This window comes from Gammaproteobacteria bacterium (assembly GCA_021648145.1).
Classification (GTDB): domain Bacteria; phylum Pseudomonadota; class Gammaproteobacteria; order JAADGQ01; family JAADGQ01; genus S141-38.
Genome location: JAKITI010000002.1, coordinates 115343 through 173013, shown reverse-complemented (window position 1 = coordinate 173013; position 57671 = coordinate 115343). Strand labels below are relative to the sequence as shown.

46 protein-coding genes and 2 tRNA genes (2 of these 48 running past the window's edge) are annotated in these 57671 nt (G+C 45.8%); 24 read left to right on the top strand and 24 right to left on the bottom strand.

Annotated features, from left to right (window positions below; all coding sequences use genetic code 11):
• The 3 genes in view from glgC to malQ are tightly spaced (at most 1 nt apart) and all read left to right on the top strand, a layout consistent with a single transcriptional unit that may run on beyond the window.
• Nucleotides 1–259, top strand: the 3' portion of a protein-coding gene (glgC, locus tag L3J70_01985) for a glucose-1-phosphate adenylyltransferase (GenBank protein MCF6235139.1). Its footprint begins 1007 nt before the window's first position; only the last 259 of its 1266 coding nucleotides appear in the window; its start codon lies off the left edge, out of view; the stop codon is at nucleotides 257–259.
• Entirely contained in the window at nucleotides 249–1967 is a 1719-nt protein-coding gene (locus L3J70_01980; protein MCF6235138.1) for a glycoside hydrolase family 57 protein, read from the top strand. The genes glgC and L3J70_01980 overlap by 11 nt, the downstream gene beginning before the upstream one ends.
• Nucleotide 1968: 1 nt before the next feature.
• A complete protein-coding gene (gene malQ / locus L3J70_01975) occupies nucleotides 1969–3477 on the top strand; it encodes a 4-alpha-glucanotransferase (GenBank protein ID MCF6235137.1) in 1509 nt (502 codons plus the stop codon).
• Nucleotides 3478–3503: 26 nt separating this feature from the next.
• On the opposite strand, the gene L3J70_01970 is transcribed toward malQ, so the two are convergent.
• The 20 genes from L3J70_01970 to L3J70_01875 all read right to left on the bottom strand — a co-directional run bounded on the left by L3J70_01970 (nucleotide 3504) and on the right by L3J70_01875 (nucleotide 21629).
• Entirely contained in the window at nucleotides 3504–4976 is a 1473-nt protein-coding gene (locus tag L3J70_01970) for a hypothetical protein (protein ID MCF6235136.1), read from the bottom strand.
• Nucleotides 4977–5096: 120 nt separating this feature from the next.
• Nucleotides 5097–5939 carry an SDR family oxidoreductase gene (locus L3J70_01965; protein ID MCF6235135.1) on the bottom strand — a complete coding sequence of 281 codons (843 nt, stop codon included), beginning with the start codon at nucleotides 5937–5939 and terminating at the stop codon, nucleotides 5097–5099.
• 698 nt (nucleotides 5940–6637) lie between these two features.
• Nucleotides 6638–6730 (bottom strand) — tRNA-Ser (locus L3J70_01960).
• A 140-nt stretch (nucleotides 6731–6870) separates the two neighbouring features.
• The gene (csrA, locus tag L3J70_01955; GenBank protein MCF6235134.1) at nucleotides 6871–7116 is read right to left on the bottom strand and encodes a carbon storage regulator CsrA; all 246 of its coding nucleotides are present in this window, start codon (nucleotides 7114–7116) and stop codon (nucleotides 6871–6873) included.
• Between the two features lie 255 nt (nucleotides 7117–7371).
• Nucleotides 7372–8580, bottom strand: a complete 1209-nt coding sequence (locus tag L3J70_01950) for an aspartate kinase (GenBank protein ID MCF6235133.1) — start codon at nucleotides 8578–8580, stop codon at nucleotides 7372–7374.
• The gene (gene alaS, locus L3J70_01945) at nucleotides 8577–11186 is read right to left on the bottom strand and encodes an alanine--tRNA ligase (protein ID MCF6235132.1); all 2610 of its coding nucleotides are present in this window, start codon (nucleotides 11184–11186) and stop codon (nucleotides 8577–8579) included. Before alaS ends, L3J70_01950 begins: the two co-directional genes overlap by 4 nt.
• 14 nt (nucleotides 11187–11200) lie before the next feature.
• Nucleotides 11201–11665, bottom strand: a complete 465-nt coding sequence (locus L3J70_01940; protein MCF6235131.1) for a recombination regulator RecX — start codon at nucleotides 11663–11665, stop codon at nucleotides 11201–11203.
• Complete coding sequence (gene recA, locus L3J70_01935; GenBank protein ID MCF6235130.1) at nucleotides 11655–12677, bottom strand: recombinase RecA; 1023 nt, start codon at nucleotides 12675–12677, stop codon at nucleotides 11655–11657. The genes L3J70_01940 and recA overlap by 11 nt, the downstream gene beginning before the upstream one ends.
• An 84-nt stretch (nucleotides 12678–12761) precedes the next feature.
• Nucleotides 12762–13205, bottom strand: a complete 444-nt coding sequence (locus L3J70_01930) for a CinA family protein (GenBank protein ID MCF6235129.1) — start codon at nucleotides 13203–13205, stop codon at nucleotides 12762–12764.
• Between the two features lie 69 nt (nucleotides 13206–13274).
• Nucleotides 13275–14570 (bottom strand): adenylosuccinate synthase, encoded by a 1296-nt coding sequence (locus L3J70_01925; GenBank protein ID MCF6235128.1) that lies wholly within the window; start codon nucleotides 14568–14570, stop codon nucleotides 13275–13277.
• Nucleotide 14571: 1 nt separating this feature from the next.
• Entirely contained in the window at nucleotides 14572–15786 is a 1215-nt protein-coding gene (locus tag L3J70_01920) for an ATP phosphoribosyltransferase regulatory subunit (GenBank protein ID MCF6235127.1), read from the bottom strand.
• Between the two features lie 20 nt (nucleotides 15787–15806).
• The gene (locus tag L3J70_01915; GenBank protein ID MCF6235126.1) at nucleotides 15807–15992 is read right to left on the bottom strand and encodes a DUF2065 domain-containing protein; all 186 of its coding nucleotides are present in this window, start codon (nucleotides 15990–15992) and stop codon (nucleotides 15807–15809) included.
• 32 nt (nucleotides 15993–16024) lie between these two features.
• Nucleotides 16025–16888 carry a protease modulator HflC gene (gene hflC / locus L3J70_01910; GenBank protein ID MCF6235125.1) on the bottom strand — a complete coding sequence of 288 codons (864 nt, stop codon included), beginning with the start codon at nucleotides 16886–16888 and terminating at the stop codon, nucleotides 16025–16027.
• The gene (gene hflK, locus L3J70_01905; GenBank protein ID MCF6235124.1) at nucleotides 16888–18102 is read right to left on the bottom strand and encodes an FtsH protease activity modulator HflK; all 1215 of its coding nucleotides are present in this window, start codon (nucleotides 18100–18102) and stop codon (nucleotides 16888–16890) included. The genes hflC and hflK overlap by 1 nt, the downstream gene beginning before the upstream one ends.
• 119 nt (nucleotides 18103–18221) lie before the next feature.
• Nucleotides 18222–19328, bottom strand: coding sequence for a GTPase HflX (gene hflX / locus L3J70_01900; protein ID MCF6235123.1), 1107 nt, complete (start codon nucleotides 19326–19328; stop codon nucleotides 18222–18224).
• 68 nt (nucleotides 19329–19396) lie between these two features.
• The gene (gene hfq / locus L3J70_01895; GenBank protein MCF6235122.1) at nucleotides 19397–19627 is read right to left on the bottom strand and encodes an RNA chaperone Hfq; all 231 of its coding nucleotides are present in this window, start codon (nucleotides 19625–19627) and stop codon (nucleotides 19397–19399) included.
• A 387-nt stretch (nucleotides 19628–20014) separates the two neighbouring features.
• A complete protein-coding gene (locus L3J70_01890) occupies nucleotides 20015–20209 on the bottom strand; it encodes a hypothetical protein (GenBank protein ID MCF6235121.1) in 195 nt (64 codons plus the stop codon).
• A 1-nt stretch (nucleotide 20210) separates the two neighbouring features.
• Complete coding sequence (locus tag L3J70_01885) at nucleotides 20211–20492, bottom strand: BrnT family toxin (GenBank protein ID MCF6235120.1); 282 nt, start codon at nucleotides 20490–20492, stop codon at nucleotides 20211–20213.
• 62 nt (nucleotides 20493–20554) lie between these two features.
• Complete coding sequence (gene miaA / locus L3J70_01880) at nucleotides 20555–21493, bottom strand: tRNA (adenosine(37)-N6)-dimethylallyltransferase MiaA (GenBank protein MCF6235119.1); 939 nt, start codon at nucleotides 21491–21493, stop codon at nucleotides 20555–20557.
• A 46-nt stretch (nucleotides 21494–21539) separates the two neighbouring features.
• A tRNA-Ser gene (locus tag L3J70_01875) sits at nucleotides 21540–21629 on the bottom strand.
• A gap of 199 nt (nucleotides 21630–21828) precedes the next feature.
• Between L3J70_01875 and L3J70_01870 the strand changes: the two genes are divergently transcribed.
• The 3 genes from L3J70_01870 to L3J70_01860 all read left to right on the top strand — a co-directional run bounded on the left by L3J70_01870 (nucleotide 21829) and on the right by L3J70_01860 (nucleotide 24861).
• Complete coding sequence (locus tag L3J70_01870) at nucleotides 21829–22497, top strand: Bax inhibitor-1/YccA family protein (GenBank protein MCF6235118.1); 669 nt, start codon at nucleotides 21829–21831, stop codon at nucleotides 22495–22497.
• 111 nt (nucleotides 22498–22608) lie between these two features.
• On the top strand, nucleotides 22609–23607 hold the full coding sequence (locus L3J70_01865; protein ID MCF6235117.1) for a glycosyl transferase family protein: 999 nt from the start codon (nucleotides 22609–22611) through the stop codon (nucleotides 23605–23607).
• Nucleotides 23608–23643: 36 nt separating this feature from the next.
• Nucleotides 23644–24861, top strand: coding sequence for a hypothetical protein (locus L3J70_01860; protein MCF6235116.1), 1218 nt, complete (start codon nucleotides 23644–23646; stop codon nucleotides 24859–24861).
• Between the two features lie 18 nt (nucleotides 24862–24879).
• Here the strand turns inward: L3J70_01860 and L3J70_01855 are convergent, their stop codons facing one another.
• Complete coding sequence (locus tag L3J70_01855; protein ID MCF6235115.1) at nucleotides 24880–25911, bottom strand: squalene/phytoene synthase family protein; 1032 nt, start codon at nucleotides 25909–25911, stop codon at nucleotides 24880–24882.
• 95 nt (nucleotides 25912–26006) lie between these two features.
• Between L3J70_01855 and mobB the strand changes: the two genes are divergently transcribed.
• Nucleotides 26007–27074, top strand: a complete 1068-nt coding sequence (gene mobB / locus L3J70_01850) for a molybdopterin-guanine dinucleotide biosynthesis protein B (GenBank protein MCF6235114.1) — start codon at nucleotides 26007–26009, stop codon at nucleotides 27072–27074.
• Here mobB and L3J70_01845 read toward each other — a convergent pair.
• From L3J70_01845 to L3J70_01835, 3 genes are all read right to left on the bottom strand, one after another.
• Nucleotides 27040–27228: a hypothetical protein gene (locus L3J70_01845; GenBank protein ID MCF6235113.1), complete on the bottom strand. Its 189-nt coding sequence runs from the start codon at nucleotides 27226–27228 to the stop codon at nucleotides 27040–27042. The genes mobB and L3J70_01845 overlap by 35 nt on opposite strands.
• A gap of 5 nt (nucleotides 27229–27233) precedes the next feature.
• The gene (locus tag L3J70_01840) at nucleotides 27234–28205 is read right to left on the bottom strand and encodes a serine protease (protein ID MCF6235112.1); all 972 of its coding nucleotides are present in this window, start codon (nucleotides 28203–28205) and stop codon (nucleotides 27234–27236) included.
• A gap of 391 nt (nucleotides 28206–28596) precedes the next feature.
• Nucleotides 28597–37755 carry a cadherin domain-containing protein gene (locus L3J70_01835; GenBank protein ID MCF6235111.1) on the bottom strand — a complete coding sequence of 3053 codons (9159 nt, stop codon included), beginning with the start codon at nucleotides 37753–37755 and terminating at the stop codon, nucleotides 28597–28599.
• Nucleotides 37756–38128: 373 nt separating this feature from the next.
• Between L3J70_01835 and rnd the strand changes: the two genes are divergently transcribed.
• From rnd to L3J70_01750, 17 genes are all read left to right on the top strand, one after another.
• A complete protein-coding gene (rnd, locus tag L3J70_01830; GenBank protein MCF6235110.1) occupies nucleotides 38129–39289 on the top strand; it encodes a ribonuclease D in 1161 nt (386 codons plus the stop codon).
• Nucleotides 39290–39392: 103 nt separating this feature from the next.
• The gene (locus L3J70_01825; GenBank protein ID MCF6235109.1) at nucleotides 39393–40172 is read left to right on the top strand and encodes an outer membrane lipoprotein-sorting protein; all 780 of its coding nucleotides are present in this window, start codon (nucleotides 39393–39395) and stop codon (nucleotides 40170–40172) included.
• An 8-nt stretch (nucleotides 40173–40180) separates the two neighbouring features.
• Nucleotides 40181–41389 carry an ABC transporter permease gene (locus L3J70_01820; protein MCF6235108.1) on the top strand — a complete coding sequence of 403 codons (1209 nt, stop codon included), beginning with the start codon at nucleotides 40181–40183 and terminating at the stop codon, nucleotides 41387–41389.
• Nucleotides 41389–41949 (top strand): hypothetical protein, encoded by a 561-nt coding sequence (locus L3J70_01815; GenBank protein ID MCF6235107.1) that lies wholly within the window; start codon nucleotides 41389–41391, stop codon nucleotides 41947–41949. The genes L3J70_01820 and L3J70_01815 overlap by 1 nt, the downstream gene beginning before the upstream one ends.
• Before the next feature lie 18 nt (nucleotides 41950–41967).
• On the top strand, nucleotides 41968–42702 hold the full coding sequence (locus L3J70_01810) for a Crp/Fnr family transcriptional regulator (GenBank protein MCF6235106.1): 735 nt from the start codon (nucleotides 41968–41970) through the stop codon (nucleotides 42700–42702).
• Nucleotides 42703–42726: 24 nt separating this feature from the next.
• Complete coding sequence (glgP, locus tag L3J70_01805) at nucleotides 42727–45234, top strand: alpha-glucan family phosphorylase (GenBank protein ID MCF6235105.1); 2508 nt, start codon at nucleotides 42727–42729, stop codon at nucleotides 45232–45234.
• 246 nt (nucleotides 45235–45480) lie between these two features.
• Nucleotides 45481–45705 carry a DUF2934 domain-containing protein gene (locus tag L3J70_01800; GenBank protein MCF6235104.1) on the top strand — a complete coding sequence of 75 codons (225 nt, stop codon included), beginning with the start codon at nucleotides 45481–45483 and terminating at the stop codon, nucleotides 45703–45705.
• Between the two features lie 24 nt (nucleotides 45706–45729).
• Nucleotides 45730–48180: a phosphoenolpyruvate synthase gene (gene ppsA / locus L3J70_01795; protein MCF6235103.1), complete on the top strand. Its 2451-nt coding sequence runs from the start codon at nucleotides 45730–45732 to the stop codon at nucleotides 48178–48180.
• 20 nt (nucleotides 48181–48200) lie between these two features.
• The gene (locus L3J70_01790; GenBank protein MCF6235102.1) at nucleotides 48201–50660 is read left to right on the top strand and encodes a plasma-membrane proton-efflux P-type ATPase; all 2460 of its coding nucleotides are present in this window, start codon (nucleotides 48201–48203) and stop codon (nucleotides 50658–50660) included.
• A gap of 24 nt (nucleotides 50661–50684) precedes the next feature.
• Nucleotides 50685–51026 carry a hydrogenase maturation nickel metallochaperone HypA gene (gene hypA, locus L3J70_01785; GenBank protein ID MCF6235101.1) on the top strand — a complete coding sequence of 114 codons (342 nt, stop codon included), beginning with the start codon at nucleotides 50685–50687 and terminating at the stop codon, nucleotides 51024–51026.
• On the top strand, nucleotides 51026–51706 hold the full coding sequence (gene hypB, locus L3J70_01780) for a hydrogenase nickel incorporation protein HypB (GenBank protein MCF6235100.1): 681 nt from the start codon (nucleotides 51026–51028) through the stop codon (nucleotides 51704–51706). Before hypA ends, hypB begins: the two co-directional genes overlap by 1 nt.
• A 4-nt stretch (nucleotides 51707–51710) precedes the next feature.
• Nucleotides 51711–51944, top strand: coding sequence for a HypC/HybG/HupF family hydrogenase formation chaperone (locus tag L3J70_01775; GenBank protein MCF6235099.1), 234 nt, complete (start codon nucleotides 51711–51713; stop codon nucleotides 51942–51944).
• Complete coding sequence (gene hypD, locus L3J70_01770) at nucleotides 51941–53062, top strand: hydrogenase formation protein HypD (GenBank protein ID MCF6235098.1); 1122 nt, start codon at nucleotides 51941–51943, stop codon at nucleotides 53060–53062. Before L3J70_01775 ends, hypD begins: the two co-directional genes overlap by 4 nt.
• Nucleotides 53059–54084 carry a hydrogenase expression/formation protein HypE gene (gene hypE, locus L3J70_01765; GenBank protein ID MCF6235097.1) on the top strand — a complete coding sequence of 342 codons (1026 nt, stop codon included), beginning with the start codon at nucleotides 53059–53061 and terminating at the stop codon, nucleotides 54082–54084. The genes hypD and hypE overlap by 4 nt, the downstream gene beginning before the upstream one ends.
• 6 nt (nucleotides 54085–54090) lie before the next feature.
• Nucleotides 54091–55251, top strand: coding sequence for a hypothetical protein (locus tag L3J70_01760; GenBank protein ID MCF6235096.1), 1161 nt, complete (start codon nucleotides 54091–54093; stop codon nucleotides 55249–55251).
• Between the two features lie 42 nt (nucleotides 55252–55293).
• Nucleotides 55294–57033, top strand: a complete 1740-nt coding sequence (locus L3J70_01755; GenBank protein MCF6235095.1) for an NAD(P)H-dependent oxidoreductase subunit E — start codon at nucleotides 55294–55296, stop codon at nucleotides 57031–57033.
• Nucleotides 57030–57671, top strand: the 5' portion of a protein-coding gene (locus L3J70_01750) for a 2Fe-2S iron-sulfur cluster-binding protein (protein MCF6235094.1). It continues 90 nt past the right edge of the window; 642 of the gene's 732 nt are visible here — the first part of the coding sequence; its start codon is at nucleotides 57030–57032; its stop codon lies off the right edge, out of view. Before L3J70_01755 ends, L3J70_01750 begins: the two co-directional genes overlap by 4 nt.

The following is a 57671-nucleotide window of genomic DNA, read 5'->3' as shown; positions in this document are numbered from 1 at the left end:
TCATCACTCCCTGCTTTTTTATAATGTAAGAATAAGCTCCTTCACCACACTGAATGACTGTGTCATCCTGCCTGATGTTACCATTGGTCGAAATTGCCGCTTAAACAAAGTTGTCATTGACAAAGGCTGTGATATTCCTGAAGGAACCGTGATAGGAGAAAACCTAGAAGACGATGCGAAACGCTTTCACGTATCTGAAGGTGGAGTTGTTCTTGTGATCCCTGAAATGTTGGAGACTAATATTTGCCATGTCCGATAAAAACCAATTGAAAGTTGTTCTGTGCTGGCATATGCACCAGCCTGAATACCGCGAACTCATGGATGGTATATACCAATTGCCGTGGACTTACCTGCATGCCATTAAAGATTATGTTGATATGGCATCCATTCTAGAAGAGACACCCAAAGCCAAGGCCGTCATTAACTTTGCACCGATACTACTGGAGCAAATTGAGGATTACGCCACTCAGGTCAAAAGCTTTCTTCATGGGAGCGGATCTATAAAAGACCCGTTACTTGCCGCTCTGGATATGCCAGCACTTCCCAATAAAAGTGAAGAACGATGGGTACTCATTGAGGCCTGCCTCAGAGCAAATGAAGAGCGCTTAATTAACCGTTTCCCACACTATCGACGTTTGGTCGATATGGCGAACTGGTACCATCAAAATGATGACCTTAAAATCTATATGGACGATCAGTTCCTGACGGATCTTCTGGTTTGGTATCATCTTGCCTGGATGGGTGAAACCGTTCGCAGAAAAAGTAAGTGCATACAGCAGCTCTGTGAAAAAGGCCAAAACTATACATTGAGTGACCGCCGCAAACTCCTGGGAGTTATCAGCGAGCAACTCTCAAGCATCATTGAGCGCTATCGTGTGCTCTCTGCAAAAAACCAGATTGAGCTCTCCATGACACCTTATGCACACCCAATCATGCCGCTCATGCAAGATTTACAGTGCACCAAAGATGCGATGCCTGACGCATCACTGCCCAAAGCACCTGTTTACCCTGGTGGACAAGAGCGATTGAAGTGGCACCTGGAAAAAGGAATTGATACTTTTCAACGATTTTTCGGAAAAACACCGCGAGGCTGCTGGCCTTCAGAAGGCGGAGTGAGTAGTGATACGTTGCACCTGCTTAATGAATACGGCTTTGACTGGGCCGCAACAGGAGAGTCCGTTTTTCATAACAGCCTGACGCATCATGGAATCTCTGACTCAGACACTCATGATGGACACGAACTTTATCACCCCTATCACATTAAAGGTACGGGCAATATCCGTTGTTTTTTTCGAGATGACGGACTCTCTGATCTCATTGGCTTCACCTACTCCAACTGGCATGCCGATGATGCGGTCGGTGATCTGATTCATCACCTGGAAAATATTAATGTCACCTGTCAATCTGCTCATGACAGCGTTGTCTCTATTATTCTTGATGGTGAAAATGCCTGGGAGCACTACCCAGATAATGGCTACCATTTTCTCAGCGCACTTTACAAGCGTTTGTCTGAACACCCAAACATAGAACTCACTACTTTTTCTGAATGCCTTGATGCAAAACCTAAAGCAGGAAAACTCTCAGGAATGGTTTCTGGAAGTTGGGTTTATGGCACATTTTCAACCTGGATCGGTGATACCGACAAAAATGCGGGCTGGGATCTGCTCATTGAAGCCAAGCATGCTTATGATGCCAAAGTCGCTGCCAACGAAATTGCAGATGAAAACCGTGAAGCCGTTGATAAACAGCTGGCCATCTGTGAAGGCTCAGACTGGTTCTGGTGGTTCGGTGATTATAATTCGCAAGATGCTGTCAGTGATTTTGAACGGCTCTTCCGAATGCATCTGGCGAACCTCTATCAAATGCTGAATTTAGAGCCACCCGAATCGTTATCAAAAATTATCAGCCACGGCGGCGGTGACCCACTGCACGGAGGCGCCATGCGCCCAGGAAAGGAGCAAAATTAACTTGCATGCCACTTCCACTAAAATAACCACTCACCACGACCCACTAGAAAAGCGTCGGGGTGGTATATTACTCCATATCACCTCTTTACCGAACCGCTGGGAAAATGGTGATCTGGGTTCAGAAGCTTACCACTTTATTGATTTTTTAGTGGACAGTGGTATGAGCATATGGCAAACATTGCCCTTAGGTCCAACACACAAAGATCACTCACCTTACAACTGTTTTTCCGCCCATGCAGGCAACACTCAACTGATTAGTCTTGATGCGCTCATTGATGCCGGCTGGCTCTCTTCCAACGAAGTCGAGCAACAACTAGCGAGTGATACCTCTGCAGAAGAACGTCGTCAACAACTTCTTAAAAAAGCCTTTCACTGTTTCCAGAAAAAGGCCGATGCAGCTTCTCATAGCATGCTGACTGACTTTATTAACGATGAAAAACACTGGCTGGTAGATTACGCACTCTTTTGGGTCATAAAACAAAAACATCACGGTCTTTCATGGATTGAGTGGCCCACACCACTACGTGACCGTAACCCAAATGCACTGCTTGAGCTGCGCCATGAGTTGCATGAAGAAATTGCTCAAACTCAATTTGAGCAATTTCTCTTTTTCAACCAATGGAAAAGCTTAAAGCACTATGCCAACAAAAAAGGGATTTTATTATTTGGCGATATCCCTATCTTTGTTTCACATGACAGTGCCGATGTATGGGTGCACCGAGAGTGCTTCCAACTAACCCCTGAAGGTCAACCTGATATTGTTGCAGGCGTACCTCCTGATTATTTTTCAGAAACAGGCCAGCGCTGGGGCAACCCGCATTACCGCTGGAGTTTTATGGAAAAAAGCGGGTTTTCCTGGTGGGTTGAGCGCATCGAAACCCAGCTTAAACTCTATGACATCATGCGTATTGATCACTTCAGGGGGTTCGAAGCATACTGGTCAATTCCAGCGAATGAAGAGACTGCGATCAATGGCCACTGGGTTAAAGCACCAGGGCAAGCACTTTTCAAAAAATTACAGGAGCATTTCGGAGCACTGCCTTTTATTGCGGAAGACCTTGGCATAATCACTGATGAAGTCGATGCTCTGCGAAAAGAGTTCAGGTTACCCGGGATGAAGATACTCCAGTTTGCTTTCGATAGCGATGCCAATAACCCTTACCTCCCACACAACCATGAAACCGACTCCGCAGTTTACAGTGGGACACATGACAACAACACAACCTGTGGGTGGTATAACGCGCTATCCTTTGATCAACAACAACATATTCAGGAATATTTAGGGTTTCCACAAGAAGTCATGCCCTGGCCTATTATTCGCTGTGCATTTGCATCCGTTGCAAAACTGGCAATCATTCCTATGCAGGATATATTAATGCTCAAAGAAGAGCACAGAATGAACACCCCCGGTACTTGTGAAGGAAACTGGCTCTGGCGTTTCAATTGGGAGCAGCTCGATAATAACACCCCCAAACATATCAAACAGATGGTAAAAAATTACAACCGATAATGCCAGTAAGGAACGAGCACGGAATACTAAAGAGCACCTTCAGCCATGGCGATTTGAGCCGTACTGACCTCAACATAAGTAAAGCGATACTCCGCCCCATCAATAACAAGCTCAGTTGTATAAATCTTGGCGCTCTCAATTTCGGCTTCACTGCCCCAATATAAGAATTCAGCAATACCTTCCGCCACCCAACCGTACCCCAGCTTATTTTCAATACTTCCATCAAACCCATCGGATGCGATGATATAAGAGCCGTCATCTAACCCTGAAACAAAAATATTTATAAGAGGTGATTCAGTCACTGTTTCAGTAATAGTGACCTCATTTTTATCACCATTGATCGTATTTGTATTACCCGATGAATTTGTTGAATCGCCTCCTTTGGCAGATTTCCATGCACTCTCATTAGCACAGTTTGCTTCGCATACCTTGCTATTAATAACACCCTTATTATTAGCAAAAGTCTCCCTCTTACTGTAACTGATTAATTCGGCTTCCCCTTCAGAACCATAGTCAGAAGAAAAATCAGCCTGTAAAGAGCCCGAATCATTATTTGCCTGACCCACAGCAGAAAAAGATTGTAGACCCCGTGCACTACTATATCGTCCTTCAAACCCGATCAACGCCGTATTGTTTGAGTCATCAAGAGCCTTCAATGTAATAGTTTCTGTCTCTGTATTCGATATTTTTTCAGTCACATTATCAGAGTTACTATATTTAATTTCCACCAACTCATCATTGCCATCATCAAGATAGCTATAGGTATAAATGAAGTCTGTATCACTATTTTCAAAAGCATATGAAGAGACGACACTGCGTTTATTGGCGGCCCATTTAAGCAAAAAAATTGTCGCATCATCACTGACCAACCCACTCATTTTTTCCATTTCAGAGAGATCCAGCGAGACTTCATACTGAAACTCACTCTCCGCTGAAAAAGCAGTGTAGACGATCGTTCCTAGCTCAATACTTTCACCTGGAGTGGTCGGTAGCTGGATGATTTCATCAGTTTCATTTACTCCAAACATCCCACTCTGTTGTTTGTTATTAATCGTATCTATTTTTTCTACAGCCACTTTTTCGGCCGCAATAATGTCATCCGTTAACTGCAATGCAATCGTCCCTTGAGGTATCGTACAGGCTGTTTCAGCTACGACACTCTTGCACTGTGACTCTATTTCATACCAGACTGCATCCAGCATTAAAAGTGGCACTTGATGGCCCAAACGAATTATTTCCGCTTCGGTCACACGATTATTGACCTTGGCAAAAGCGGAATCTGCTTCACCACCACTATCAATGGCACGAAATGTTCTCTCTGAGGATTCTTCCTGATAACCTAACAGTGATTTAGGGATTACAATACTGTTTTTCTTTGGCAGATACTGCACGGCAACAGGTTTGCTCTGACCTTCTACTGCCTGATCTTCACTGCCACAAGCGCTTAACACTAAAATGGCAGGAATAAATAACAATGATAATATAGCGTTATTTTTCATCACACTCTCACTTAAAACACTTCTGATATAAAGGAACAAGGATATACCCAGGCTTTTACTTTTTGCAATAAATTCAGTTGGTAAAAGGCTATTTTTGAGAGTAAGGCCACATGATCATGCTCAATCAAAACAAGCTAACCCATGAACCAAGTCAGGATAACGCAGTATAATCTTTAATTCATGGATCATTTTTCGGTTATCAATTCTCCGTGATTCTTGCAGATAAGAGCGCATTGCCGGGGAAAATTGTGACTCTGCATCACAATGACTCACCTCAGGTGGACGAGGTAGACCCAATGCATCGGCAACAGCAAAAAAATAATCTGTCATCGTTGTTTGCTGGCCATCTGAAACGTTATAAATTGCTCCAGTCCGCCCGTACTTCATTGCTACCAGACAAACCTGAAGCAGGTCATCTTCATGAATACGGTTGGAAAAAGGTGCTTCTTCGGAACGTACAACAGGACGACCCTTACGAAGTGACTCAACGGGCAGACGATTCACGCCATAAATACCCGACACACGCAATACAACGACTGGCACTCTATTTTTCACGCCCCATTGACGCAGCATATTCTCTGCATCCAGACGGCGTCGGCTCCGATCTGTACCAGGCTTTGGAGAAACTTCTTCATTCACCCACCGCCCCTGACAATCTCCGTATACACCCGTCGTGCTGATATAAACAATTTTTTCAGGAAAATTATCAGACACCAGACTCACCAACCAATGACGCATTCGTGTATCACATACACCACCATTAGGGGGAGGAGCGAAATAGTAGAGCTCTCTATTTTTTAAGGGCAGTCCGACTAACGTTTCTGGGTAATCGAGATCACCTAGTATCATTGTGACACCAATACATTCGCTCACATGTCGCACCAGTGCCGACACCTGCACACCTGAAGCCAAGGCTTGTTTGGCAAGACACTTCCCCAGCTTGCCCAATCCTATTATAAACATTGATTAGATCTCCCAGCGCACTCCAGCAGTGATCATATTTTCCGTCAAATTTTTATAACTGGCTGTGGCTTGATAGTAGAGCTAGCTATATACAATACATCATATCAACTATTACCAACAATACTGAAAGGTGCATAAAATCATACAAAAAATATTTTTCTTAAAAACAAAACCTTACAGTGTCTTCATGAAATATGTAGATTGACTCACACAACTTTCGCCCATAACCGCCGATAACATAAACATCTGGGTTAAAGTAGCGGTGCTTATCCCCCCTCCCTCTTAAAGCGCCGTGAATTATTCCCAGAACCGGATTGCTCCCTCCTATCCTAGCAATCCGGTTTTTTTTCCAAATAAGCCTTGTCCAACAACAGTTCCTAAGGAACTAATTTTAATTTATTGGCACATAAAGCTCCGTTAGCAACTCAGCTTCCGCAACCTCTTCAAGCGAGTTTAAATATTTTTCAAATGGGGGATAATCTCTAGGCATTGTTAATCAAGTATAGCTATCTATGCTGCATATGTTCAAAGTGGGCAATGTTTCCGGAAAGGGTGCTAAAATTTGATGTGTTGCCACCAGATATAGGGGTAAACAACTGTTACTTGGTTGCTTATTAAGAAACCCTTGGATATAAAAAAAGCCACACTCCAAAGGATTGTGGCTTTTTTATATCTATAGACTTTATTAAACTCGCTTATGGCGGAGAGAGAGGGATTCGAACCCTCGATGAGGCTATAAACCCCATACTCCCTTAGCAGGGGAGCGCCTTCAGCCTCTCGGCCATCTCTCCGTTTGTTAAAATATCACTTTGATCAGCTATTCAGAGCCGCTGAATCAAAAGCGGTGACAGAATACCTAATATAGTTTGAGTACGCAAAATTATTTTTAATAAATTTTTATAACTATTCAGCGTACCCTAAAAATATGTGTCTACCCCTCTTCTTTTAGCTGTCCTTCTTTTAGCTGTCCTTCTTTTAGCTGTCCTTCTTTTAGCTGTCCTTCTTTTAGCTGCTTTTCTTTTTGAATGCGTTCATAAATCTCTTCGCGATGCACGCTGATCTCTTTTGGAGCATTAACCCCAATGCGAACCTGATTACCTTTAACACCCAGAACGGTCACGGTAACATCGTCACCAATCATCAACGTTTCACCGACGCGTCGAGTAAGAATAAGCATATTTTTTCTCCTTGCTCTAAAAAACTTTATAGTTAAAGCGCCATAAGCTAATAAAATAAGAGTCAGCTTAGACCGCTGCACCTTATATCGGCCAAAATATAAAAAACTGTAGTCCGATCACAAAAAAAGAAGGCCATTACGATTATTCTTTGATTGTACAAACTTTCCATACAACTACAGAACTACTATAACGGCTCAATATAAATATTTTTGACCTTTTTTACTAGGAGCTTGTCAATATATTAAATGAAAGATTCAAAGATCGAAAGCTGAATGTAACGCTCGAACCCCAAGCTCTAGATATTTTTCATCAACGACGACTGATATTTTAATTTCTGATGTCGAAATCATTAGGATATTAATTCCATCGTTAGCCAATGCTTCAAACATCGTGCTGGCAATGCCTGCATGCGAACGCATGCCGACACCCACAAGTGAAATTTTTACAATTTTGTCATCTCCTTTAACTTCTCTTGCGCCCAGCTCTTTCGCAGTCGAGTTCAAGACATCAAAAGCTCGTTTGTAATCATTTCTGTGTACGGTAAAAGTAAAGTCGGTTGTCGTATCTTCTGCGATGTTCTGGACAATCATATCGACTTCAACGCCAGCTTTCGCAACGGGGCCTAGAATATAGTGAGCCACGCCAGGCCGATCAGGCACACCCAGAATAGTCAATTTAGCCTCATCTCGATTAAATGCAATACCTGATATTAATGCCTGTTCCACACTTTTATCCTCTTTGGTAATCAAAGTCCCCTCACCTTCTTCGAACGAAGAGAGCACCCTTAACGGAACACTGTATTTGCTGGCAAATTCAACTGAACGTATTTGTAGAACCTTCGCACCTAAACTGGACATTTCCAGCATCTCTTCATAAGTGAGCTGATTCAACTTACGTGCTTCGGGAACCACTCTAGGGTCTGTCGTATAAACACCATCAACATCTGTATAAATCTGGCATTCGTCTGCTTTTAAAGCATAAGCCAAAGCCACAGCCGTGGTATCAGACCCCCCACGCCCCAGTGTTGTAATGTTGCCATTTTCATCTACGCCTTGAAAGCCAGCGACCACAACCACTCGCCCTGCCGAGATATCATCCTGCATCTTTGATACATTAATATCTTGAATGCGCGCCTTGGTATGCTGACTGTCTGTTTGAATACAGACCTGACCACCTGTGTATGACTTAGCGGGACAACCGATATTTTCCAATGCCAGACTTAACAGCGCGATGGTCACTTGCTCACCTGTTGAGAGCAGTGTATCCAGCTCACGAACGTTTGGCTCTGGATTAACAGAGTGAGCCAAAGCCATCAAGCGATTTGTTTCACCACTCATGGCAGACACAACAACCACGACACGATGACCTTTTTGACGCTCCGCAGCGACTTTTTTAGCCACATGAGCAATTCGCTCAGCACTTCCTAAAGAAGTTCCGCCATATTTTTGTACAATCAAACTCATGATGAAAGGCGCTCTTTCACCCATGGAAGCACAGAGGCCAATGCACCATCCAATGCCGCAGGGTTATTACCTCCTGCTTGTGCCATATCAGGTCGGCCACCGCCTTTGCCACCCACCTGCTGCGCCACCATATTAACGACCTCACCTGCTTTTAAACGATCCGTATTATCTTTGCTCACGCCAGCAACAATGCTCACTTTAGAGTCTGTTTTTGTAGCAAGAACAATCACTGAAGACCCGAGCTTATTTTTTAATTGATCAAGCGTTGAACGTAAAGTTTTCACATCAGCACCGTCCAGACAAACACTCAATACTTTTATACCTTGCACATCTTCAGCAAGGTTAGATAACTCATCACCCTGACTACTGGCCAGCTTGCCTTTGAGTTGTTCAATCTCTTTTTCAAACTTGCGTACACGCTCTTGAAGCTGTTTGACTTTATCTTTTACTTCATCTCGACCTGTTTTGAGCATTTCAGAAACAACCGTCAAACAAAAATCATTTTTCTGAATCCAGTTTAATGCGGTCACTCCTGTCACTGCTTCAATCCGTCGCACACCCGCTGCAATTCCAGTTTCCATAGTGATTTTAAATAACCCGATTTCTCCAGCACGTTTGACATGAATACCGCCACATAGCTCAATAGAAAAGCCACCCACGCCAACCACACGCACTAAATTACCATATTTTTCGCCAAAGAGTGCCATAGCACCTTTGGCTACAGCTTCATCCGGTGACATTTCATCCGTCACCACCGCATCATTGTTACGAACCTGCGCATTAACCAGTGTTTCAATGGTTTGCAACTGCTCATTTGTGACGGCTTCAAAATGAGAAAAATCAAAGCGTAAACGATTTGAATCAACCAATGATCCTTTTTGTGCGACATGCTCACCCAATACTTGACGAAGCGCTGCATGTAACAAGTGAGTTGCAGTATGGTTAAGTGCGGAAGCCTGACGTTGCTCCGAATTAACAACCGCTTTTATTGGATCCCCTTTTCGCAACACGCCATCACACGCTATGCCATGATGAATATAGGTATGGGCTCCTTGTTTTTGCGTATCTTTTACGTCAAAAACTACATGTTCACCAATCAGCTGCCCTGACTCACCCGCTTGCCCTCCAGACTCGCCATAGAAGGGAGTGTTTTTCAAGATAATATCGCCTGATTCACCCGTATTAAGTTGTTCAACAAGTTCACCATTTTGGTATAATGCAACAACCTCTGATTCATCTTCTAAGCGGTCATAACCCGTAAATTCAGTGGCAACATCGACCTTAATACGGTGCGAATAGTCCACTCCGAAGTGTCCGCCTGCGCGCGCACGTTCACGTTGTGCTGTCATGGCCTGGTCGAAAGCATCCATATCAATCGTCAAACCACGTTCACGCGCAAAGTCTGCGGTTAGATCGACGGGAAAACCGTAAGTATCATAGAGGCGGAAAACACTCTCTCCAGAAATGACTTTTTTATCACCGAGTGAAGCAATATCACTTTCCAGATGTTTCAGACCCTGCTCCAATGTTTCAGCAAAGCGCTCCTCTTCCATTTTTAAAACACGTTCAACCTGTGCTTGTGCTTTAACCAGTTCAGGATAAGCATCGCCCATAACATCCACAACAGAGCGAACCAATTGGTGAAAAAAAAGGCCATTAATCCCCAGTTGATGACCATGCCTTGCCGCACGACGAATAATACGCCTGAGCACATAACCGCGACCTTCATTGGATGGAATCACGCCGTCAACAACCAGGAAAGAGCAAGCACGGATATGGTCGGCAACCACTCGAAGTGAACTTTGCTGCAAATTATCTGTGCCTGCCATTTTTGCAACAACACGAATCAAATATTGAAAAAGATCCGTTTCATAATTACTGTGAACTTCCTGCATGACCGCAGCCAGCCGCTCCAGACCCATCCCTGTATCCACCGAAGGTTTAGGCAGTGGAGTCAGCGTTCCATCCTGCGCACGATCATATTGCATGAAAACCAGATTCCAGATCTCTACAAAGCGGTCGCCATCCTCTTCAGACGAGCCGGGTGGGCCACCCGCAACAGTAGAGCCATGATCATAAAATATTTCTGAGCAAGGGCCGCATGGTCCGGTATCACCCATCGACCAAAAGTTATCTTTTGCGCCAATACGTGTCAGACGCTGCGGATCAACACCGATCTCTTTTAACCAGATATCTGCAGCTTCATCATCTTCATCAAAAACCGTGACCCATAACTTTTCAGCAGGAATTTTGAGTTCTTCAGTTAAAAATTGCCACGCATATTGAATGGCTTCATGCTTAAAATAATCACCAAAGCTAAAGTTACCCAACATCTCAAAAAAGGTATGATGGCGTGCTGTATAACCTACATTTTCCAGGTCATTATGTTTGCCACCCGCACGAACGCAACGTTGAGATGTTGTTGCTCGTTTATAGCTTGATGACTCCTGGCCTAAAAATATCTCTTTGAACTGCACCATTCCAGCATTAGTAAACAACAAAGTTGCATCATTGCCAGGAACCAATGGGGCACTGGGCACAATTTCATGGCCATGTTTATTGAAAAAATTCAGAAATGCTGTACGTAGCTCTGCACTGGTTTTCATGTTTTCACTATTTATTATAAATCAATCTCACCAAGCGCTTTTTTTATTTGATCCGCAGTAAAACCACGATATTGTAAAAAGCGCACTTGTTTCGCGTAATCTTTGTAATTTTCAGGGGGTATACTGCCAAAACGCTTTTTTTGAGCATCAATCACTCGTTGATTCCACCCTGAAGATTGAAGGTCTAAAAACTCTTCGAGTAATACATCGTCAATTCCACGCTGCTTTAAATCAGCCCTAATACTTAATGGGCCATAGCCTTTTTGAGTTCTGGAGTAAACATAAGCTTCACTAAAGCGCGCATCGCTTTGCAAACCTTCATCTCGAAGTTCTGCCAACACCTCACTAATCTCTGATACATCAAAACTACGGCTCACTAATTTTCGTTTCAACTCAAACAATGAGTGTTCACGCCGAGATAATAGATCTATTGCAACACGGCGTATATTTTGACGCTGACTGTTTTCCTTATGACTCATCCTTACTTACAATTGAATCGCCCGGTTTTGGCAGTAATAATTCACGAATTTTACCTTCAATTTCCTGAGCAATTTCTGGGTGTTCTTTTAAGTAAGTTCGTACATTTTCTTTGCCCTGGCCAATTTTTTCGCCATTGTAACTATACCAGGCACCTGACTTATCGATAAAATCGTGTTTGACCCCTAAACCAACAATTTCACTCTCACGTGAGATACCTTCACCATAAAGAATATCAAATTCAGCTTGTTTAAATGGTGGGGCAACTTTGTTTTTGAGCACTTTTACACGAGTCTCATTACCTATGATTTCATCGCCCTTTTTGATCGCACCCGTGCGACGAATATCCAAACGAACCGAGGCATAAAATTTAAGTGCATTTCCACCCGTTGTTGTTTCAGGATTTCCAAACATCACGCCAATTTTCATACGAAGCTGGTTAATAAAAATAACTAATGTATTTGAACGTTTAATATTCGCAGTGAGTTTACGCAGTGCTTGAGACATCAAACGTGCTTGCAAGCCCATATGGGAGTCACCCATATCACCTTCAATCTCTGCTTTAGGTGTCAACGCCGCTACGGAGTCGATAACAATAATATCCACAGCACTCGAGCGCACCAACATATCGGTAATTTCTAATGCTTGCTCACCTGTATCAGGTTGTGAAATCAGCAGATCATCAACATTCACACCAATTTTTTTAGCATACAAAGGATCCAGCGCATGCTCTGCATCAACAAATGCAGCCGTTCCACCTGCTCGCTGTGCTTCTGCGATCACCTGCAATGTCAACGTTGTTTTACCTGATGATTCAGGTCCATAGATTTCAACAATACGACCACGCGGCAAACCACCGATACCCAGGGCAATATCAAGACCTAACGAACCTGTGGAAACAGCTTCAATATCAGTCACTTTAGCATCACCCATGCGCATGACAGAGCCTTTACCGAACTGGCGATCAATTTGACTTAGCGCCATATTGAGCGCTTTTTGTTTAGCGTCGTCCATAGTATTCCTCAAGCCTGAATTATTTGATGAACTTCATCATTTCGTTAAAATTTCAGCGATTATCCCACGAAAGTGCTCAAGCGCCTAACCTAGGCGCTCAACCACCTTTAAAATATCCACAACACCTTTCAATGCCATAACCACCGTTTGGTAGCGCACGGATTCACGGTCACCTGAAAACAGATGTTGCTCTGTTTTTACTGATGAATTTTTTAGAGCCCAGGCAAAGCAAACCGTACCGACAAGTTTTCCATCAGTGGCTCCTGTTGGCCCAGCAATTCCGCTGACAGCAACACTGAATTGAGCTGCACTATTTTGCAGAGCACCTTCAGCCATTTCACGCACCACCTCTTCACTCACTGCACCAAATTGCTGAAGTGTCGATTGCTTTACGCCCAACATTTCGAGTTTTGATGCATTAGAATAGGTGATAAAACCACGGTCAAACCAAGCGGAACTTCCAGAAATAGCGGTGACTGTCTGAGCAATCCAGCCACCAGAGCAAGACTCTGCAGTCGCGAGTAACATACCACGTACCTTCAAAGCATGACCCACCTGTTCAGACAGGCTATTTAGTGATTGGCTCTGCAAAGTAAATTAAACTTTAAAAGGGTGGTTTAAAATAATAGTATCTTTGCGATCAGGGCCAGTTGAAATAATATCTATAGGTGTTTCAACAATTTGTTCAATACGTTTCAAATAGGCACGCGCTGCGGCAGGCAGTAAATCATAGTCACGCACACCTACAGTTGATTCACTCCAGCCAGCCATCTCTTCGTAAACAGGTTCACACTGTTCAAAAGTCTCGACATCCTGAGGCAATATTTGAGTCTCAACACCGTTGTAACGATAGCCAACACAAATCCGAACTGTATCAAGCCCATCCATCACATCCAGCTTAGTAATGCACATTCCTGTGACGCCATTAATTTGGTTCGCTCGACGCAGTGCAACCGCATCCAGCCAGCCACAACGCCGCGCACGACCTGTTGTTGCACCGAATTCGTGGCCTTTTTTAGCTAAATACTCACCTACATCATTGACCAACTCCGTTGGGAACGGACCCGCACCCACACGAGTAGTATAGGCTTTGGTAATTCCTAACACATAATCCAGAGAAGTTGGCCCAACCCCTGCGCCTGTCGCTGCACAGCCTGCTGTTGTGTTTGACGAAGTTACAAAAGGGTATGTGCCATGATCAATATCTAGCAAACTACCCTGCGCGCCTTCAAATAACAGGCTGCCTTTTTCGACGCGAATCTGGTGGATAATTTCAGGAATATCTGCTGCCAAAGCTTCTAATTGATCCGCAAAGCTCAGCGCTTCATCTAACTGTTGTTGATAATCCAGCTCACTTGCTTTGTAGTAGTGTTTTAGCGAAAAATTATGATATTCAAGCACTTCTTTCAGTTTTACTGCAAACGTATCTGCATTAAAAAGGTCACCAAGCCTGAGCCCTCTACGTGCAACTTTATCTTCATAAGCAGGCCCAATGCCACGACCGGTTGTACCGATCGCTGCCTTGCCCCGCGCCACTTCTCGCGCCTGATCAAGTGATACGTGGTAAGGCAGTATCAAAGGGCAAGATGTACTGATATGTAAACGTTCACGTGCGGGTACACCGCGCGACTCAAGCATATCTAACTCTTCAAACAGAGCGGATGGCGAAAGCACAACACCATTACCGATTAAACATTTCACATTCTCACGTAAAATACCTGATGGAATCAGGTGCAGTACGGTCTTCTCCCCATCAATCACTAAAGTGTGACCCGCATTATGCCCACCCTGAAAGCGCACTACAGCACTCACATGGTCAGTCAGCATATCTACGACTTTACCTTTACCTTCATCACCCCATTGGGTACCTACGATTATCAGACTTTTATTCATTTTATTTTTTGATTGATTCAGGTAGCTTTAAAACTTTCCAGATGCCATTTTCATTTGCCAAAATCCGGTCACAACCAGACTCTACAAAGTCAACTTTTTGACCTGGTAATTCATTAATAATACGATCTCCCTGCTGGCGGAGCTGATTGACCAAACGCATCAATTCAGGGTCACTTGAACAAGGGGCAAAAATACTGGTTTGCTTTTCGATAGAAGCGGCGGTTAAAGCAACCACTGTTTTCAAATCCATGCTAAATCCAGTTGCTGGGCGCGCCCGCCCGAATGCCTGTCCAATATCATCATACCGTCCACCACGCGCAACTTCTTGCCCATGACCTGGGACAAAAGCGGCAAAAACAACCCCTGTTTGATATTTATAGCCACGGAGTTCAGCCAGGTCAAAATAGAGAGGAAGTGCTGGATAGCGATCTTTCATCGCATCAGCCAACCACTGCAATTCATCCAAAGCCTTAAGCACACCTTCGGGTGCGTCTTCAAATAGTTCCCGAGCTTCAAGCAACACATCCTCTGCGCCGTTTAAATCAGCTAAACCCGATAACATTCGATGCAATTGCTTGTCTAGAACAACTTGATCCAGAAACTCTTTTATTTCAGGTTTTGCTTTGCGCTGCAACGCACTAAAAAGAATTTTCTCTTGTGACTCTTTTAAACCGGCAGCATCAGCTAATAGACGAAAAATTGTGACATGCCCAAGGTCTACATGAGCATTTGTGATTCCGGCGGTTGAAAGTGACTCAACCATAAGCTGCAATACTTCAAAGTCACTCTCAACACCTGAGTGCCCATAAAGCTCAGCACCCACCTGTAACGGGCTACGGTTCCTGCCAAAACCCTCACTACGTGTACGTAGTACTTCACCGATATAGCATAGTCGGGTTGGCCCTTGATTTTTAAGATGATGTGCCTCAATCCGTGCGACTTGAGGTGTCAAATCAGCCCGAACACCCATCAGACGACCACTTATTTGATCCGTCAGCTTAAATGTTTGTAACTCCAGATCATTGCCAGTCCCCACTAGCAAAGAGTCCAGAAACTCCACTAAGGGAGGAATAACCAAATCATAACCCCAACCATCAAAAAGCTGGAATAACTCTTGACGAACCTTCTCCAGATAGCGAGCTTGAGAGGGCAAAACCTCCTCAATACCTTCTGGAAGTAACCACCGCCCACTACCAGGCTTTAAACCTTCATTCATGTCTTGACTCGTTTTACTGGTTATCTCACTAAATACAGCATGATCAAACCTACCGTCATACAAACAAACCCGGAAATCCGAAGCGATCGGTCATCCATCTCTGCCATTCTTTTCCAAGTCTGCCGTAAACCACCAGGGGCTAAAAAAGGAAGTAATCCTTCGATGACAAGCACCAGCGCTAATGCGGCTAGCAAATCATTCCACATTAGAGCGCCCCAATGGTTTTATTGCTGGCTAGCTATTTACTTCCCTTTGGATCATTAAAGTATTTGAAAAAATCTGAATCAGGCTCAATCACAAGAATGTCTTGATTGCTATTGAAGGTTTTTTCATACGCAGTCAAACTCCGGTAAAAAGAGTAAAATTCAGCATCTTTTTTATATGAATTTGCATAAATTTCAGCCGATTTAGCATCACCTTCACCACGAATACGCTCGGCATCACGATAGGCTTCGGCAAGAATAATCGTCCGTTGACGATCCGCATCCGCTGTAATTCGCATCGCCGCTTCTGCACCTTTTGAACGCAAATCTTTTGCAACTCTTGAACGCTCAGCGACCATTCGATCGTAAACTGATTTGCTTACTTCATTGGGTAGATCAATACGCTTAATACGCACATCGACAACACTTAAACCTAAATCTTCTGCAGCGATATTCGAGAGCTTTGTAATGGATGCCATAATGGCTTGTCGTTCACCCGAGATGACCTCCTGAATGGTGCGTTTACCAAACTCATCACGCAAACCATTTTTAACAACCTGAGACAATCGAGACAGAGCGAGCGATTCATCACCACTCAGCGCTGTATAAAATTTTGCAACATCAGCAATGCGCCACTTCACATAAGAGTCAACGATCACATTTTTCTTTTCTTTGGTCAGGTAACGCTCAGCTTCCGCATCAAGCGTCAGTACCCGTCCATCAAACTTACGAATATTATTCACAAAAGGTAATTTAAAATGAAGACCCGGCTCGTAATCTGTCCGAACAATCTCCCCTAATTGAAATTTAACAGCTAGTTCCCATTGCTGAACAGTAAACACACAGGATGAAGCAATGAGCCCAACGACAACAATCAGAACACCTATCACTTTAATCATTATTGTCTCTCCCTACTGCGGAAATCTTCTCTATTTCGGTTATTGCTTGCTTGACCTTGCTCCCCTGCTGACTGCAACAAAGAACCCACGGCTGCAGGAGCTAACGATGATGAGCTTACACCACTGCCACCCATCATTTTATCCAGAGGTAGATACATTAGATTATTACCACCGTTAACATCAATCATCACTTTACTGCTATTCGCAAGCACAGACTCCAATGAATCAAGGTAGAGACGCTCACGCGTAACTTTAGGTGCTTTTTTATATTCAGCTAAAACACTGTCAAAACGAGCCACTCGACCTTCCGACTCAGCAACCACTCTTGCTTTATAAGCGTTAGCTTCTTCAAGCTGGCGTGCAGCATTTCCTCGAGCTTTAGGTAAAATATCATTAGAGTATGCCTGAGCTATATTTTTCAAACGCTGTTCATCTTCACGCGCTTTCACCGCATCATGAAAAGCATCTTGCACTTGCTCTGGTGGCTGCGCATCTTGCATATTGACACTGACCACAATCAAGCCACTTTGGTAGCGATCCAGAATTATTTGAATCAATACCTCAGTATCTGCTGCAACCTGACTACGCCCTTCTGTCAACACGAAATCCATTGTCGACTTACCAATTATTTCACGTATCGCACTCTCTGTCGCTTGCCCCAACGTAAGATCAGGGTCACGTACATTAAAGAGATAATCCTGCGCACTTTTTACTTTGTATTGGATGGCAACTTCAATATCAACAATATTTTCATCCTCAGTCAACATCAATGCTTCACGCGGTACTGCAGCTGTTGTTGTACCTGCGGTACGATATCCCACTTCAATTGTACGCACTTGATCCACATCAACTTTAGTGACTGTTTCAATCGGGTAAGGCAAATGCCAATGTGGCCCAGGCATTGTTGTATCAACATACTGACCAAAACGTAGTACTACACCACGCTCAGCAGGATCAACAATATAAATACCGGTCAATCCCCAGATAATGAGTGCAACGAGTGCAAGCAAGCCAATAGCTTTAGGGCTTGGGCCATTCATTTGACCACCACCATCTTTGCCACTGTTTTTTTTGCCACCAAAAATATCAGTCACTTTATTCTGAAGCTGACGAACCACCTCATCCAGATCGGGAGGACCTTGTCCATTTTTTTTATTACCCCCGCCGCTCCACGGGTCTTTATTTCCGGAATCCCCCGGTGTATTCCAAGCCATTAAATCATCTCCGATATTATGTATGATGCCAATTATAAACAAATAGAAGTCAAAAACCAGCCGCCGATTCTACTGTCGCCGCTCACGCTCTGCAACCTTTAGTATACAAACCCAATGTTTTATTCATATTCTGGCAGACACAAAAAATAGTCTACTAATGTTTGCTGTAATGGAGCAACCCCCTTTCCAGAGGCGGCAGACAACCATACACGGTTCACAGCCCCATCTTTATTTTTATCAATTCGAATAATTTCATCGGGCAACAAATCAGTCTTATTATAGATTTCAATTTGAGGAACATTATCCGCCCCAATTTCAGCCAAAACTTTGTTAACTTGAGCGATATGCTCATCACGCTCAGGTTGGTGCGCATCAACCACATGCAGCAACAAATCAGCATCCCGAGTCTCATCCAGTGTTGCACGAAAAGCGGCGACCAGCCCATGAGGTAAACGACTGATAAACCCTACTGTGTCTGCCATCACGATATTGAGCTGCCCCGCTACGTTGAGTCGCCGCAGTGTTGGGTCAAGCGTTGCAAATAGCTGATCCGCCACATAAGCATCCGCACCCGTCAAACGATTAAATAGCGTTGACTTACCCGCATTGGTATACCCCACCAACGAAACTGTTTTGGTATTTGCTCGCTGCCTTGATCGGCGTTGCTGATTTCGTTGTTTTTGAACTTTAGCTAAACGCTTATTGAGCTGCTTGATACGATCGCCAATTAGACGACGATCACTTTCAAGCTGGGTTTCACCTGGCCCACGCAGGCCGATCCCCCCTTTTTGGCGCTCCAGATGCGTCCAACCACGCACCAGCCGTGTCGACAGATGCTTTAATTGCGCCAACTCAACCTGAAGCTTACCTTCGAATGACTGCGCTCGCTGGGCAAAAATATCAAGAATAAGTGTAGTGCGATCCAAAACACGACAGGAAATCAGCTCTTCAAGATTTCGTTCTTGTGCAGGTGATAATTCATGATTAAACAATACGACATCGGCGGAGGCAGCTTGCACGGTGCAGCGAATTTCCTCAGCTTTACCCGTACCGACAAAGTACTTCGGATCAATCCGCCGCTTAGCACCATGCACCACATCAACAACTCGAGCTCCAGTTGATTCAGTCAGCGCTGTAAATTCAGCTAAATTTTCATCATCGACTGAACCACCCAACTGAACCAGTACAGCACGCTCTCCCCCTTGAGACCGATCAAACTCAAACAACGAAAAACCTCCAGCATTGTAGAGTTACAATGGAGTTAATAAATTAAAGCAACAACTCAACCAGCAATCTAAACTTCCTCATCTGTAGGCATTTTTATATTTCGTGCTGGCACTACAGTTGAAATTGCATGTTTGTACACCATCTGACTGACTGTGTTTTTCAGCAAGATGACAAATTGATCAAAAGATTCTATCTGACCTTGTAACTTAATACCATTCACTAAAAAAATCGAAACCGATACTCGTTCTTTCCGTAACGTATTCAAAAAAGTGTCTTGCAACTTTTGTCCCTTAGCCATTTTTACTTCTCCTTTTTGTTATTATGACCAGGCCAGCCCCAACAACCTTATCCTGCTTACCTGATCCTAGTGCTTTCGTTCCCTCGCTAAAATTAACCTAGAAATACTGAGACTAATTTATAACACCGCATTCACTAGCTGAGTATGTTGGTGTGCCTTTTTGCGTGTTTTTGCAAAAAGCATGCTGAGTCCAGTATAATGCCTTTTTAGCATTACTCCACTTTACGTTTATCACTTATTTTCTTTGCAAACTTAAGGTTTATTACAGGGGAGTCGGGGTCTGAATTTGCTCTTTTTTCCGATTCGTAGTCACTCATGAGACGAATTTTACTTACATTATAATCAGTGACTATTAATGACCCCACGCTATAATCTTTAATTGTTTTTTTATCCACTGCTCTTATTTCTCCGCTTAATACTGACCTTCTTTAGCTGTTCTTCCGTAAATGGCAGGGAGTCCGGATCACTTTTTGCATTTTCCTCAATTTCTTCTTCCGTCAAAGCATCTGCTTTAGAAAAATCAATATCATTATTATCTATTGGGTTTTCTTTGGAGTGTTCTTGCTTCATAATTTTGTCCATCTTAATAGCCTCCCGACTCATAAAGCATACGTTCGCTTTTAGTTGCCTTTCTTACTGAAATTAGCCTTGTAATATTTACACTTCTCATTGTATAAACAACATATAGAAGTTTAGTTCGATTATCATAACCAACAAGAATGTAGCGGTTTTCTTCATAATCAAACCTATTATCTTCAAATTCAATAGCATTAGCGTCATTAAAAACAGGAACCCCTGCTTTAAGGGGCATATAATGCTTCTGCAAATTTATTTTGTTTTTCTCTTCCCCCCATTCAAATAACATACTTTCTCCATTAGTTTGTAAATATTGCTAAAGCGCACTCTACCGCAAGCAACACCATTGATTCAACCAATAACGGCATTGCCAACAAATTGCAACACATTTTTTTCTAAATCACCACTCATACTATCAAACCAAGTCGTATTTTTTTCAGAACGTAACCAGGTTATCTGTCTTTTAGCCAGCTGACGCGTTGCTGTAATACCCGCCTCAACCATATCATCGTAACTCATATTACCCTCCAGATATTGCCATACTTGACGATACCCAACTGAACGCAAAGCAGGCAATCCAGCATTAAGATCCTCTCTTTCATAAAGTGCTCGAACTTCATCCACCAACCCTAGCTCAAGCATTTCATAAAATCGTTGTTTAATACGCTGACGCAATACAGCACGATCACTTGGCGTCACAACTATTTTACACACAGGCCAAGGAAATGCCTGACCCGACTGCTTTGCATAATGCTCCGTCAACGTAACGCCTGTAATTTCATAAACCTCTAATGCGCGCTGAATTCGCTGTGGATCATTAGGGTGAATTCGTTGTGATGCAACCGAATCAACAGCCGCCAAACGCTCATGCATTGCCCCCCAGCCTATTTGAGCCGCCCGCGCCTCCAACATTTCACGAACACGACTATCCGCGCCAGGCAATTGAGAAAGACCCCGCTCCAACGCACGAAAATAGAGCATAGTCCCCCCCACTAACAATGGCACTTTGCCATTCGAATAGATCTCTTCAATCGCCTGCAAAGCATCACTGCGAAATTGTGCGGCAGAATAAGGCTCGCTAGGGTCACATAGATCAATCAAACGGTGCGGAACTTTCTCAAGAAATGCCTTATCTGGCTTAGATGTACCCACGTTCATCCCACGGTACACCTGAGCTGAATCAACGCTAACAACTTCAAAAGGAAATTTTTCGACCAGCATTGCAGCCAAGTCAGTTTTTCCAGCAGCTGTTGGACCCATTAAAAATAGACAGGGTAAAGAAGCTTTCATTTATATGTCAGTAATGAACGAACATTGATAGGTGATGTAAACCAAATGGCGGAGAGGCAGGGATTCGAACCCTGGGAGGGGACAAACCCTCAACGGTTTTCAAGACCGCCGCATTCGGCCACTCTGCCACCTCTCCTGAATCACTCAGCCATTGCGACCAAGTTGCGCGGATGTTAACCGAAACTAACCACAAAAATCCAGAACTTTTTTAGAAAATATTGTCAATTAATTAAAGGACATTGTGATGCAACCCGAAAATATACCTAAATTTTATAGATTTTCATTCCTTGCTAAAATATACTGTGTTACAACACAATTTTATAGAGAGATATAACATGGCTCAATATACACCATCAATTGAACAGAGCAAGAGCACAACTTTTGCAACAAACAAACTGATCCGAAACACCTACACACTGCTATCTATGACTTTATTGTTCAGCGCTTTTACCGCTGGCATCTCTATGGTCATGAACCTCCCCCACCCAGGCCTTATTATTACTTTGGTGGGGTTTTTTGGGCTACTGTTTTTAACACATAAATTACAAAACAGCGTGTGGGGGCTTGCCAGCGTATTTGCTTTAACAGGCTTTATGGGGCTCACACTTGGCCCAATCGTAAGCTCGTATTTAAACATGCCTAATGGTACCCAAACCGTTATGACTGCATTGGGTGCAACAGGTGCGATTTTCCTCAGCCTTTCCGCATACGCCCTTACAACCCGTAAAGATTTCAGCTTCATGGGTGGTTTTTTAATGGTCGGAATCATTGTTGCGTTTCTTGCAGGTTTAGGCGCCATGTTTTTTGAAATGCCAATGCTTTCTCTGGCAGTTTCTGCCATGTTTGTGCTATTGATGTCAGGCTTGATCTTGTATCAAACCAGTGAAATGGTTAATGGTGCGGAAACTAACTACATCGTTGCAACCGTTACATTGTATGTCAGCATCTACAATCTCTTCCTGAGCTTGTTACAACTGCTTGGCTTTTTTAATGGTGATGATTAAATCTTTCAAAAATTAATTGATTTAGATAAAAAAACCCCGTCATGACGGGGTTTTTTTTACCTCAAAGATACCACCAAATAAACGACCAGCACACAGAAATAATCGGCACATATGATTGATCCTAAGCTCCAATTCGCAAAATTCATCCAGATACTTGGCAAAGGAAAAAAGGGTTCACGCTCGCTGACACAGCAAGAAGCTTATGAGGCAATGTCTCTTATTCTTGAAAAAAAAATAGAGCCATTACAATTAGGCGCGTTTTTAATGCTATTGCGCGTAAAAGAAGAGAGCCCTGAAGAACTGGCAGGTTTCATTCAAGCTGCTCGACAAACAATTTCAGCACCTGAAGGTTCACCAGTTCAACTCGATTGGCCCAGCTATGCTGGAAAGCGCCGCCAACTTCCCTGGTATCTATTATCCGCACTATTACTCGCCCAAAATGGCATTCAAGTATTAATGCATGGCACAGCAGGTATCAAAGATCACCGTATATACCCTGAAGACGCATTGAAATCACTCAGCATTGATGCCAGTGTCTCATTGAATGAAGCCTCTATCAATATCAAAAAAAGAGGTTTTGCTTTTATTCGTCTGGAAGCGTTTCACCCTGTGTTAAAAGAGATCATTAATTATCGAGAGCTGTTTGGCTTGCGCTCACCAGTTAATACATTGGTGCGTTCACTCAACCCCATGAGTGCCCCTCACTCAATACTGGGTACATTTCACCCTGGATACCGAGAAATTCACCAAAAAGCCTGTACATTAAATAATCAAGCTCATATCGCCGTTATTAAAGGCGAAGGCGGTGAAGCCGAACGTAACCCAGACAACTGCTGTGAAGTGTTTTATTCTCACCATGGCATTATGTCAACTGAAAACTGGCCTGCTCTTTTCGACAGGCGTCACCTGAAAGACTCCACAATGGACTCAGGCCAGTTGGCACAAGTTTGGCAAGGTGATATTAATCATGAATACGGCATTGCTGCGATCATAGGAACCACTGCAATTGCACTTCGATTACTGGATAAAGCCAGCACCCCAGATTTAGCAATACAACAAGCTAATTCGATGTGGCAACAACGTCAATCACTAGACTATTTTATTAGTTAAAGCTCAACAACATACTAAATAAAGAGACATTAAAAAGTGAGTAACAAAGCGGTTTACATTATTGCCTCACAACAAAGACATGGAGTTAATGAGCGCGTTAACAGGATTTTCAGCCTCAAAGAGCACTTTTCAAAAATGGTTCTTGTCTGCCCAACAAAAGGGCACGATGGCGAAGATTGTCTTAATATTTCACCCTACACCAACCCGACGGGTATTCTACGCCTGCTCAGGCTCAATAAACTTAAAAACCTCATTGATAAACAACTCTTTTTCCCATCCGCTTCTATTTTATATGTCGCAGCGGCAAAAAAAGAGTTACTCCATCAAATTAAAAAAGATTTAAAACAAGGTCTTGAGGTTTGTTTGATTACATGTGTTCCAAGCCATGCTTTATGCCTGTTAGGCTTACATCTAAAGAAAAAACTTCCGGAAATTCGCTGGATTATGGACTGGCAGGATCTCTGGAGTCTGGATAAAAACTATGCGCTTAGAACACCTAAACGGCAACAACAAAAGCTCCTCAAAACTGAGTTAGCTACCTTTACTCGAGCAGATATCAATATTACAACCAATCAATACGCAAAAAAGGTACTTGAAACTCAGTTTAATGTGCCCTCGAATAAAGTCATTGCCATTACGCACCCTTTTTACAACGAAGATTTGCTTGGAGATGGTACTGAAAAAATCAAAATAGTCAGAAACAATCCAAAAACAATCACTATCGGCTTTCTTGGTCATTTATTTAAAGCCCCCAAAGTGCCTGGGGGAAAAGTTCTCGAAGCAATTAAGTATGCTAAGACTTCAGGGCTCGACATTGAGCTTCATATTTGTGGAAAACTACCAAAAGACGTTAAAAATAACCTTGGAGATCACCAGCAGAAATATGGTTTACAGTTCCATGGCAGCTTCGATCACATCACCAGCTTAAATATCATTGCACAATGTGATTTTATGCTGTTGGTACTCGAAGATTTACCTGTCAGCTCAACCATTGTCCACTCAAAACTACCGCACTATTTGCTTACAGGGAAACCCATTTTGGCTATTGCCCCCAGCCAATCAGCAATTGCTGATATTATTCAAGAAACAGGGAGTGGCCACCTCATTCCGGCCGAAAAACACTGGGGAAAACAGCTTCAAAACATCCTTCAAAAATACCTGAGTGGCACCCCGTCACCTAAGAGAAATGAAGCGGCCATCAAAAACTACAGCTGGGATCATATTAAAAAACAGTGGCTGGTTGTCATCGGTTAGAAGCGATCACGAAATAGCTCATACCACCACTATTTTTGCCCTAAGCCATTTCATCCAGAGCCTCATCAAGTGATTTGAGAATGAGAGTGGCATCGAGCACAGTAACATACCGTACACCCAGTGCCTGCTCACTTTTACGGTTGACTCAGAATCTAGCCATTGTTCATTTCTTGAAACTTCACCCAGTGTCGCCAAACCGATCAAAATCGGCCATAGCACCGACAAACGCAAACGCAAACAGTGACGTGGAGTGGTAACAAAGTACTGCTCTGCATCACCATAATAATTGATTGCCACTTGCAACCAGGCAATCAACAAAGGACGAGCCTGCTTACTATTTTCACTTTCAAAAAGCTCTTCAGGTTTCAGCCCTAACAGCATTAATTCAGAATTGGGCAAGTAACAACGACCGATACGTAAATCATTGGGCAGATCACGTAGAATATTCGTTAATTGCAGCGCTTTACCAAAGTTTATTCCTAAATTTATATTGTGCTTTTTATTCCAATCATACAATGCAGGTTCATGCGCCATCACCACCTCAGTCCAAAACCCTCCCACACAGCCAGCGACATGATAAATATAATTATCAAGTTCAAATTTAGTTTTAAACGCTTTAACTGACCCTTCGCCCGAAGCAGAAAAGTATGTCAAATCAATTTCCATTCCCTGAATCAATGTTGCAAACACTGTTTTCACACGCGCTTGATCCTCTGGCCACAAGCCATAAATCAACATACAAACTTGATAGATTGATTTTAGTAAATACTGTTCATCTTTATTGGCCTGCTGATCGCTTAAATTATTTACAATTTCCTGTAATGCCAGCTCATTTGGCATATCCATCACTTGTTTTTGAAATAGTTTCAAGTAGTACAGACGTTTTTCAACTGCAACTGCATCAGTATCCGCAATTGTATCCGCAGCTCTTGCCAACAGATACGCCACAGAAATGGGCTCTCTCACATTCGCAGGCAGTATTCGCAAAGTTAGATAGAAGCTACGGGAAACACTCCGCAGAATATCTGTTAACAATTTACTTTTTTCCATGGTCTGACATGCATTATTTTCCTGATTATTTCAGTGTTATACTCTAGAAATTATGTATTGACCAGTCAGCTCTTACAAATTTTATAAGGTACGCTATGACCATTGAACACCTTCCTGTTTTAGGCGTATGCGGTTTTAGTGGTTCAGGTAAAACAACGCTGTTACAAGCGGTTATTCCAGAGCTGGTTCAACAAGGATTACGCATTGCTGTTGTCAAACACGATGTTCACGGAATTCAAGTCGATCACCCCGGAAAAGATAGTGACGTTCTATTTCATTGTGGTGCTGACATTCTACTGCAAGGCCCAGGAGAGCATTTTTTTCGAATCCATGCGCCAACATCGTTTGAACTTATTCCTGAATTAATAAAGCTTAGCCGCCAATATGATCTGGTGCTTGTCGAAGGGCATAAAGATTCGCCTATCCCCAAAGTCTGGTTATTAAATGAAGATGAGCAGGAAGTACCCGTTGACAAGAAAAATATTATTGGAACACTGGCTCGTAATTCACAGAGACCAAAACACTTTTTCGATTTAATACGTCACTGGTTAACAAAGCAGTGGGCGAAAGCACCTGTTTATGGCTGCGTTCTTATCGGTGGCCAAAGCAGCCGCATGGGTCGCCCCAAACACCTGATTGAATCAGATGGAAAAAACTGGCTGACACATTCGGTCAACACACTGAGCGAACATACAGAACAGGTCATCATTGCAGGTGCAGGAGAGATGCCAAAAGAGTTGAAAAAACACCATCAACTGCCCGATGCGCCCAATATTGTTGGTCCATTAGCAGGCATTCTCTCTGCCATGCGCTGGGCACCTCATGCTTCCTGGTTGATCTCTGCCTGTGATATGCCCTGCACGACTAGAGCGGCACTGCGCTGGTTACTCAGCTCTCGTGCGCCTGGAGTTTGGGGCGTTTTACCCAAACTTTCAGTGGAATCATACCCAGAGCCACTGTTGGCCTATTATGACTTCAGAGCAGCTCAACTTCTTGAGAAATTATCTATGAGTGAAAAGCCTGCACCGAATCGTTTAAGCAAGCATGAAAAGATCATCTCGCCTATTACACCAAAAACTCTGTCAAATGCATGGAGAAATATTAATACCGAACAAGAACTTGATACTTTTAAATCGTTGCCAATAAAAATACAACAAAAATAACCACAACACCTAACGGTATCAAAACACCTTTCCAGTCTTTTGTCGCCTCTTTACTCTGAGCCAGAGACTGCTTCAAGCTCGGATAGAGCCAGATCACAAGCCCAACAGCAAGAATTGCAACAACGACTTTTTCCCAAGTTGCCACATCACCCATACACCTTATTTCCTTCTATATATAATTAACCGAAAAATAAGTAAAAAAACAAATAACCCATAAAAAGCACCTGTTTCAGAATCACTTTTATCTGGCCTGACAGTACCAGTATATGAAGCCAGCCAATCTTGAAAGCGCTCCACTCGCATGTAAATACCATACCTTCCCGGCATCGCACACCCATAACCATAATTCACCACCCCCGCAAGGCGGTATTCACCACTTTGCCATGCCATTAATGGCCCACCACTATCGCCAATACAACTATCCTTGCCCCCTTCAACAAAACCAGCACACATCATATTTTCAGTCACACGGCCTCCCTGATTCATAATACCGCATTGCACGTTATCAATCACTGAAAGCTCAACCTCTTCCAGCTTGGCGGGGCGATCACCAAAAACATCATCTTCCAAATCATAAGGTGTACCAGAGCTTGAATAAAATCGTACTCCCCACCCCGCTACAATCACTTTCTGACCCGGTTCTGGTGAACCAGAGTATAGTGAAACTGGCTCTGCTGATGGGTTTTCATTCTGTGACAACTCTAATAATGCGATATCAAAATCGAATGATTCAATATTATACTCAGGATGGATAAAAATATTCGCAACGACCCTTCTTTCACCGCCTTGGGTTAAATTTGATGTGCCCACTAAAGCATAAAATGCATCGGCTCCTCGTAAACTTCCCGCTTGATCAAACAGGCAGTGTGCCGCAGTGACTATCCACCTAGCAGCTATGAGTGAACCACCACAAAGTTGTGCTTGATAATTCGCTTGATAAATTGGAATCCACTGATCATTTTTATCAACGGCAAACCCAGACTCAATTTTTTCAACAGTTTCACGATCCAGCAGTGCGACCATCGCTGGCCATGAATCTTTAGGTGCGGTGACTCCACCAATAATTCTGGCCTCCCCATCAATGGTCGCACTCCAGCCCGAGCTATTATAAATAACTAAAAGCAATATCATTGATCTAACTAAATACTTCATAAATTTGTCAGCAAAAGCCTAAAATAACCCGTCCAGACATAATGCAATCACCCCATGATCAGACGATTGGCACGGTTTAAGTTTCACGGTTCAAGCACCGCCGAACGAAGGACAACAGTTCACCCACCGATAAAAATTGATGAGGAAACCTCACGGCAATTCCTTTTTTAGCTCATTGAATAGAACATAGTTTACGAAGTTTTTACTCTGAATGCACCTGAAATTCTTTGTTTTATGGGTTTCAACTAAGGAGGAGAATTGCTGTGGTTATCTTCATGCCAGTTCTTGATCCCAGCTAACCAAGGTAAGGGCCAGTATTTGGCCCAACCCAGTCATGTTAGTCACCGTTGCAGACGTTGTTGCACTGTCTCTAAAACCGAAACCCTGCCCCGAGCGTCCACGCACTCACGTCAACGCCGCCCAAGCGATACATCGTCCAACCAAGTCTAATTGGAACTTGGGCAACCACATCCATTTCCAAACCAAAGCCGAGCGTATTATTAAAGCCACGCTCTTTGAAGGTTTTCGAGACCGTTTCACTGCTTAAATCGTATTCTGCTTGCCAGAGAAAAACGCCGAAGTTAGCCCAGGCATCAACTTTATTACTCAGCGCGATACGGCCTACAAAATTAAAAGTAAACCCGGAACCCGTGACGGGATAAACTGCCTCGACACTCGTTATAAAGTGATCAACATCGGCTGCCAGACCGTTGAGAGAGGTGCTACTCTTCCCCAAGTCTACATAGCCAATTTCCAACGCAAGCGGCTTCTCGATTTGATATCCGATGTGCCCCGACCAAGCCGAACGTGAAAGATCCGTTTGCGTCACGCTTGCCGTCAGCCCCAGGGCATCAATATCTGACTGAAAATCACTGGCACGTTCATCGCTTGTTGCAGATAAATAGCTAATCCCAATATAGTCAGGTTTAAGCGGTGACTGAGCGTTAGCCACACCCAGGCCACTTACCGCGCAGCATATGGCCAGTACCAGGCGACGACCTCGACCGCTCAGACGAGTCACCACCACAACCAAGCCCATCAGAAACAAAGTCCACAGTGAAACGCTGCCACCACCACTGCCCGTCACCTTCACTGTGATCGGCGTTGAAGACAGCACTGCGACACCACCAGGGTCTTTGACGGTCTGATTAGCCAAACCATCAGCATCGTTCGGACCACCGTCTTCAATCGTCAATTGCACACACCAGTGCCCTTGAGTCAAACCTGGGCTAAAGCGGCTATCGCCTGGTGGAGGGCAATAACCCTCAACGCCTTGCGTAGAAGAGATATGGTTACGACTATTTTCAACAAAGTCCTGCCAGCCTGAAGGCATCAGCTTACGATAAACCGCACTGGCCGGAATCGGCGCGTATTGCACTACAACCACGCTGACGCTTTGACCCGGCACAGGCAACGCTTCAATATTGAAATCAAACAAACCGCTGTTAAAGTCATGGTGTTCATCAACAACACCACCCACACCATCGTTACCGTATTGCTCAATCTCACTGTCACTCACCCCAATCTGGCTGCTCCCTGAACTAAAGGCGATTGACCCCAGGCTTAACACTAAGTCAGATTCCGTTTCCATCAAGAACATTTCGATGTCTCCGACAAGCTGTTGTGCAACATTTTTAGCAATATTACTGTTATCAAGATAGTTCGGCACACCATCACCGTCGGTATCGCCATAACCTTCCGTGGCATCGTCAACCCCATCACCGTCACTATCGATAACGCTCAGAGCAGGCAGTGAGGCAACAACTTTCAACTCCAGTCGTGTCGCCACAGTATTCAGGCCATCGTTGACAACAACCTTGAGTGTGTAGACACCCGTGGCCAAACTTGCCGGATCAAAACTGAACATTGCATCATCACTATCAGTATCCACCAAAACGTTGTCTGTCGCCGACCAGTCGTAGCCATGCAGGTCATCGACATTGGCATCGCTCACCGCTGCTGCCACGACCACAAGACCACCAGTTTGTGCAACCAGACGGGTGACACCATAACCCTGCTCTGCAGTCAATAAAACACTAGGTGCGACATTGCCCTCGTAGATATCAACGCTATGGCTATCCTTCGATCCCAGCGCCGCATTGCTCGGTGTACCCATGGTGACAAGCAAGGTCTCCATGCCTTCGCCTGCGCCATCATCAACCAGTGCAAATGAAACCGTCGCCTCTAAGTCAGGGCTATTAATCGTGACACTGCCATCCACCAAGTCATGATCAGAGCCATCTGTCGCGGCTGTGCCAGAGACGCTATAGGGCACGATGACCGGATAGTCCACTGCTGAACCGTTGAGAACCACTTTGAAACGAGCCGTTGCGCCTTCTGTAGTGATTTGGTTTTTACTCAACTCAACCAATGGCACCACGTTCACATTTTGTGTGGCCGACACACTGTTGCCTGCCTCATCACTCGCCGTCCAAGTAATCACATGAGCCCCTGGGCTAAAGTGTGTTGGTGTCACCAATACGGCCTCACCATTCAGATGCGTAATGCGTGCCGTCAATTCACCGTCGGTCGCATCGGATGCTGAGGCACCACCTAAATCAACAGCGGTGTACAGACCCATTGCATTTAACGTGATATCTGCGGGAGCAGACAGCGTGGGTGGATTGTCATCGGCACTGGCATCCGTACCGGCAACAAACTCATCGTAATTACTCACGCCATCATTATCGGTATCTGCATCACGGTCTGAGCTATCACGACTATCCAAGCCATTAGCTACTTCATAGGCATTGGACAAGCCATCACCATCAATATCCGTATCAGTCAAATCACCCAGTCCGTCACCATCTAAATCACCATCAACAACAGCGCTGGCCACACTATTCAGCGACTCTGTGTAACCGCCCGCGTCGGTGTAGCTCACGACAAGTGTCATCACACCACCCACATCAGCCGCCATCAGCAGATAACTTGCGCCTGTCGCACCGCTAATATCAACACCATCACGCTGCCATTGATAACTAAACGCAAGCAAACCATCTAAATCAACGACCGTAGAGATATCAGATACCAAGGTCTGGCCTTCAATCAATGCACCCGTCACGCTCACACTGCCTGTCGGTGCGTCATTGACGGCCACGATAACCAATGAAGCCGTCACAGCAAGCCCCACATTATCGTCATCATCAGTGGCGATAAAACGAATCAAACGCTCTGTGGTATCAGGGGTTTGAGAGTTACTATCGTAGCGCAGCGATTCGATCAACAACTCCATCGTCTCCGCCGTGGCAGCGTTATCGTCCACAGTCATCAACAACTCACCCGTCGCGCTGTCGTAGGCAGAAATCGTCACCGATTCACCGTTAACCTCCTGCACACCCGTACCATAACTTGAACTCAGCCCTTCAGCATTGCCATCGGGGCGGTTGTCCAATACCACGCTCAGAGATTTAAAGTTGCCATCATCCGTGATCACCGTATCGTTCGCTTCGGCCACTGAATCATCACTGTCTGCCAAGGCCACAACACCGCCACCTTCAGTAAAACTAGCATTGAAACCACCGCTGCTATTGCCGCTGCCATCATCACCATCAAGGTCAATAATCGGCGCTCGCACGACCACTACACTGACCTCTTGATTAAGCGTGGTTGAGCTTTCACCATCACCATCATCCAAGGTAATACGCACGGTGCGTGTTGCGGTATTAACACTTAAGTCATCCGAACCCGCATACTGCAACGCCGACACAAGATCTCGAACACGATCAAAGCTGGCATTGGCATTAAGTGTCAACACTAAGTTTTCACCATTCGTCCCGCCCGCTACGGTCGCAATTATCAGGCCATCGCTGTGAAAAACATCACTATTGGTGAGGGAAATATTGCCTACCGCGCCCACTTGCAGCACATCTTCAGCCGTTTGAGCATTAGCGACAATAGCCACCGTCACGTTGCCGCCATCCATGTCAATGGAGTCCACCATCGTCAGTGTGGCATCAAGATCATCATCCAGATTCACAGCACTTCCACCGACATTAAAGCGCACGTTATCACCATTAAGGCCCGCCACTAATGGCGCTTCATTAACGGGGTTCACCATCACCGTTAACACGGTATCTATCGCATTGCTTGCAGCATCAACAGCACGCACCGTAAGGTTATGACTGACACTCGCTTCGTAATCCAACAAGCTACCATCAAGTACAGTCACCACTCCTGTGCTGGCATGGATGGCAAAACGACCGCCAGCATCATCCACCAAGCTGTAGATACTTGCCCCTGTGGCTAAAACAGTGCCCACCGTTGTGCCATTACTGGCGTTTTCATTCACGGCTAACGCCCCTGTTGCACCGTTGGGATTATTAGCGTCAATCGCATCAGCAGTTTGCACAATGGCATTGGTGTAGGTATTACCGACGTTGCCTGCACTGTCTTGCAGTTGGAAGGAAACCGGAATCGCATCACCCGCCGCACGATCACTGTGGCCATCTAAAATGGTGTAAGTCGCGCTATAGCTTCCGCCACCGTTATCCATAAAACCTGTTACGGCAACACCATTCACTAGTCCAGACAACAAAGTTGATCCCGCTTCGCTGGCAGTGATACTCACCACAACCACATCGCCCACCTTCATGGCACTGTTAGGTAAAGTCACCGCTGTCACCGTGGGGCCAGTTGAATCCATCAATACCGTAAAACTGGCGGCACTGGCGTTAGCCGCGACAAAACCCGTATTTGTATCTGTCACTTGGTTAGCAAGAATCGCAATAGTGTAAGTGCCATTATCCGAATCATCCCAGCTCCCCCCTGGCGGCGTTACAGTGTAGGTGGCTATGCCAGTAGAACCATTACCACCCCAGCTCGCACCAGAGACCGAGGCTCCGCCACTGACCGTGACATCAGCCGTATCAACTGTCGCACTGTCGAAATTACCGTCCACGTCCGAATAAGCCACGGTAAAGGTGTACGAAGTATTCCCCTTATCATTTTGGCTCACGTTATTCGCCGTCACCGCACCCGCAATAGGAAATTCGTTAACATTCGTCACGCTAACAGTCAGCGTTTGTGTGTCAGTCAATGCTCCGGAGCCATTATCAGTCGCCGTCACTTCAACAACATAGCTATTGTTGACATCGCTGTCGGTAGGCGCTTCAAAATCAGAGGAAGTCAGAAAAGACAGTACACCATTAACGAGACTAAAACTCGCCTGATCCGCCCCGCCCGTCAGGCTGTAAGTCACCGTGTGATTTTCAGCATCCGTACTCGTCAACGTTGTCACTGCGGTTTGGTTCTCCAGCGCATTCAGTGCAGCCGTTACACCTCCGCCATCGCTGGTAATTTCAGGCGCATCATTTTGAGCCGTTACATTAACGGTTTTATTGCCCGTGATTTGCAGTGCCGGATCACCTGCCATACCACCATATTCAACAACGTAGCCAGAAATATTCCCCAGTTGATGAGGGTAATCATTCCAGGTAGCCCCACTTAAAAAATGGGCATAATCTTCACCACCCGCATTGTTAGGTTCGACCCCACCCCAATTCTCATATTCACTGCCAACTGAACTGCCATTGCCAAGACCACTCCAAAATGCCGTGCCTGTCTCAGGGCCAGTGACCCAGCGCCAATCACCTTCAACTGCTGCATCACTCGCTCCCATCCAGCCTTGTCCAGCCAATTTAGAAGCAATAAAAGCATTCTCATTTGCTGAAGTCACAGTTGTTAAATACCCTTGCAAACCAAATAAGGTTCTGGCCGCTGCCGCATCCTTAGCTGCTGTCCAGGAGATGCCCGAGGCGGTCACAAATTCGTAAAAATGACCATTCTCCGCAAATGACAAGGAGCTGCCTAGGGCATAGCGAATTGTCCGTGCTCCAGTATCGGGGTTTGCTGTGTTGATATTCTGGTATTGAACCGCGCGCAAGGCCGCTTGATAATCATCAGGCGTGGCACTCCCCGTCAGGGTCAATATGCCCGTCGTCGAATTAAAGCTGCCACTGATCACCGCTCCCGCTACTGCCGAATAAACCAACTGATCCTCAGTGCTCACATAGCCCGCTGTAATCGCCACAGTAGCGCCACTGATAGCACCCGCACTAGGCTCGACTATGGTCAACGAGGGATCAATTGCAACAGCGACACCGTCCTCCACAAAAACTGTATTTCCACCACTCATTGTCAATACGGGCGGAAAATTATCAACTACATCAAAGCTCCGCGTGATCTGAGCGGCAGAACTATAGGTGGTATCACCTGCTTGGTTAGCCTGTATCGTACACGTACCTGTAGACAGCAAGGTGACGGTACTCGCCGCCACTGTACATACAGAAACCGTCGTACTGGTATAAGTTACGCCCAAAGCCGATGATGCCGTTGCTGCAAGGTTAAGCGTTGCCTGACTTAAAAGCTGGTCAGCTATTGCCGGAAAAGATATCGATTGCGAAGTTTTAGCAACTTCAACGGCTGATAAGGCATTGGAGTAGAAAGTAAATTCATCCAAAAGACCCGTAAAATAATTTGTTTCTGTATTAGGTAAATCTATGCCGACACGACCTCTAGCGTCATTTAAACCCAGTTGATTAAAGCTCATATCGAGGTGCTGAATGGTACCTGTTGCAGAACCGATAGCCACACCATCCAAATAAACACTCAATATATTATTAGTCGTGTCTGCCGTCATCACAACTCGATGCCATTGGCCATCATTAACTGCATTTGTTGACGTAATAAGCATTGAGCTTCCTATCCACAACTCCGCTTGTAATTTGCCAAGAGTATTAATAGAAATGATCGGAACCCAGTATGTTGCGGTGGCACCGACAACCTTATTTTGATAGCCCAGAATGCCGCCTGTTGAGGTCGTTTTAAACCAAAGCGATACCGTAAAATCCTGGTTATTCCTAAGTAGGTCATCAGGCAACTTGACATAACCACTGCCAGACAAGCTCAATGCCTTGCCACTGTGTCCCGCACTGTCGTAGGTAATTGTGTCTTGCAAAACACCGTGATTGCCATTGCCACTGGCATCATTCACATTATCTTCAAAATCATAAACCACTAAGGGCAAAGAGCTGACGCTCACCCTGGCTTGAATGGCTGAAATTGATTCCGCGCTATCGCTATCTTGAGCAACAACGGTAAAAGCATTCACTTCACCACTGGCATTATTAGCTGGAGTCCAGTAAGCATTGTTCGTCGCATTCACGGTATCGTTGCTGCTGGTAGCAAAAACACTGGCTGTGCCAGGTGAGGTACCAATCTTCAAGCTACCGCTGCTGACCGCTTTGATAACAAAACGACTGATCGTGCCATCTTCGATATCGGCTTCATCACCCTGGGCTTGGAACTCAGCCAAAGTAAGTTCAACTTCAGCACCGCCAACACTGCTATCAATCACTGAGGAAAAAGCAGTTAAGGTCGGTATATCATTCACCGCTGTCACCATAATCAGCGCTTGCACGGCTGAGATAGACTCAGTGTTGCTGCTATCTTCCGCCGCCACAGTAAAGGCACTCAAGCTGCCGTTGGCATCATTTGCGGGGGTCCAATAGGCATTATTCGAAGCATCAATTGTGTCGTTGCTTGTCGCAGCAAAAGGCATCGCTGTTCCGGCAGAAGCGCCAATTTTTAAACTGCCCGTGCTAACGGATTTGATAACAAATCGGCTTACTGTGCCATCTTCACTGTCGGCTTCATCGCCTTGGGCTTGCAGCTCCGCTAGGGTAAGCTCAACTTCAGTGTCTTCATTGGTGCTATCAATCGCCGCAGAAAAGACAGTTAAGGTCGGTGTATCATTGGTGGCTGTCACCATAATCAGTGCTTGCACGGCTGATATAGACTCGGCGTTGCTGCTATCTTTCACCACCGCAGCAAAGGCATTCAAACTGCCATTGGCATTGCTTACAGGTGTCCAATAGGCATTATTCGAAGCATCAATTGTGTCGTTGCTCGTTGCGGCAAAAGTGGTGGCTGTTCCGGCAGAGGTGCCAATCTTTAAACTGCCCGTACTAACGGATTTGATAACAAATCGGCTCACGGTGCCATCTTCACTGTCGGTTTCATCACCTTGGGCTTGCAACTCCGCCAGAGTAAGTTCAACTTCAGTGTCTTCATTGGTGCTATCAATCACCGCAGAAAAGGCAGTTAAGATAGGTGCATCATTGACGGCTGTGACACTGGTTCCAATCGCAACACCAGATGCCGCAATTTGTGACGCGGTATCATCACTGGTGGTATCAAAAGCCTGTCGCGTCGCGCTGCTGGTATAGGTCGTACTGCCCGACTCGTCGACAGCAAAAACCGTTAACGAACCTGGTGTTCCACTGTAGTTTGAAAAAGGTTTAAAACGTAGCAACGTACTGTTGTTTAGCAACAACGCTGAAGCGGTGGAAACAGACCCCATATCAAACCAATTACTGCCGCTGTCAGTGGAATATTCCCAATCCCCTTGAACACCGCTGACTGAAGTATCCGCTGCCACCGCGATGCCGGATAAATTGCTACTACTATCCACATCATTAAAATTACCATTAAGCAAAGCAGTCACCGTCGCCCCGACAGGTGAGAGGGTATCTTCATTAACCGCAGCCAATGTTGCCCCGGCACTAAAACTAGGCGCGTCATTTTGGGCCGTTACATTAACGTTTTTGTTACCCGTGATTTGTAGGGTTGGATCACCTGCCATACCGCCGTATTCAACGACATAACCAGAAATGCTAGACAAAGAAAGGGGATAATCATTCCAAGCCCCCCCATTCAAAAAGTGGGCATAATCTTCATCACCACCCCACTGGTTAGGTTCACCAGAACTCCAATTATTATACATCCCACCCACCGAACTGCCGTTTGCGACACCGCTCCAAAATGCAGTACCCGCTTCAGGGCCAGTAACCCAACGCCAATCATTTTCAACACTGGCATCATTCGCCCCCATCCAGCCTTGCCCAGCCAGTTTAGAAGCAACAAAAGTATTCTCATTCGCCGAGGTCACTGTTGTTAAATACCCTTGCAAACCAAACAAGGTGCTGGCCGCTGCCGCATCCCTGGCATCTGTCCAGGAAATGCCCGAGGCGGTCACAAATTCGTAAAAATGACCATTGTCAGAAAATGACAAGGAGCTACCTAGGGCATAGCGAATTGTCCGTGTTCCGGTATCGGGGTTTGCTGTGTTGGTATTGCGGTATTGAACCGCGCGCAAAGCCGCCTGATAATTATCAGGCGTGGCGCTCCCCGTCAGGGTCAATACGCCCGTCGCCGAATTAAAAGTGCCACTGATTCCTGCTGTTGTCGAATAAACCAACTGATCCTCAGTGCTCACATAGCCCACTGTAATCGCCACAGTGGCACCATTGAAAGCTGTAGAGTTAGGCTCAGCTATGATCAGCGAAGGATCAATTGCAACAGCGGCACCGTCTTCTACAAAAGTTGTGCTGCCAGCACCCATTGTCAGTACGGGAGCCGCCTGTACTGCCGTCACGCTGGCAAGCAGCACCAGCGATACAATCATTCGTATGACAAAGTTCACAAACGGCTCTGCTGTGCTAGAGTCAAAATAACCTTTAAGTTCCATACTGTTATGTCTCCCGACGATTCCATTCAAACGATGCCCTGCACAACTCAATCCACGGACGCGAACGCACTGCCCTCTGTTTTCGGCAGTTTTATGATGAACTTAAAGAAAAACATGAAATTAATTTGTTAACGATGAGATCTCAGGAGGAAAGACATCGGAGTAATTAATAACCACGTTTATGGGAATGGTTTAAGCACTGGCTTAAGGGATGCCACTCTTAACGCCAAAGCATCGTTAAATATGACGAACATCATCCAGATGAAAACTGCTTTGATGCCGTATCAGAGCCAGTGTTTTGATAAAGTCAGAAATGATTGTTGACATAATAATAAAACGTGCCATTCAGAACCTCGCTTGTTATGCTCTTTCCATGAATAAACAAGATAATGCTTATCAATATATTAATACCACACGCTCTCTAGAACGACTTTGCTCCAAAATAGAGCAAACACCCTGGATCGCACTTGATACTGAGTTTTTACGCGAAAAAACTTACTATCCTCAACTTTGTCTGATACAAATTGCGACCGTCGATCATGTCGCTTGCATTGATCCACTGGCGCTGGACAATATAGAACCTCTGCTCGATATTATTTATAACCCGAATATTATTAAAATTCTGCATGCGGCTCGGCAAGATCTGGAAATTTTTTATAATCTGAGAGGCCAATTGCCCAGCCCCGTATTTGATACTCAACTTGCTGCACCATTATTAGGCCATACGGACAACATTGGCTATGCTAATCTAGTTCAGCAGGTACTTAATGTACATCTGGAAAAAGCACATTCACGTGCTGATTGGACACGCCGACCATTAAGTGACAAGCAGCTTGATTATGCCGCAGACGATGTAATCTATCTTGCAAAGCTTTACGTCGAACTTAAAAAAAACCTGGAAAAGCATCAGCGTCTTCACTGGTTAGATCATGAGTTCGAAGCCCTTTGCAATACAAATTTATATGCTAATTCACCGCAAGATGCGTGGCAGCGTATCAAAGGAGCCGATCGCTTAAAAGGCGCTCGTTTAGCCATACTGCAATCACTGGCAGAGTGGCGTGAAGAGACGGCACAAAATGAAAACAGACCGCGCAACTGGCTCATTCGTGATGATGTATTAATCGAAATCGCTCGTGCTACTCCGCAAACAGTACAAACACTCGAACATATCAGAGGCTTAAACGAGCGCAGTCTACACAAATATGGGAAACAGATTATTGCTCGTGTGAATGCCAGCAAAGAGCAAACACCCATTCCGTTTTCCAAAAAAGCCTACAACAAAATAAAATTAACGGCACAACAAGAAGAGGTTGCTGATCTTCTGCAAGTATTGATTCGGTTGCGAGCGAATGAAAATTCACTGAACCCAACAGTACTTGCAACTCGAAAAACAGTGGAGAAATTTGTGAGTGGCTATCCGAGTAGCCTCAACGAGGGTTGGAAAAGTCATATGCTTGGCACGGATCTTCAGGCGATCCTGGAGGGTAAAAAAGTATTTTGTATCAAAAATGGAAAGGTGCGATTAACTGAATAACCCCTCCTCCTTTCACAATTTTCACCCTGCATACTTAGTATAATTCCTGTGAGGTGGCCTCAGGGTTTTTGAAGCCTACCTCACAAAAATAGAGGAGAGCATCATGGCACACTCTTATTTACTAGGTCGATTAACGTTACTGGCAACAGCGATTTTGATTGTTTTACCCTTCTCACTGAATGCGACTGAGCCGCCTGACAAACGAGCCAGCGAAATTTTGCGCTCTGTTGATGACCTATGGCGTGGCAAGTCATCTCACGCGATCACGACAATGCGGGTTAAAACCAAACACTACACTCGTACCATGAAAATGGAGGGCTGGTCGAAGGGCAAGGAAAAGACGCTGTTCCGTGTATTGGAGCCATTGAAAGAGCGCGGCACAATCACACTGAAGTCGGGCACTCACATCTATACCTATCTACCAAAAACCGACCGTAAAATTCGGCTCACCAGCGGCATGATGATGGGCCGCTGGATGGGCAGCCATCTAACCAATGATGATCTGGTCAAAGAGGCTCGGCTTGAGGATGACTACGATGCAACAATCACTTTCGAAGGGGTGCGTGACGGGCAAAAAATTATCGAGTTCACGTTAATTCCCAAAGCGGATGCCGCTGTGGTCTGGGGCAAGTTGATCCTAGTAGTCTTGGCCAACAGTTCAATGCCATTAAGTGAGCTGTTTTATGATGAAGATATGCAGGTCGCTCGCACTTTTAGCTTTACAGGTATGAAGTTGCTGGGAGGTCGTCAACGTCCATCAATCATGCGGGTTGTGCCTGCCGACAAACCTGAAGAGTTTACCGAATTTATCTACGAGTCACTGGAGCTGGATATTGAGATCAGCGATCAGTTTTTCTCTGTCTCTAATCTTAAACGGCGGTAGGGATAATAATGAAAATCATGACGCTCGCCTCCCGTAACGTACTCAGAAATTGGCATCGAACCCTGGTGACGACTTTAGCGATGGCTTTCGCCTGTACAATCATGATCATATACGGTGCATTAATGAAAGGCATGGTGGTGGGCAGTGAACGCCAAGCGGTCATTATGAATCAGGGAGATATCCAGATTCATGCAGAGGGATACCGTGATGACCCCGATATCTATACCACCATGACGGATTCAAAAATCTTGCTGGAAAACATTAGAGCCGAGGGCTTTCATGCCACAGCTCGCTATTTCGCCTTTGGGCTCATGGCGACGGATGACAACTCATCCGGTGTACAGCTCAGAGGAACCGATCTCATTCGTGAGCCGCAAGTGACGCAGATCCATCAACACGTCATGACGGGTTCGTTTCTGGATAAAGATGATCCTTACGGTGTGGTGATCGGTAAAAAACTGGCACGTCTGCTGGGAGCCAAGGTCGGCAGTGAGTTGGTTTACATCGGTCAAACGGCTGATGGTTACATGGCTAATGAGATTTTTAAAGTGCGCGGTATTTTGAAAGCGGTGGCATCTAACATTGATAGCGCTGCCGTTTTCTTACCTGAGCAAACTCTGACTGAGCTGCTGAGCCTGCCGCAAGGGGCGCATGAGATTGTTATCATGCGGGCAGATCGCAGCAGTGATCTAGAGGCAGCCAAGCAACAGGTTGCGGTGCTAGCCCCTAAGTATGAAACTCTTGATTGGCGTGAATTGATGCCAGTCATTGCACGCTTTTTAGAGACGGCCGATGTGCAGGCGCTCATCATGTTGATCTTCACTTATATCGCCGTTGCTTCCGTGGTGCTCAATGCGGTATTGATGAGTGTGTTCGAACGCATTAATGAGTTTGGCATCATGAAAGCGATTGGTGTCAGCCCCTTGCAGAGCGTGGCGCTGATCTATGCCGAGGTGATGATACAAACCGTGCTGGCTTGCCTGCTGGGTTTGGGGCTTGGCTGGTGGGCATCAAACTACTATCAAACATACGGTATGGATATGTCTGGTCTGGCAGGCGATGTGAGTTTTGCCGGTATCGCTCTTGATCCAGTCTGGTATGCCTACGTCACGCTGGAGGTATTGAGCAACCCTGTTATTTTTCTTTTTTTGATTGCAATGTTGGCAGCGATACCGGCTGGAGCGACAACCCGAACAGTCAACGTGCCTCCCACCTAGTGAGCTGGTCAAACTCCTATGGCAATATTGAAACAACGCTGATTGCAGGACGTGTCGTGGATAAAAATATCATCGGTGTCGCCTTGCAAGGGGAGCTTTTCGAGTGGCTGGGAATTCGTTTCGAAGGCCATCATGGCGATTCACTATATAGAGATCTTGATGACTACCAACAATTCAGCCTGGGCCTGGAGTACCGCTGGGAAAGCAGCTTCGAACTTCGACTAGAGTTGTTTTACAACGGGCTGGGTGGCGACAACGTTACCGACTATCCAGCAATAGCGCAAACGGGCAACACCCAATATCTTGGCCGCTATTACAGCGCTTTAGGCGGCAGTTATGACATCACCCCTTTGCTTAGCGGGCAAGCGGTCATTATCAGCAATTTTGAAGATGACTCTGCACTGATATCACTTAATGCTATCTATTCACTCTCTGATGAGTCTGAATTAGTGATTAACCTGGGCATACCGCTGGGAGACAAGCCCATTAATGGCCTATTGAGTAGTGAACTTGGAAGCTATCCAGTGTCAATAAATGTGGAAGCCCGATTGTTTTTTTAGAAAAAAGGAAGAGATCACATGACACCCGAATCCCTTTTTTATACTGACAGTCTGAAATGCCTCAAGCATTCAGCGCTATTCGGTCAACTTGATGAGACCACACTGGTGGACATCCTGCAGCGCTGTCGCCACGAAACCTGGAAGCGCCATCGCCATTTGCCTGTAGAAGAAACTTGGCAGCGTTTCCATATTCTTCTGTCTGGTCGGGTACGGATCAGCCGTAGCAACTCTGAAACAGGTCGCATGGTCACTCTATTTTTGCTCGGCCCGGGTGACCCATTTTGCACTTTCAGCCTGCTGGATGGTGAACCCCACGATGTCATGCTGGAGACTCTGGATAATATCTCCCTGCTGAGCCTGCCGATGGAGGAGGCACGTTCATGGGTGAGTGAGCACCCGAAATTTAATAGCACCCTGCTGCCTTATCTGGGAAAACAGATGAACACGCTTGCAGAGCTTGCTGCTGATCTCGCGCTGCACGATACGGAAACTCGTCTGGCACGTCTGATTTTGCATCATGTAGATACGCCCTCTACAGAGAAACAGACACATATATCGCCGCACCTGATCAACAACCTCTCGAACGAATCACTGGCAGAAATGATAGGCAGTGTGCGGGTGGTGGTTAATCGCCAGCTCCAGCACTGGAAACAAGAGGGCATTATTGATACCCATCGGGGTTATCTGATGGTGGAAAAACTGGACGACTTGATCCTGCGGGCGAAGCAGAAACTGGTTGATATTCCTCAATAATTTTTTCTACGCTGGAGACAGACCATGCAGACTGACCATTACTTGCCACGCACACTGCCCAAGTCATTACAAGGGTTGGCGACATTAGCACTCGATCTACGCTGGAGCTGGAACCACGGAGCGGATGCTTTGTGGTGCCAAGTCGCCCCCGAGCTATGGGAAGCTACAGCCAACCCTTGGCTGATTCTGGAAACGGTTTCTGACCAACGCCTGAAAATGCTGACAACTGATACTGAGTTTATTGAAAAACTACAGCAGCAGCTCGGTATGCGTGAGACTCATTTGAAGGAAAAATCCTGGTTTAACAAAACGGTCAATAGCCGCTTTTCAGGCTATATTGCTTATTTCAGCATGGAGTTCGGTATTTGTGAGTCACTGCCTATCTACTCTGGTGGTCTGGGGGTGTTGGCGGGAGATTATCTCAAGACCGCCTGTGATCTCAACGTACCTTTAATTGGGGTCGGTCTGCTCTATCAACAGGGTTATTTTCGTCAAGCATTGAATGCTAACGGCGAGCAGATTGAGTTTTATCCCTATAATGATCCAACCATGTTGCCCGTGGTGCCCTTGCGTGATGACAGTGGTGAATGGATGCGAGTGACGCTTGAGCTACCGGGTCGGTCTTTACGTTTACGCACTTGGCGGGGTCAAGTGGGTCGTCGTACCTTGTTATTGCTGGATAGTAATGACCCACTGAATGCGCCCGGTGATCGAGCCATTACCAGCGAGCTTTATGGCGGGGGTGAAGAGATGCGTTTGCAACAGGAGATCGTGCTGGGCATTGGTGGTTGGCGGTTGTTGGAGATGCTTGGAATTGATTGCCCCGTGTGCCATCTTAATGAAGGTCATGCTGCATTTGCTATTCTGGAGCGCTGCCGATATTTCATGCAACGCACTGATCAAACTTTTCACGTTGCGTTACGAGCAACACGAGCGGGAAATTTATTTACGACCCACACCCCAATAGCCGCCGGTTTTGATTGTTTTTCCCCCGATTTGTTTACGCTCTATTTTCAAACGATGGCGCTGGCATGTGGGGTGGAAACAGATGATCTTTTAGCACTGGGACGACTCAATATCGACGATCAAAGTGAGCCTTTTAATATGGCTTATCTGGCCATGCGTGGTGCTGGAGCAGTCAATGGCGTGAGTCGCCTGCACGGTGAGGTGAGTCGCAAAATTTTCCAGCCACTGTTTCGGAACTGGCCCGAGGCCGAGGTTCCAGTGAGTTATGTGACAAATGGGATTCATGTGCCGAGCTGGGATTCGGCCGCAGCCGATGCACTGTGGACGGGTGCCTGTGGCAAATCACGCTGGCGTGGCACTCTGGATTCAGTGGAGGCGGACTTACGCCAGCTATCGGATGAAAAACTTTGGCGTTTCCGTGCTGAAGGACGGAAACGGTTGATCAAGTTCTTGCGGCAATATTGGGTACGCCAGCACTGTGGGCATAGCGCTAGCTCTATACAGGTTCAGGCGTGCAGTGAAATTTTTGATCCAGATGCATTAACGTTGGGTTTTGCCCGACGTTTTGCTGAGTACAAACGACCCAATCTATTACTGCACGACCCTCAACGGTTGGTGCAACTGCTCACTCACCGTGACCGTCCTGTACAGTTGGTGATTGCGGGTAAGGCACATCCAAAGGATGCCGTAGGCAAACGCATGTTGCGCCAATGGTGGGATTTCCTTGAGAGTCACGGTATGCGCGAACGAGTGGTGTTTGTTGAGGACTACGATTTGGGCGTTGCACAACAACTGACTCAAGGCGTGGACGTCTGGATTAACACACCGCGTCGCCCATGGGAGGCCAGCGGCACCAGCGGAATGAAAGTGTTAGTCAACGGCGGCCTGAATCTGTCCGAATTAGATGGCTGGTGGGCTGAAGCCTATGGTTGGGCGCTGGGTGATGGATTTGAGCATGATGATATTTCTGACTGGGATGTGGAAGAAGCCGAGCAACTTTACCGGATATTGGAAGATGAAGTGGTTCCCTGCTTTTATCGCCGTAATGAACAAGGCCTGCCTGTAGAGTGGGTGGCTCGAATGCGTGAAAGTATGGGCAGCCTGACGGCGCAATACTCATCAAATCGTATGTTGCGGGAATATACAGAAGACTATTATCTACCACTGGCCGAAGCCTATCAGCAACGCAGCACCGATTTTAATATTGCCGTTGAACTGGAGGCTTGGCATACGCAGCTCAAACAGCACTGGCAATGGGTTCACTTTGGCAATGTAAGCACAAGAGATGATGATAATGGCCTCCACTTCGAGGTGCAGGTCTATCTTGATGACATATCAGCGGAAGCCGTAAGTGTCGAGTTGTATGCCGACCCGGTGACGGGTCATGACTCAGTGCGCCAACCACTGATTCGTGGTGCAGCGCTGGCCGGTACAGCGAATGCTTATGTTTATACAGGATCGGTTCCGCTCGGCCGACCCGAATCTGATTACACTCCCCGTATCATAGCGGCTCATCCGTTGGCTCGTGTTCCCCAGGAAGCCAGCATGATTCTTTGGTATCGATAATTAATGCGCTGTAATCTTTTGCACAAAACCTGAGCAATACCGAGGTTATTATGCCCGAACTAAATAATGAAGAGTTTGATCTGTAACACCTCGGGCTGCGCCCTCTCAGTGAAGGCTTATTTCAGTTGTAATAAAAAGTGTAACCTAGGTTACAGCGGTGTGGATTCCATTGTTATTAAATAGGGTTGGGTATGGGTGTTTTTTATTTAAGTTCATACACTCTTAACAAAAAATCAGGAGAGGGTCATGTCTAAGATAAAAGAAAAAAAGCTCCAAAAAAAGAGGCGTAAAAAGTCTGAGCCCACTAAGAGCAGGCAGCGAACTATTGTTGTTACCGAACGATATACCATGATTGCTGAAGCCGCTTATTTTATTGCTGAACATCGAGGTTTTACAGAAGGTAATGAAATAGAGGATTGGCTTCAAGCGGAAAAGGAAGTTGATACCTTGCAATACTTGGGGCAGTTTTAAGCGCATCAGAAAAAAGGGACAATCATGACAGATTCACCGATTTATATTCGCTGGTTCAAAGAGCTCTGTATTGATGACGTAGATTTAGTCGGTGGTAAAAACGCCTCACTGGGTGAAATGTACCAAAACCTAACGGCATTAGGTGTGCGAGTACCTAATGGCTTTGCCGTGACCGCCACGGCATACCGTGATGTGCTGGATGATAATAATGCCTGGCAAGCGTTGCATACGGCACTGGACGGGCTTGATCCCGACGATGTAAAGGATTTACAGGCACGGGGAGAAAAGGCGCGTTCGATTGTATATAACTGTAAACTTCCAGAAGATCTGAAGGCAGAGATTTTGAAGGGGTATGTACAACTCAAACAGGAGTATGGCGAAGATATTTCGTTAGCGGTGCGTTCGTCGGCGACCGCTGAGGATTCCCCAGAGGCCTCTTTTGCCGGTCAAAATGAGAGTTATCTCAACATCAGTAGTGAAGATGCTCTGCTTGATGCCTATAAACGTTGTCTGGCTTCCAACTTTACCGACCGCTCTATTCACTATAAATACGATAACAATTTCGATCTCTATAAAGTCCATCTCTCCGTCGTGGTGATGAAAATGGTACGCAGTGATATAGGGACGAGTGGTGTTATGTTCTCACTTGATACGGAAACAGGATTTAAAGATGTTGTGTTCATCAACGCCGCATTCGGTCTGGGTGAAAATATCGTTCAAGGCACTATTGACCCTGATAGTTTCTATGTCCACAAGCCAACATTTAATAAAGGGTTTCGTGCTGTTCTCAAGCGCCAGTTAGGCAGTAAAGAGAAAAGGATGGTGTTCACTGATAAAATCAATACTGACAATATCGCCACCGATTACATCAAAAATATTGATACCAGTACGGAAGAGAGAAGTCACTACTCTATCTCTGATGAAGATGTCATGGTGCTGGCCGATTATGCCATCAAAGTTGAAAATCACTACTCCAAAAAAGCAAACCATTACAAGCCGATGGATATGGAGTGGGCAAAAGATGGGCTGGATGGCCATTTTTATATGGTGCAGGCACGGCCAGAGACCGTAGAGTCACAAAAAAAAGGCAATGTGCTTGAAATTTATCATCTCAAAGAAACAGCTGAAATTCTTGCACGGGGTCAGGCGATCGGCACTCGGATTGGTGCGGGAAAAGTACGTGTCATTAATAGTGTTGAATCATTGAGTGATTTTCAGCCCGGAGAGGTGCTGGTTGCCGATACCACCACACCGGATTGGGAACCCATAATGAAAACCGCAGCTGCGATTGTGACTCATCGTGGCGGCCGCACCTGCCATGCGGCCATCGTTTCTCGTGAACTCGGTGTTCCTGCCATTGTGGGGGCGGGTAATGCAATGGAAGTGCTCAAAAGTTCTCAGGAAGTGACGGTCTGCTGCGCCGAAGGCGAGACTGGAAAAATCTATGATGGGATTCTTGATTTCGAGATTCAGCAAACGGATCTTAGCCAGTTAGCGCATCCTGAAACTGCGATCATGATGAACCTGGGCAATCCAGACCAGGCGTTCAGTTTCGCTTCACTGCCGGTGGATGGCATCGGTCTGGCGCGTATGGAATTCATTATTAACGAATATATCAAAGCGCATCCTATGGCGTTGATACACCCAGAAAAAGTGGATGATGTAACACGCAATAAAATCGCCGCCATGAGTGTCGCTTACGATGATCCGACTGATTTTTTCATCAAAACGCTTGCCGAAGGTGTCGCCACAATTGCCGCAGCGGTTTATCCAAAGCCCTGCGTGGTGCGCATGAGTGATTTCAAAAGTAATGAATATGCGACCCTCTTGGGAGGGCATTTTTTTGAACCGGAAGAAGAGAATCCGATGATCGGTTTTCGGGGGGCTTCCCGTTACACTCATCCTGCTTATGCCGCAGGCTTTGCACTGGAGTGCGCGGCAATGAAACGAGTGCGTGACGAGATGGGCTTAACTAATGTCAAGTTGATGATCCCTTTTTGTCGTCGTGTGCAGGAGGGCGAACAAGTGCTGGCAGCGATGGCTGTTAATGGCCTTGAACGGGGCAAAAACGGGCTGGAGGTTTACGTCATGTGTGAGATCCCCAATAACGTTATTCTCATTGATGAATTTGCCAAACTATTCGATGGTTTTTCCATCGGTTCCAATGATCTTACTCAGCTTACTTTGGGTGTAGATCGTGATTCAGAGATCGTTGCCTTTGACTTTGACGAACGTGATTCCGGCGTAAAAGAGATGATTCGCCTCGCAGTGACAGGTGCAAAACGTAACGGTCGCCACTCTGGTATTTGTGGCCAGGCACCCTCGGACTATCCCGAGATGGCTGAGTATTTGGTAGAGCTCGGTATTGATTCAATCAGTCTAAACCCCGATACGGTGCTGACGACCACGCAGCTTATATTGGAGGTTGAGCAGCGTCTGCGGGCGTGCCCTGACAAGGACATCAGGGAGAAATAGCTCAGTACAAGGCACTCATAATGGTTAAACCAGAGACAGATACCAAAAATTCAGTGCAGGGTCTCAGTTCCGCTCAGGCAGAAGAGCGGCTGCAACAGTACGGCCCCAATGCGTTGCAGGAGAAAAAGCGCTCACCACTGCTGCGCTTGCTGGGTTATTTTTGGGGACCCATTCCATGGATGATTGAGGTCGCGGCCATTCTCTCCGCGCTGGTTCAACACTGGCCTGATTTCTGGATCATCATGGGGTTATTGGTCTTTAATGCTGGCATTGGCTTCTGGCAAGAGTACACCGCAGGCAATGCCGTGGAAGCGTTAAAAAAACAGCTTGCGCTCAGAGCGCGAGTACTGCGTGATGGTGCGTGGCAAGAGGTTGATGCTAAACGATTGGTGCCAGGCGATGTTATCCGTATCCGCTTGGGGGATGTGGTTCCGGCTGATGTGACATTGATTGAAGAGGGTTATTTGAATGTAGATCAGTCAGCCCTTACGGGGGAATCTCTGCCCGTGACCAAGCAGGCCGGGGATGAGGCATATTCAGGTACTGTTGTGAAACAGGGGGAAGTTGTTGCTGAAGTGAGTGCGACTGGCGGGCAGACTAAATTTGGTAAAACCGCCAGTTTGGTCGAACAGGCCACCACGGTCTCCCACTTTCAAAAAGCCGTGCTGACCATCGGCAACTATCTGATTTATGTCAGTTTGGTGCTGGTGGTCATTCTTGTGCTGGTGCAGTTGCATCGTAATGCCCCATGGCTGGAACTGGTGCAGTTTGCTCTGATTTTGACTGTCGCATCCATTCCTGTGGCCATGCCAGCAGTGCTCTCTATGACGATGGCGGTGGGTGCTGTGGCACTCTCTAAACTCAAGGCTATTGTGACTCGGCTGGAATCCATCGAAGAGATGGCTAGCATGGATCTGCTCTGCTCAGACAAAACCGGCACACTGACTCAGAATCGCCTGACGCTGGGTAAAGTCGAGGTGTTTCACTCCGAGGATGAACAGGCGGTGCTATTGATGGCATCACTGGCTTCCAGAGCAGAGAATCAAGATGCCATCGACCAGGCGGTGCTGGAAGGGCTGAAGAACCAAGAGCTCTTCAAATCTTATCGTCAGAGCCGCTATGTGCCTTTCGACCCGGTGCATAAGCGCACTGAAGCTACCGTAGTGGATAGCCAGGGAGAAACCTTTCAAGTGACCAAGGGCGCACCCCAGGTGATTAGGCAAATATCTGGCCTAACGGATGAAGAAACCCAGCGGGCACAACAGGTTGTGAATACTTTTGCCGAGCAGGGCTATCGTGCTCTGGGAGTAGCACGTAAGGAACAAGATGCAGAGCAGTGGCAATTTCAAGGTATTATCTCGCTGTTTGATCCGCCTCGAGAGGATTCAGCGGAGACAATTGCCAGCGCCCAAGCCTATGGTGTGAGTATGAAAATGCTGACAGGTGATAATCAAGCCATCGCCAAACAGATTTCCGGTAAGCTCGGCCTGGGTACGAACATTCTGCCAGCCAGCGCACTTGCTCTGGATAAAGATGGCCGTCGAGATGTCAGCGATGGTGAGCGTATAGAGAGCACTGACGGTTTTTCTGAAGTTTTTCCAGAGCATAAATTCGGTATTGTCAAACTACTTCAGGCGCGTAATCACATCATTGGAATGACCGGTGATGGTGTCAACGATGCGCCTGCTTTAAAACAGGCTGATGTGGGTATTGCTGTCAGTGGCGCGACAGATGCCGCGCGGGCGGCGGCGGATCTGGTGCTCACCGCCCCTGGATTATCGGTGATTATTAATGCCATTGAAGAGGCGCGGCGTATTTTTGAGCGCATGAATGCTTACGCCATTTACCGCATCTGCGAAACAATTCGCATCATGCTTTTTGTCGTGCTAACGATGATATTTTTCAATTTCTACCCCATCACTGCGATCATGATCATTCTGCTCGCATTTCTCAATGATGTTCCCATTATGTCAATCGCCTATGACCGTACTCGGCTGGAGAAAAAACCAGTCCGCTGGAATATGAAGCAGGTCATCACGGTGGCAACCGTGATGGGAGTTGTTGGTGTGATCGGTAGTTTTGGCATGTTGCTGATTGCGATGGATTGGCTGAAACTTGATGTGGCACAGATTCAGACGTATGTCTTTTTGAAAATGGCTGTAGCAGGTCATCTTGTACTGTTCGTTGCTCGCAGTAAAGACTATTTCTGGAAACAGCCGTGGCCCGCGCCTATCATGATCTGGTCGGCTTTGATCACCAAACTGGCCGCCACTCTTTTAGCCGCCTATGGCTTTGGTCTTATGGTTCCCATCACCTGGCCTGAAATTGCTCTCATTTGGGGGTACTCTATTGGTTCAGCGCTATTGACTGATGCCATCAAGGTTCAAGTCTATCGACACCTGGAGCGTCGTACACGGCAACATCAAGAGTTTCTCACCCGTGTACAACAACCTCTGCACGGTTATGGGAAAAAAGAGTGAAAATATTAATGATGGTAAACAGATATGCATGAGCTCTCGTTATGCGAAGATATGATTGATCTGCTACGGGAACGAGCAAAGGTCGACCACTACAGCCAAATAAAAAGTATTCAGATTGAGATTGGCAAGCTCTCCTGCGTCGAGTCCTATGCATTGATTTTTGCCTTTAGTGCGGCTGCCAAAGGCTCGCTAGCTGAAAATGCAACACTTAAAATTAACGAAATTCCTGGCCAGGGATGGTGCGATCAATGTGCTTCAGAGGTCACAATCGAACAACGCTTTGATACCTGTCCACATTGTGATTATTATCCACTGGAGATCAGGCAGGGTGATAAAATGCGAATCAAATATGTTGAGGTGATCTGATGTGTAGCGTATGCGGATGTCACAACGAACAATCCCGCCTGATTAGTATTGAGCAGGACATTCTAAGCAAAAATAACCGCTATGCCACAATCAATCGAGACTACCTCAATGAGCGTAACATTTTTTGCCTGAATCTTGTCTCCAGCCCTGGCTCAGGTAAAACAACGCTTCTGTGCGAAACAATCAAAGCCCTGGGACATGAGACTCCAATCACCGTCATTGAAGGTGATCAGCAAACAAGCTTTGATGCTGAGCGCATTCGAAAAACGGGCGTGAAAGCGGTACAAATCAACACGGGTAAAGGTTGCCACCTAGATGGCCAGATGGTGGGGCGGGCAATTGATGAGCTCAAGCCGGAGTCACACAGCATTCTGTTTATCGAGAATGTGGGAAATTTGATCTGCCCCGCTGCTTTCGACCTCGGTGAAGCAAAAAAAGTGGTCATTTTATCGGTCACAGAAGGTACGGATAAGCCACTTAAATACCCAGATATGTTCCACGCAGCTGACCTGATGATTCTAAATAAAACCGACCTTCTACCCTATGTTGATTTTGATATCGAGCTCTGCTTTCAATATGCACTGCAAGTCAATCCTGACATTCAAATTTTAACGCTCTCGGCAACAAGAGGTGATGGTATGAAATCATGGTTAAACTGGATCGAACAACATAGAGAATAAGCTCATGTGCCTATCGATACCTGCCCGAGTTGAATCCCTGAATGCTTTCGAGTCAACAGCCATTGTTGAACTCAATGGTATTCGCAAAGAGATCTCTACACTGCTGCTTGATGAAGTTGCTGTGGATGATTATGTATTAGTGCATGTTGGTTATGCACTGGAACGCATCAACCCTGAAGAAGCGGCAAAGACACTGACGATGTTTGATGAACTGCGCACCTTGAGTGATGCCGAATGAAGTATGTAGATGAGTTTCGAGATGGCAATAAAGCCAGGAAAATCGCCGAACTGATTCAAGCAGAGGTCAGATCTGATCGTCAGTATCGCTTAATGGAGTTCTGCGGTGGCCATACTCATGCCATATTCCGCTTTGGCATTATTGACCTCATGCCTAAGAACCTACAGTTTATACATGGACCTGGTTGCCCTGTCTGTGTATTGCCAGCAGGCCGTATCGAAGCGGCGATCAAGCTTGTTGAAAACAGTGAAAATCTGATTCTCTGCACTTATGCTGATCTGATGCGCGTTCCTGCTGGAAAACGTGACAGTTTAAATAGAGCAAAAGCACACGGCGCAGACATTCGAATGATCTACTCCAGCACCGATGCACTTAATATCGCTCGTCATAACCCTGAAAAACAAGTGGTTTTTTTCGCTATCGGCTTTGAAACCACCACGCCACCAACCGCCGCTGCAATTAAAATCGCTCATCAAGAAGGGTTAAAAAACTTCACTGTATTTTGTAATCATGTCGAAACGCCCCCTGCAATGGCTCATATTTTATCTTCGGGTGAAGCTCACCTTGATGGCATTCTTGGACCATCACATGTCAGCACGATTATCGGCAGCCATGCCTATACCGAGTGCTGCAAGCAGTACTTCATGCCATTAGTAATTGCAGGTTTTGAACCTCTCGATGTAATTCAATCAACACTGTTGTTAGTTCGCCAGATAAATGAAAGGCGCTTTGAGGTCGAAAACCAATATCGTCGTGCCGTCACAGAGAGTGGCAATAAAAAAGCACAAGCTCTGATGAGTGAAATATTCGAGCAGCGACCGTTGTTTGAATGGCGTGGTTTAGGTGAGCTGGAAAATAGTGCCATACAGATCAAAAACAAGTTTGCCGATTTTGATGCAGAGAAACGCTTTGCCATAGAGCATATCGAAATAGCAGATATCAAAGGTTGTATTTGCCCCGCAGTGCTGCGTGGAGTCAGCAACCCCAATGAATGCAAGCTGTTTGGTGCTGCCTGCACACCAGAAGACCCTAAAGGAGCCTGCATGGTTTCATCCGAAGGAGCTTGCGCTGCTTATTATAGCTATGGTCGATATCGAACTGAGGTCACAAACTTATGAGTCGTTTAGATCTTAGAAATGGTGTCATTGAAATGAGTCATGGCAGTGGTGGAAGAGCATCAAGCCAGCTGATTGAAGAGCTGTTCATCCCCCACTTTGATAACGAACTGTTACGCCAGGGAAATGATGCGACTGTTTTTGATATACCTGCGGGTCGCATGGTCATCACAACCGATGCCCATGTCGTCTCTCCCCTGTTTTTCCCTGGTGGAGATATTGGTTCACTTTCAGTGCATGGCACCATTAACGATGTCGCGATGAGCGGCGCAAAGCCACTTTACCTTTCAGCCAGTGTCATTCTTGAAGAGGGGTTTCCTCTGGCTGATCTGGAAAAAATTGTTATCAGCATGGCCGCTGCCAGCCGTAAAGCAAATGTACCCATTATTGCTGGTGATACCAAGGTGGTTGAGCGTGGCAAAGGTGACGGCCTGTTTATCAGTACCACCGGCATCGGCATCGTTCCTGATGGAGTGAATATTTCGGGTGATCTCGCTCAACCGGGGGATCTGGTTTTGTTAAATGGTTTCATTGGAGATCACGGCATTGCCATTCTCTCCAGTCGGGAGGGGTTGGAGTTTAATACAACCATTAAATCCGACTCTGCCGCTTTAAATGAACTTGTATCAGAGATGGTACAAGCGGAGCCAGACATTCATTGTTTAAGAGACCCTACTCGCGGCGGTCTCGCGACAACACTCAATGAACTGGCTAAGCAGTCCGAAGTCGGGATACAAATCAATGAAACAACCATTCCTGTTCGTGACGAAACTCAAGGTGCTTGCGAACTGCTCGGGCTTGATCCGCTTTATATTGCAAACGAAGGAAAGTTGGTCTGTATCTGCCCCAAAGAGTCGGCGAAGAATCTGCTCAATATCATGCAGCAACACCCTCTGGGAAAAGATGCCGTCATAATTGGACAAGTGGTTGAAGATCGTCAGCAACTTGTCGTAATGAAAACAACCTTCGGCGGTCAACGTGTCGTTGACTGGCTGGCTGGAGAGCAACTACCACGTATTTGCTAATAAAATATGGCTCATTTTTTTGCAACTACAATACCGCTGCCTGAAGGCCTTGAAAAAGCCTCGGAGATACTTGCGCTGGGTGGAGAGCTTAAAAGCAGCATCTGTCTACTCAGTGATGGTCAGGCACACCTCAGCAAAATAATAGGTGATCTTGAAGAGGAAGCGGTGTATCGCCATTTTTTAGAGCAAGTTGATGCTGTTTTTAACCACATGAAACCAACGCAACTGGTGATTGATAAACACCCTGATTATCAATCCAGCCAATTAGGGCATCAGCGAGCTCACACAGACAACATCAAGCTCACTCAAGTCCAACACCATCATGCCCATATTGCCGCTGTGATGGCCGACAATCAGTACCCTCTAAACTCTAAACCTGTATTGGGTTTTGCGCTTGATGGCCTCGGTTTTGGGGATGATGGCACAATTTGGGGAGGGGAAATATTACTCTCGAATTACCAAGACTTTAAAAGAGTCGCCAGTTTTAAACCCGTACCAATGATCGGTGGAGCCGCTGCAATCCATGAGCCTTGGCGTAACACTCTGGCACACTTGCTTCCAATCTGGGGACAAGTTAAAGAAAACTTTGCAGATACTGACATCATACAATTTCTTAACACGAAACCGACTTCAGTATTAAAAACAATGGTTGATAAAGGTGTTAATGCCCCTCTCACCTCTTCGTGTGGTCGCCTATTTGATGCCGTTGCCGCTGCATTAGGTCTTCATCGCGAACATGTTGAATTTGAAGCCCAAGCCGCCATTCATTTAGAGGCACTGGCCTCCTCTTGCTTTGAACAAGAGACCGAGCCTTACTCTTTCGATATTATTGGCAATAAAAATATATTACAAATCGGCTGGCAAGCGATGTGGTTAGAGATACTAAAAGATATTCAAGAAGGCCAAAAAACTGAGCGTATCGCATCTCGTTTTCATCACACATTGATTCACGCGTTGAGTGGAGTCGCCACAACATTTAAGGAAATCCATGATTTTGGCCATGTCGCACTTTCTGGTGGTGTCTTCCAAAATCAGCTGATCTCTACTCACCTTCCAATAGCACTAAAAAAGAGTGGCTTTAAGGTATTACAACATCAGAAGATTCCATCTCACGATGGTGGATTAGCGATAGGTCAAGCGATAATTGCAGCGGCTCGTTCAATATAAAATGGAACACAAACCTAATAAAAGTATGATAATGGTTTTATTATGAGCATTAAATACCCATATAACCCTACGAACCATCTACTCCATGTTCTTTTTGAGGAGCAACAGCGTGCTCATTTCATTTCAAACAATGCCATTCAAAATATATCAAAATCGCTGAATTTACCACATGCACAAGTGGAAGGTGTCGTTGAGTTTTATGCTTTTTTCCACCGAGAGCCACGAGGCCAATTTGATATTCTATTCAGCAATTGCACAAGCTGTGGTGATGCCTGGTTAAGACAGCGACTCTGTGACAAATTAAACGTCAAATTGGGAGAGACACGCAGCGATGGACTCGTATCAATTGATCAAACTTCGTGCATCGGCATGTGTGACCACGGTGCATCACTCCTTCTTAATAACAGCCTCACAATCACCTCACTCACTGCGAAGCGTATTGACCAAATAGTCAAACTGGTTGAGTCCAGCACCGCCCTGCAAGAGTGGCCTAAGCACTGGTTTGATATTAGCGACAACGTTCACAAAAGAGGGCTTTTACTCACTGAACCCTTTCAACCTGGCTCAGCTCTGAAAGTGATGATCGAACACAACCCTCCTGAAATTCTCAACGAGATCATTGTCTCGGGTCTCAAAGGGCGTGGCGGTGCCGGATTTTCGACAGGGTTAAAGTGGAAACTATGCCGTGAAGCGATAGGTGATGCACATTACGTGATCTGTAATGCAGATGAAGGCGAGCCTGGAACATTCAAAGATCGCGTTCTTCTTAACAGCTATGCTGATCTGGTCTTCGAGGGTATGACAATCTGTGCATACGTTATTGGTGCAAAGCAGGGGTTTCTCTATCTGCGCGGTGAATATCGCTACCTGCTGGATACGCTCAATGCCACACTGCAGAAACGACGTGAAACGGGACTGTTAGGAGGCAATATTCTCGGGCAAGGCTTTGACTTTGATATCTCCATTATTGTCGGAGCAGGCGCTTACATCTGCGGTGAAGAGTCAGCCCTGATTGAGTCATTGGAAGAGAAGCGTGGTATTCCACGCATTCGCCCACCCTTTCCAGTAACACAAGGTTATAAAGAACAACCCACTGTTGTAAATAACGTGGAGACGCTGGCAACGGTGGCTAAAATTGTATTGCACGGTCATCACTGGTTTGAAAGCCATGGCACGAACCGATCCAAAGGCAGCAAACTACTTTCAGTCTCCGGCAACTGCGCTCGACCGGGTATTTACGAATATGATTTTGGAGTGAGCCTGCAAGAAGTGCTCAACGATGTTGGCGCTGAAAATGTACAGGCGGTTCAAGTGGGCGGCCCCTCAGGCCGACTGCTTGGGCCCGATCACTTCAATCATCTCATCAGCTTTGAAGGCCTTTCAACGGGAGGTTCTTTAATGATTTTCGCAAAACACCGAGATATACTCGCTCTCATTCATAACTTCAGCCACTTTTTTGCCCATGAAAGCTGCGGTTTCTGTACGCCCTGTCGAGTAGGCACTCGGCTGCTGGAAAACAGCATGAGCAAGCTATGCAATGGTCACAGCACCGCTTACGATATTGATGAGATCAAGCATATCTCCGCATTGGTTTCACAGTATTCCCATTGTGGCTTGGGTGTCTCTGCGGCTCACCCGATTCTGGATGGTCTAAAATATTTCCAAAAATCCTTTGAAGAGAAAATATTAAAAAAAGAGATGGAACCTGAGTTCGATCTCGATTCTGAACTATCAGAAGCGCGTGCTATTACAGATAGAGATGATCCTGGAGCCCACTTATGAGCCAATCTATTTCAATTGATGATATTGAAGTTCCCTTTGAAAGTGGCCAGACGATTATGGATGCGGCACTGGCTGCAGGCATCTATATCCCGCACCTTTGCCACAATCCATGCCTTAAACCTCATGGCAGCTGCAAACTCTGTAGCGTCGAAGTCAACGGGCGGTCTGTCTCCTCCTGCACAACGAAAGCAGAGGATGGACAGGAGATCATCAACAACAGTGAAAAGCTCAATAAAGCACGCCTCACGATCACCCAGATGCTTTTTATTGAGGGCAACCACCTCTGCCCGACTTGTGAAAAAACAGGTCACTGCACACTGCAAGCAGTGGCTTACCACCTTGGCATGCTTGATGGCCATTTCCCACAGTTTTACCCCAAGCGTGAAGTCGATGCTTCGCACCCTTCGATTATGCTGGATCGGGATCGTTGTATTCTCTGCGAACTCTGCGTACGTGCCAGTCGTGATATGGATGGCAAAAATGTATTTGCCATTTCGGGGCGTGGTACTGATTCACACTTGAGCGTCAATTCACCCACAGGTAAACTGGTCGATTCAAATATTGATAAAGATGATCTCGCCGTTCATATCTGCCCCGTAGGTGCAATTCTGATTAAAGAGCACGGTTACGAAATTCCG

What these genes read in the sequence shown, in the direction of transcription:
- L3J70_01980 (MCF6235138.1), top strand. Translation starts at nt 249, where the DNA reads ATGTCCGATAAAAACCAATTGAAAGTTGTTCTGTGCTGGCATATGCAC.
- L3J70_01970 (MCF6235136.1), bottom strand. Translation starts at nt 4,976, where the DNA reads ATGAAAAATAACGCTATATTATCATTGTTATTTATTCCTGCCATTTTA.
- L3J70_01965 (MCF6235135.1), bottom strand. Translation starts at nt 5,939, where the DNA reads ATGTTTATAATAGGATTGGGCAAGCTGGGGAAGTGTCTTGCCAAACAA.
- csrA (MCF6235134.1), bottom strand. Translation starts at nt 7,116, where the DNA reads ATGCTTATTCTTACTCGACGCGTCGGTGAAACGTTGATGATTGGTGAC.
- L3J70_01950 (MCF6235133.1), bottom strand. Translation starts at nt 8,580, where the DNA reads ATGAGTTTGATTGTACAAAAATATGGCGGAACTTCTTTAGGAAGTGCT.
- alaS (MCF6235132.1), bottom strand. Translation starts at nt 11,186, where the DNA reads ATGAAAACCAGTGCAGAGCTACGTACAGCATTTCTGAATTTTTTCAAT.
- L3J70_01940 (MCF6235131.1), bottom strand. Translation starts at nt 11,665, where the DNA reads ATGAGTCATAAGGAAAACAGTCAGCGTCAAAATATACGCCGTGTTGCA.
- recA (MCF6235130.1), bottom strand. Translation starts at nt 12,677, where the DNA reads ATGGACGACGCTAAACAAAAAGCGCTCAATATGGCGCTAAGTCAAATT.
- L3J70_01930 (MCF6235129.1), bottom strand. Translation starts at nt 13,205, where the DNA reads ATGTTACTCGCGACTGCAGAGTCTTGCTCTGGTGGCTGGATTGCTCAG.
- L3J70_01925 (MCF6235128.1), bottom strand. Translation starts at nt 14,570, where the DNA reads ATGAATAAAAGTCTGATAATCGTAGGTACCCAATGGGGTGATGAAGGT.
- L3J70_01920 (MCF6235127.1), bottom strand. Translation starts at nt 15,786, where the DNA reads ATGAATGAAGGTTTAAAGCCTGGTAGTGGGCGGTGGTTACTTCCAGAA.
- L3J70_01915 (MCF6235126.1), bottom strand. Translation starts at nt 15,992, where the DNA reads ATGTGGAATGATTTGCTAGCCGCATTAGCGCTGGTGCTTGTCATCGAA.
- hflC (MCF6235125.1), bottom strand. Translation starts at nt 16,888, where the DNA reads ATGATTAAAGTGATAGGTGTTCTGATTGTTGTCGTTGGGCTCATTGCT.
- hflK (MCF6235124.1), bottom strand. Translation starts at nt 18,102, where the DNA reads ATGGCTTGGAATACACCGGGGGATTCCGGAAATAAAGACCCGTGGAGC.
- hfq (MCF6235122.1), bottom strand. Translation starts at nt 19,627, where the DNA reads ATGGCTAAGGGACAAAAGTTGCAAGACACTTTTTTGAATACGTTACGG.
- L3J70_01890 (MCF6235121.1), bottom strand. Translation starts at nt 20,209, where the DNA reads ATGGACAAAATTATGAAGCAAGAACACTCCAAAGAAAACCCAATAGAT.
- L3J70_01885 (MCF6235120.1), bottom strand. Translation starts at nt 20,492, where the DNA reads ATGTTATTTGAATGGGGGGAAGAGAAAAACAAAATAAATTTGCAGAAG.
- miaA (MCF6235119.1), bottom strand. Translation starts at nt 21,493, where the DNA reads ATGAAAGCTTCTTTACCCTGTCTATTTTTAATGGGTCCAACAGCTGCT.
- L3J70_01870 (MCF6235118.1), top strand. Translation starts at nt 21,829, where the DNA reads ATGGCTCAATATACACCATCAATTGAACAGAGCAAGAGCACAACTTTT.
- L3J70_01865 (MCF6235117.1), top strand. Translation starts at nt 22,609, where the DNA reads ATGATTGATCCTAAGCTCCAATTCGCAAAATTCATCCAGATACTTGGC.
- L3J70_01855 (MCF6235115.1), bottom strand. Translation starts at nt 25,911, where the DNA reads ATGGAAAAAAGTAAATTGTTAACAGATATTCTGCGGAGTGTTTCCCGT.
- mobB (MCF6235114.1), top strand. Translation starts at nt 26,007, where the DNA reads ATGACCATTGAACACCTTCCTGTTTTAGGCGTATGCGGTTTTAGTGGT.
- L3J70_01845 (MCF6235113.1), bottom strand. Translation starts at nt 27,228, where the DNA reads ATGGGTGATGTGGCAACTTGGGAAAAAGTCGTTGTTGCAATTCTTGCT.
- L3J70_01840 (MCF6235112.1), bottom strand. Translation starts at nt 28,205, where the DNA reads ATGATATTGCTTTTAGTTATTTATAATAGCTCGGGCTGGAGTGCGACC.
- L3J70_01835 (MCF6235111.1), bottom strand. Translation starts at nt 37,755, where the DNA reads ATGGAACTTAAAGGTTATTTTGACTCTAGCACAGCAGAGCCGTTTGTG.
- rnd (MCF6235110.1), top strand. Translation starts at nt 38,129, where the DNA reads ATGAATAAACAAGATAATGCTTATCAATATATTAATACCACACGCTCT.
- L3J70_01825 (MCF6235109.1), top strand. Translation starts at nt 39,393, where the DNA reads ATGGCACACTCTTATTTACTAGGTCGATTAACGTTACTGGCAACAGCG.
- L3J70_01820 (MCF6235108.1), top strand. Translation starts at nt 40,181, where the DNA reads ATGAAAATCATGACGCTCGCCTCCCGTAACGTACTCAGAAATTGGCAT.
- L3J70_01810 (MCF6235106.1), top strand. Translation starts at nt 41,968, where the DNA reads ATGACACCCGAATCCCTTTTTTATACTGACAGTCTGAAATGCCTCAAG.
- glgP (MCF6235105.1), top strand. Translation starts at nt 42,727, where the DNA reads ATGCAGACTGACCATTACTTGCCACGCACACTGCCCAAGTCATTACAA.
- L3J70_01800 (MCF6235104.1), top strand. Translation starts at nt 45,481, where the DNA reads ATGTCTAAGATAAAAGAAAAAAAGCTCCAAAAAAAGAGGCGTAAAAAG.
- ppsA (MCF6235103.1), top strand. Translation starts at nt 45,730, where the DNA reads ATGACAGATTCACCGATTTATATTCGCTGGTTCAAAGAGCTCTGTATT.
- L3J70_01790 (MCF6235102.1), top strand. Translation starts at nt 48,201, where the DNA reads ATGGTTAAACCAGAGACAGATACCAAAAATTCAGTGCAGGGTCTCAGT.
- hypA (MCF6235101.1), top strand. Translation starts at nt 50,685, where the DNA reads ATGCATGAGCTCTCGTTATGCGAAGATATGATTGATCTGCTACGGGAA.
- hypB (MCF6235100.1), top strand. Translation starts at nt 51,026, where the DNA reads ATGTGTAGCGTATGCGGATGTCACAACGAACAATCCCGCCTGATTAGT.
- L3J70_01775 (MCF6235099.1), top strand. Translation starts at nt 51,711, where the DNA reads ATGTGCCTATCGATACCTGCCCGAGTTGAATCCCTGAATGCTTTCGAG.
- hypD (MCF6235098.1), top strand. Translation starts at nt 51,941, where the DNA reads ATGAAGTATGTAGATGAGTTTCGAGATGGCAATAAAGCCAGGAAAATC.
- hypE (MCF6235097.1), top strand. Translation starts at nt 53,059, where the DNA reads ATGAGTCGTTTAGATCTTAGAAATGGTGTCATTGAAATGAGTCATGGC.
- L3J70_01760 (MCF6235096.1), top strand. Translation starts at nt 54,091, where the DNA reads ATGGCTCATTTTTTTGCAACTACAATACCGCTGCCTGAAGGCCTTGAA.
- L3J70_01755 (MCF6235095.1), top strand. Translation starts at nt 55,294, where the DNA reads ATGAGCATTAAATACCCATATAACCCTACGAACCATCTACTCCATGTT.